The 56,771-nt window shown below is 73.6% G+C and carries 54 protein-coding genes and 1 tRNA gene (2 of these 55 running past the window's edge); 18 read left to right on the top strand and 37 right to left on the bottom strand.

The window, feature by feature from the left end; all coding sequences use genetic code 11:
• On the bottom strand, positions 1–560 hold the 5' end (the start) of the coding sequence (murJ, locus tag NBH00_RS13680) for a murein biosynthesis integral membrane protein MurJ (protein WP_254569149.1). It extends 1,102 nt beyond the left edge of the window; the window shows 560 of its 1,662 coding nt (coding positions 1–560); the start codon lies at positions 558–560; its stop codon lies off the left edge, out of view.
• A gap of 76 nt (positions 561–636) precedes the next feature.
• Here murJ and rpsT point away from each other — a divergent pair, with 76 nt between their 5' ends.
• Positions 637–906 (top strand): 30S ribosomal protein S20, encoded by a 270-nt coding sequence (gene rpsT / locus NBH00_RS13675; protein WP_254569148.1) that lies wholly within the window; start codon positions 637–639, stop codon positions 904–906.
• 226 nt (positions 907–1,132) lie between these two features.
• Here rpsT and holA read toward each other — a convergent pair whose 3' ends face one another.
• The 4 genes from holA to leuS all read right to left on the bottom strand — a co-directional run bounded on the left by holA (position 1,133) and on the right by leuS (position 7,863).
• A complete protein-coding gene (gene holA / locus NBH00_RS13670; protein ID WP_254569147.1) occupies positions 1,133–2,104 on the bottom strand; it encodes a DNA polymerase III subunit delta in 972 nt (323 codons plus the stop codon).
• 44 nt (positions 2,105–2,148) lie between these two features.
• A complete protein-coding gene (locus NBH00_RS13665) occupies positions 2,149–4,455 on the bottom strand; it encodes a ComEC/Rec2 family competence protein (protein WP_254569146.1) in 2,307 nt (768 codons plus the stop codon).
• Between the two features lie 59 nt (positions 4,456–4,514).
• Complete coding sequence (locus tag NBH00_RS13660) at positions 4,515–5,264, bottom strand: ComEA family DNA-binding protein (RefSeq protein ID WP_254569145.1); 750 nt, start codon at positions 5,262–5,264, stop codon at positions 4,515–4,517.
• A 115-nt stretch (positions 5,265–5,379) separates the two neighbouring features.
• Positions 5,380–7,863, bottom strand: coding sequence for a leucine--tRNA ligase (gene leuS / locus NBH00_RS13655; protein ID WP_254569144.1), 2,484 nt, complete (start codon positions 7,861–7,863; stop codon positions 5,380–5,382).
• A gap of 25 nt (positions 7,864–7,888) precedes the next feature.
• Between leuS and NBH00_RS13650 the strand changes: the two genes are divergently transcribed.
• The 5 genes from NBH00_RS13650 to NBH00_RS13630 all read left to right on the top strand — a co-directional run bounded on the left by NBH00_RS13650 (position 7,889) and on the right by NBH00_RS13630 (position 11,044).
• Positions 7,889–8,839 (top strand): alpha/beta fold hydrolase, encoded by a 951-nt coding sequence (locus NBH00_RS13650; protein ID WP_254569143.1) that lies wholly within the window; start codon positions 7,889–7,891, stop codon positions 8,837–8,839.
• A gap of 107 nt (positions 8,840–8,946) precedes the next feature.
• A complete protein-coding gene (locus tag NBH00_RS13645; protein ID WP_254569142.1) occupies positions 8,947–9,666 on the top strand; it encodes a hypothetical protein in 720 nt (239 codons plus the stop codon).
• Between the two features lie 103 nt (positions 9,667–9,769).
• Positions 9,770–9,842: transfer RNA gene (locus NBH00_RS13640), tRNA-Ala, on the top strand.
• A gap of 204 nt (positions 9,843–10,046) precedes the next feature.
• The gene (locus NBH00_RS13635) at positions 10,047–10,598 is read left to right on the top strand and encodes a PDZ domain-containing protein (protein WP_254569141.1); all 552 of its coding nucleotides are present in this window, start codon (positions 10,047–10,049) and stop codon (positions 10,596–10,598) included.
• 20 nt (positions 10,599–10,618) lie between these two features.
• The gene (locus tag NBH00_RS13630) at positions 10,619–11,044 is read left to right on the top strand and encodes a YchJ family protein (RefSeq protein ID WP_437126620.1); all 426 of its coding nucleotides are present in this window, start codon (positions 10,619–10,621) and stop codon (positions 11,042–11,044) included.
• 39 nt (positions 11,045–11,083) lie between these two features.
• On the opposite strand, the gene NBH00_RS13625 is transcribed toward NBH00_RS13630, so the two are convergent.
• Entirely contained in the window at positions 11,084–11,266 is a 183-nt protein-coding gene (locus tag NBH00_RS13625) for a hypothetical protein (RefSeq protein ID WP_254569139.1), read from the bottom strand.
• Positions 11,267–11,414: 148 nt separating this feature from the next.
• Complete coding sequence (gene fusA, locus NBH00_RS13620) at positions 11,415–13,511, bottom strand: elongation factor G (protein WP_254569138.1); 2,097 nt, start codon at positions 13,509–13,511, stop codon at positions 11,415–11,417.
• Between the two features lie 424 nt (positions 13,512–13,935).
• On the opposite strand from fusA, the gene NBH00_RS13615 reads away from it, so the two are divergent.
• Entirely contained in the window at positions 13,936–15,087 is a 1,152-nt protein-coding gene (locus NBH00_RS13615) for an alpha/beta hydrolase family protein (protein ID WP_254569137.1), read from the top strand.
• On the opposite strand, the gene NBH00_RS13610 is transcribed toward NBH00_RS13615, so the two are convergent.
• The 4 genes from NBH00_RS13610 to NBH00_RS13595 are packed head-to-tail and all read right to left on the bottom strand — an operon-like array spanning position 15,084 to position 18,151.
• Complete coding sequence (locus tag NBH00_RS13610) at positions 15,084–15,827, bottom strand: SDR family NAD(P)-dependent oxidoreductase (RefSeq protein ID WP_254569136.1); 744 nt, start codon at positions 15,825–15,827, stop codon at positions 15,084–15,086. The two genes, NBH00_RS13615 and NBH00_RS13610, sit on opposite strands and share 4 nt — an antisense overlap.
• Before the next feature lie 10 nt (positions 15,828–15,837).
• Complete coding sequence (gene rsfS, locus NBH00_RS13605; RefSeq protein ID WP_254569135.1) at positions 15,838–16,245, bottom strand: ribosome silencing factor; 408 nt, start codon at positions 16,243–16,245, stop codon at positions 15,838–15,840.
• 1 nt (position 16,246) lies between these two features.
• The gene (gene nadD / locus NBH00_RS13600; protein WP_254569134.1) at positions 16,247–16,849 is read right to left on the bottom strand and encodes a nicotinate-nucleotide adenylyltransferase; all 603 of its coding nucleotides are present in this window, start codon (positions 16,847–16,849) and stop codon (positions 16,247–16,249) included.
• A gap of 27 nt (positions 16,850–16,876) precedes the next feature.
• Positions 16,877–18,151 (bottom strand): glutamate-5-semialdehyde dehydrogenase, encoded by a 1,275-nt coding sequence (locus tag NBH00_RS13595; RefSeq protein ID WP_254569133.1) that lies wholly within the window; start codon positions 18,149–18,151, stop codon positions 16,877–16,879.
• Positions 18,152–18,351: 200 nt separating this feature from the next.
• Here NBH00_RS13595 and NBH00_RS13590 point away from each other — a divergent pair, with 200 nt between their 5' ends.
• The 7 genes from NBH00_RS13590 to NBH00_RS13560 all read left to right on the top strand — a co-directional run bounded on the left by NBH00_RS13590 (position 18,352) and on the right by NBH00_RS13560 (position 25,036).
• On the top strand, positions 18,352–18,897 hold the full coding sequence (locus NBH00_RS13590; RefSeq protein ID WP_254569132.1) for a cupredoxin domain-containing protein: 546 nt from the start codon (positions 18,352–18,354) through the stop codon (positions 18,895–18,897).
• A gap of 10 nt (positions 18,898–18,907) precedes the next feature.
• Positions 18,908–19,774 (top strand): cupredoxin domain-containing protein, encoded by an 867-nt coding sequence (locus NBH00_RS13585; protein ID WP_254569131.1) that lies wholly within the window; start codon positions 18,908–18,910, stop codon positions 19,772–19,774.
• A gap of 180 nt (positions 19,775–19,954) precedes the next feature.
• Complete coding sequence (locus tag NBH00_RS13580) at positions 19,955–20,662, top strand: hypothetical protein (RefSeq protein WP_254569130.1); 708 nt, start codon at positions 19,955–19,957, stop codon at positions 20,660–20,662.
• A gap of 2 nt (positions 20,663–20,664) precedes the next feature.
• Positions 20,665–21,693: a hypothetical protein gene (locus tag NBH00_RS13575; RefSeq protein WP_254569129.1), complete on the top strand. Its 1,029-nt coding sequence runs from the start codon at positions 20,665–20,667 to the stop codon at positions 21,691–21,693.
• A gap of 10 nt (positions 21,694–21,703) precedes the next feature.
• The gene (locus tag NBH00_RS13570; RefSeq protein WP_254569128.1) at positions 21,704–22,657 is read left to right on the top strand and encodes an FAD:protein FMN transferase; all 954 of its coding nucleotides are present in this window, start codon (positions 21,704–21,706) and stop codon (positions 22,655–22,657) included.
• Positions 22,658–22,751: 94 nt separating this feature from the next.
• Positions 22,752–23,480 (top strand): hypothetical protein, encoded by a 729-nt coding sequence (locus tag NBH00_RS13565; protein ID WP_254569127.1) that lies wholly within the window; start codon positions 22,752–22,754, stop codon positions 23,478–23,480.
• Positions 23,481–23,590: 110 nt separating this feature from the next.
• Entirely contained in the window at positions 23,591–25,036 is a 1,446-nt protein-coding gene (locus NBH00_RS13560) for an RNA polymerase sigma factor (RefSeq protein WP_254569126.1), read from the top strand.
• An 11-nt stretch (positions 25,037–25,047) separates the two neighbouring features.
• Here the strand turns inward: NBH00_RS13560 and proB are convergent, their stop codons facing one another.
• Both proB and obgE read right to left on the bottom strand, forming a co-directional pair.
• Positions 25,048–26,142: a glutamate 5-kinase gene (gene proB, locus NBH00_RS13555; RefSeq protein WP_254569125.1), complete on the bottom strand. Its 1,095-nt coding sequence runs from the start codon at positions 26,140–26,142 to the stop codon at positions 25,048–25,050.
• 13 nt (positions 26,143–26,155) lie between these two features.
• Entirely contained in the window at positions 26,156–27,520 is a 1,365-nt protein-coding gene (gene obgE / locus NBH00_RS13550; protein WP_254569124.1) for a GTPase ObgE, read from the bottom strand.
• A 49-nt stretch (positions 27,521–27,569) separates the two neighbouring features.
• Here obgE and NBH00_RS13545 point away from each other — a divergent pair, with 49 nt between their 5' ends.
• The 3 genes from NBH00_RS13545 to lepB all read left to right on the top strand — a co-directional run bounded on the left by NBH00_RS13545 (position 27,570) and on the right by lepB (position 32,675).
• The gene (locus NBH00_RS13545; protein ID WP_254569123.1) at positions 27,570–28,268 is read left to right on the top strand and encodes an SDR family oxidoreductase; all 699 of its coding nucleotides are present in this window, start codon (positions 27,570–27,572) and stop codon (positions 28,266–28,268) included.
• Positions 28,269–28,371: 103 nt separating this feature from the next.
• A complete protein-coding gene (locus NBH00_RS13540; RefSeq protein ID WP_254569122.1) occupies positions 28,372–32,031 on the top strand; it encodes an amino acid permease in 3,660 nt (1,219 codons plus the stop codon).
• Between the two features lie 26 nt (positions 32,032–32,057).
• Positions 32,058–32,675, top strand: a complete 618-nt coding sequence (lepB, locus tag NBH00_RS13535; protein WP_254569121.1) for a signal peptidase I — start codon at positions 32,058–32,060, stop codon at positions 32,673–32,675.
• A gap of 225 nt (positions 32,676–32,900) precedes the next feature.
• On the opposite strand, the gene NBH00_RS13530 is transcribed toward lepB, so the two are convergent.
• From NBH00_RS13530 to NBH00_RS13420, 23 genes are all read right to left on the bottom strand, one after another.
• Positions 32,901–33,344 carry a cupredoxin domain-containing protein gene (locus NBH00_RS13530; protein ID WP_254569120.1) on the bottom strand — a complete coding sequence of 148 codons (444 nt, stop codon included), beginning with the start codon at positions 33,342–33,344 and terminating at the stop codon, positions 32,901–32,903.
• A gap of 32 nt (positions 33,345–33,376) precedes the next feature.
• Complete coding sequence (locus NBH00_RS13525) at positions 33,377–33,685, bottom strand: hypothetical protein (protein ID WP_254569119.1); 309 nt, start codon at positions 33,683–33,685, stop codon at positions 33,377–33,379.
• 38 nt (positions 33,686–33,723) lie between these two features.
• On the bottom strand, positions 33,724–34,125 hold the full coding sequence (locus NBH00_RS13520; protein WP_254569118.1) for a hypothetical protein: 402 nt from the start codon (positions 34,123–34,125) through the stop codon (positions 33,724–33,726).
• Between the two features lie 5 nt (positions 34,126–34,130).
• Entirely contained in the window at positions 34,131–34,394 is a 264-nt protein-coding gene (gene rpmA / locus NBH00_RS13515) for a 50S ribosomal protein L27 (protein WP_254569117.1), read from the bottom strand.
• Positions 34,395–34,401: 7 nt separating this feature from the next.
• Entirely contained in the window at positions 34,402–34,713 is a 312-nt protein-coding gene (gene rplU, locus NBH00_RS13510; protein WP_254569116.1) for a 50S ribosomal protein L21, read from the bottom strand.
• A gap of 7 nt (positions 34,714–34,720) precedes the next feature.
• On the bottom strand, positions 34,721–36,637 hold the full coding sequence (locus NBH00_RS13505) for an Rne/Rng family ribonuclease (protein WP_254569115.1): 1,917 nt from the start codon (positions 36,635–36,637) through the stop codon (positions 34,721–34,723).
• A gap of 44 nt (positions 36,638–36,681) precedes the next feature.
• The gene (gene rodA, locus NBH00_RS13500; RefSeq protein ID WP_254569114.1) at positions 36,682–37,902 is read right to left on the bottom strand and encodes a rod shape-determining protein RodA; all 1,221 of its coding nucleotides are present in this window, start codon (positions 37,900–37,902) and stop codon (positions 36,682–36,684) included.
• On the bottom strand, positions 37,899–39,986 hold the full coding sequence (locus tag NBH00_RS13495; RefSeq protein ID WP_254569113.1) for a penicillin-binding protein 2: 2,088 nt from the start codon (positions 39,984–39,986) through the stop codon (positions 37,899–37,901). Before NBH00_RS13495 ends, rodA begins: the two co-directional genes overlap by 4 nt.
• A gap of 12 nt (positions 39,987–39,998) precedes the next feature.
• Positions 39,999–40,565, bottom strand: coding sequence for a rod shape-determining protein MreD (gene mreD / locus NBH00_RS13490; protein ID WP_254569112.1), 567 nt, complete (start codon positions 40,563–40,565; stop codon positions 39,999–40,001).
• Positions 40,562–41,422 (bottom strand): rod shape-determining protein MreC, encoded by an 861-nt coding sequence (gene mreC / locus NBH00_RS13485; protein ID WP_254569111.1) that lies wholly within the window; start codon positions 41,420–41,422, stop codon positions 40,562–40,564. The genes mreD and mreC overlap by 4 nt, the downstream gene beginning before the upstream one ends.
• A gap of 67 nt (positions 41,423–41,489) precedes the next feature.
• Complete coding sequence (locus tag NBH00_RS13480) at positions 41,490–42,542, bottom strand: rod shape-determining protein (protein WP_302182632.1); 1,053 nt, start codon at positions 42,540–42,542, stop codon at positions 41,490–41,492.
• 139 nt (positions 42,543–42,681) lie between these two features.
• Positions 42,682–43,290: a Maf family protein gene (locus NBH00_RS13475; protein ID WP_254569110.1), complete on the bottom strand. Its 609-nt coding sequence runs from the start codon at positions 43,288–43,290 to the stop codon at positions 42,682–42,684.
• A 50-nt stretch (positions 43,291–43,340) separates the two neighbouring features.
• Complete coding sequence (ndk, locus tag NBH00_RS13470) at positions 43,341–43,745, bottom strand: nucleoside-diphosphate kinase (protein ID WP_254569109.1); 405 nt, start codon at positions 43,743–43,745, stop codon at positions 43,341–43,343.
• Positions 43,746–43,842: 97 nt separating this feature from the next.
• A complete protein-coding gene (locus tag NBH00_RS13465) occupies positions 43,843–44,367 on the bottom strand; it encodes a zinc ribbon domain-containing protein (protein WP_254569108.1) in 525 nt (174 codons plus the stop codon).
• A 52-nt stretch (positions 44,368–44,419) separates the two neighbouring features.
• Entirely contained in the window at positions 44,420–45,724 is a 1,305-nt protein-coding gene (locus tag NBH00_RS13460) for a DUF459 domain-containing protein (protein ID WP_254569107.1), read from the bottom strand.
• Positions 45,725–45,845: 121 nt separating this feature from the next.
• Positions 45,846–47,120: a bifunctional folylpolyglutamate synthase/dihydrofolate synthase gene (locus tag NBH00_RS13455; protein ID WP_254569106.1), complete on the bottom strand. Its 1,275-nt coding sequence runs from the start codon at positions 47,118–47,120 to the stop codon at positions 45,846–45,848.
• A complete protein-coding gene (locus NBH00_RS13450; RefSeq protein ID WP_254569105.1) occupies positions 47,117–49,777 on the bottom strand; it encodes a valine--tRNA ligase in 2,661 nt (886 codons plus the stop codon). Before NBH00_RS13450 ends, NBH00_RS13455 begins: the two co-directional genes overlap by 4 nt.
• A gap of 92 nt (positions 49,778–49,869) precedes the next feature.
• Complete coding sequence (locus NBH00_RS13445) at positions 49,870–50,217, bottom strand: hypothetical protein (protein ID WP_254569104.1); 348 nt, start codon at positions 50,215–50,217, stop codon at positions 49,870–49,872.
• 136 nt (positions 50,218–50,353) lie between these two features.
• The gene (locus NBH00_RS13440; RefSeq protein WP_254569103.1) at positions 50,354–50,614 is read right to left on the bottom strand and encodes a hypothetical protein; all 261 of its coding nucleotides are present in this window, start codon (positions 50,612–50,614) and stop codon (positions 50,354–50,356) included.
• Positions 50,615–50,676: 62 nt separating this feature from the next.
• A complete protein-coding gene (gene nudC, locus NBH00_RS13435) occupies positions 50,677–51,651 on the bottom strand; it encodes an NAD(+) diphosphatase (RefSeq protein WP_254569102.1) in 975 nt (324 codons plus the stop codon).
• The gene (clpX, locus tag NBH00_RS13430; protein WP_254569101.1) at positions 51,648–52,925 is read right to left on the bottom strand and encodes an ATP-dependent Clp protease ATP-binding subunit ClpX; all 1,278 of its coding nucleotides are present in this window, start codon (positions 52,923–52,925) and stop codon (positions 51,648–51,650) included. Before clpX ends, nudC begins: the two co-directional genes overlap by 4 nt.
• Positions 52,926–52,963: 38 nt before the next feature.
• A complete protein-coding gene (gene clpP, locus NBH00_RS13425) occupies positions 52,964–53,701 on the bottom strand; it encodes an ATP-dependent Clp endopeptidase proteolytic subunit ClpP (RefSeq protein WP_302182752.1) in 738 nt (245 codons plus the stop codon).
• A gap of 7 nt (positions 53,702–53,708) precedes the next feature.
• Complete coding sequence (locus NBH00_RS13420) at positions 53,709–54,293, bottom strand: TetR/AcrR family transcriptional regulator (RefSeq protein WP_254569099.1); 585 nt, start codon at positions 54,291–54,293, stop codon at positions 53,709–53,711.
• 51 nt (positions 54,294–54,344) lie between these two features.
• On the opposite strand from NBH00_RS13420, the gene NBH00_RS13415 reads away from it, so the two are divergent.
• Positions 54,345–55,850, top strand: a complete 1,506-nt coding sequence (locus NBH00_RS13415) for an MFS transporter (protein ID WP_254573730.1) — start codon at positions 54,345–54,347, stop codon at positions 55,848–55,850.
• Positions 55,851–55,964: 114 nt separating this feature from the next.
• On the opposite strand, the gene tig is transcribed toward NBH00_RS13415, so the two are convergent.
• Positions 55,965–56,771, bottom strand: the 3' portion of a protein-coding gene (tig, locus tag NBH00_RS13410) for a trigger factor (protein WP_254569098.1). It continues 558 nt past the right edge of the window; only the last 807 of its 1,365 coding nucleotides appear in the window; its start codon lies beyond the right edge, outside the window; it ends in the stop codon at positions 55,965–55,967.

Genomic DNA, 56,771 nt, shown 5'->3' with positions numbered 1-56,771 from the left:
ACGATGTTCCACACGAGCGGCGCGATCGCCGGGATCGCGAAGTGCCCGTACGCGTTGAGGATCCCGACGACGAGCCCGTTGACCCCGAGCAGCAGGACGATCGGGAAGAGCACCTGGCTCAGGCCGACCGTGAGGTCCACGAGCGGCCCCGTGAACTCCGGGCCGAGGAAGATCGGCATGATCGTGCCGGCGAAGACGATGAACAGCGCGGTGATCGCGCCGAGCGCCGCGATGATGCAGAAGAGCAGCGTGCTCGCGAGCTGGAAGGCGTCCTTCTTCTGGTCCTTCTCGAGCAGCTCGGTGAAGACCGGCACGAACGCGGCGCTGATGGCCGCGTCGGCGAAGAGGCTGCGGACGAGGTTCGGGAACTGGAAGGCGAGCGTGAACGCGGAGGCACCGCCGCCGGTCCCGAAGTAGCGGGACGCGACGACCTCCCGCACGAGGCCCATGATGCGGCTCAGACCCGTGGCGATCGAGAAGATCACGGTGTTGCGGGCCACGCCGCTGCTCTTGCGGGGACGGGCGGGTTCTTCGGCGGAGGTGGGGGTCGACGTGGCCAAGCTGCCGGAGGGTAGAGGACCGGGGCTCACCGTACGGCCGCTGCAGGGGTTTAGCCGCTACACTTCGCCGTCGCTTATGGCCAACATTGCATCCCAGAAGAAGCGCATCCTCCGCGCAGAGCGCGAGCGCCTCGAGAACCGCCGCTACACGAGCGCGATCCGCACGTACTTCCGCCGTCTCGAGGCGTCCGCCGCGGGCGACGACGCCGAGGTCGCCGACGCCGACCACCGTCACCTCGTGTCGCTCATCGACAAGGCCGTCAAGCGCGGCGCGCTGCACAAGAACACCGGTGCGCGCAAGAAGTCCCGGGCCGCCCGGGTCCGCGCGGGCGAGCCCTCGGCCTAGCCACCCCCCGGCGGACGCCCTCGCGTCCGTCTCCCCAGCGGCGCCCTCGCGGCGCCGTCGTCGTTCCCGCACCGCCCGCACTCCGGGCGGTGTTTTGCGTTGGCGGGGAGTCCGCCTCGGTGAAGCGGACGTGCGTGCCGGACGTGCAGGCCCGTAGGTGACGACCCCGCTCGCCCGGCTCTCCGCCGCGATCGTCAGGATCGTCACGCTGCGATCGTCAGGATCGTCACGCTGCGATCGTCAGGATCGCCCTCAGCGTCGCGGTGTCGTCGGAGAGCTCGGACAGGCCGCGGCTCGAGGTCTCGAGGTCGGCGAGCGTGATGACCGCCGTCCGCAGCGCCTCCAAGTCGGTCGACTTCGCCTCGCGGATGCGCCGGTCGGCCATCCACGGCGGCATCCGCACCGCCGCCTTCACCTGCGCCGGCGACTCCCCGGCCTCCAGGCGGGCGGAGATCGTCTCGATCTCGCGCACCCGGCGGGCCATGAGCGGGATGAGCCGGCCGACGGACTCGCCCTGCGCCCGCAGCTCGAGGTAGGACCGCACGGCTCGCCCCTGGTTGCGCGCGACGAGCGCGTCGACGAAGCCCCAGACCTGCTGCTCGGCCGACGGCGCGGCGACCGCCTCGATCTCGTCGACGCCGAGCTTCACCCCGGGGCCGTGCTCGAGCGCGAGCTTCTCGAGCTCGCGGAGGAGCCGCTGCTGCCGCTCGCCCACGGCGTCGATGAGCGCGCGCGCCGCTTCCGGGTCCATGTCGATGCCCAGGCGCCGCGCCTCACCGATGGCCCATCGCGGCAGCTCCTTGCCCTTGAGCATCACCTCCGCCGCGACCGAGCCGCCCGCCGCCTTCACCGCGGCCGCGAGCGCGGCCGGAGCCTTCGCCCGCCCGTCCTCGCGGGCGAAGAACGCGACGGTCGTCTCGGGCGGCATGTCGGCGAGCGTCGCCTGCAGATGGGTCTTGACGTCCGCGTCCTTCCACCGCTCGACGCCGTCGACGATGAGGAAGCGCCGGCCGACGGCGAACGTCATCGCGTTGAGCGCAAGGCCGATGGCCTCGGGCGTGGAGCCGTCGCCCTCGAAGGTCTCGACCCCGCCGGAGCCGGACTCGGCCTCCGCCATCTCCTTCAGCCGGGCCCGCCGCTCCCCGACGCGCCCGTGGTCGTCTCCGTGGATGAGGAAGGCGGGTCTCCAGGCGGGCATCGGGCGCCCACGATACGCGGGACGGCAGACGGCGCGGCCGCCGCTCATCGCGCCGCTCCGGCGTGCTGCCGGGCGATCGTCCAGCGTCCGTCCATGAGGTCGGCCCGCACGGTCCCGTCGACGTCGGTGCGGACGGTCTGCGGCACGACCGCGCGCAGCGCGGCGAGCGTCGCCGGGGCGGGATGCCCGTACGTGTTCCCGGCGCCGACCTCGATCCCGGCGACGACCGGCTGCAGCCGCTCGAGCAGACCGGGCAGACCGGGATCGGCGCTCCCGTGGTGGGAGACCTTGAGGATGTCCACGGCGCCGAGGTCGAGCCGGTCGAGCACGTCCGACTCGGCGTCGGCCGTCAGCAGCACGCGCCCTCCCCCGGCATCCGCCTCGGCCACGATCGCCCGCTCGTTCGGGTCCGCGCCGGTCTGCGCCGTCGTCGGCCCGTCGCCCGGGCTCAGGACGCGCAGCGTGAGGCCGCCGGCGCGGACCACCATGCCGGCGCGACCGGCGACGACCCGGACCCCGCGGCGCCGGGCGGCGGCCGCGAACGCGTCACCGACCGGAGACCTCACGCCGTCGCGGCCGTCGACGAGCACGCCGACCGGGAGGGCGGCGAGGATGGCCGCGGCGTTCCCGTCGTGGTCGGCCTGCGCGTGGGTGACGACGAGTGCGTCGAGGGCGCGCACCCCGGCGCGGCGGAGGATCCCGAGGGTCGGTGAACCCGGCGGGCCGGTGTCGACGAGCATCGCGTGCCCCGGCACCTGCAGCAGCGTGGCGTCGCCCTGCCCGACGTCGAGGAAGCTCACGCGGAAGCCGGCGACCGGCGGGGCCACCGGCGCCCCCGCACCGCGCAGGACGCGCGCGCCGACGAGCGCGGCGACGGCCAGTCCCGCCGCCGGAAGCGCCAGCGGCACCCGGCGCCGCGCTCCCGGGAGCCGGACCCAGATCACGCGCTCGCGCCCGATCGCCCCCAGTGCCGCCAGGGCGACGAGCGCGACCGCCGGCGGGGGCACCGACGGCGCCGGGCCGCGTGCCGCCGCGTGCGCGACGGCGAGGATCCCGCCCGTCAGGGGATCGAGGACGAGCCCCGCGAGGCCGTCGAGGCCCGGGACGGACCCGCCCGCGGCCACCACCATGGCGCCCACCCACATGATCGGCGCGACCGCCGGCGCCACGAGCAGGTTCGCGGGCAGCGAGAGCGGGGCCACCTGCCCGAACCGGAGCGCGATGAGCGGCGCCGTCGCCAGTGTCGCGGCTGCCGTGACGGCGAGTGCCTCGGCGACCGGACGCGGCGCGCCGTGCGCCGCCGCCCGCTCCGCCCACGGCCGCGCGAGGACGAGCAGCGCGACGACCGCCGCGAAGCTCAGCTGCCAGCCGGAGTCCGCGGCGGCCCGCGGGTCGAGGCCGAGCGTCACGAGCGCGGCGAGGCCGAGGGCGTACCAGCGCGCGGCGGGGCGCCCCGCCAGGACCGCCGCGACCCCCGCCGCGCCCATGACCCCCGCGCGCAGGATCGACGGCCCGCCGCCTGCGAGCGGGACATACGCCGCGATGACCGCGAGCACGATGAGCCAGCGCGCGTGGAACGGCACCCCGATGAGCGCGGCCGCCGCGAGCACGATCGTCGCGAGGAGCACGACGTTCGCGCCCGACGCGGCCGTCAGGTGGCTCAGCCCGGCCGCGCGCACGTCGTCGCGGGCGTCGGCCGGGAGTCCGGCGTCCTGACCGAGGACCATCCCCTGCAGCAGTGCGGCCCGCGTCGGGTCGCGCCCGTGCGCCAGCGCCCGCTCCGCCCGCCGCCGGACCGCGTCGAGCCGCCCCGCGATGCCACCGCGCCGCCGGCCCGTCGGCGTCAGGTCGAACGCGCGGAGGATCGCGTGGGCGTGCAGGTGGCGTGCGTAGTCGTCCGGCGCACGCACGGCGGCACGCACGCGGACGATCTCACCGATCTCGGGGACGGGTGCCGCCGTCGCCCGCGGCGCGCGCGCCGCGTCCCCCGGGGGCCCACCGGGGGCCGAGATCCGCAGCAGCACCGGCTCGCCGCGGAACCGGGCCGGCGCCGCCCATCCTCCGAAGGGCGAAGGCCGCGGCGCCTGGAGGATCGTCGCCCGGCCGGTCACCACATGGCCGACGTCGGGCCCGAGCCGGGTGTGCTCGAGCGCGTCGACCCGTCGCGCCGCCCAGCCTGCCGTCAGAAACAGCGCGCTCGCGACGAGCACCGTGAGCATCCGCGACGCGCCCGCGAAGGCGACGGCCGCCCCGAGGACGACGCCGAGCGCGGCAACCGCCGCCGTCGCCGCGCGAGGGCCGACGAGCAGCCCCGCCACGACTGCCGCGAGGACGATGTGGCGCGGGTACATCGCCGGGGTCCCGGCCAAGCCGTCCGCCGCGACCCGCACGCGGCTCGGTCCCGGCGACGTCACACCCTCACCCCCGGCCGGATCGCGGCGAGCTTCTTCGGGCCGATGCCGGGAACCTGCTCGAGGTCGTCGACGCTGCGGAACGGGCCGTTCGCCTGCCGGTACTGGAGGATCTTCGCCGCCGTCGCGGGCCCGACGCCGTCGAGGGTCTCGAGCTGCTGCTCGGTCGCCGTGTTCAGGTCGACGACGGGTGTCGCAGCCGCCGGCCCCGGCGACCCGGCTGCGACGGCCCCGGCGGCCGCACCGGCGGCCGTCCCTGGGGCCGCGCCCCCGGGCAACGGGACGGCAGTGGCCGTCGACGCCGCGGCGCCTCCCGTCGGCGCCCGGCGCGGGACGAGGATCTGGACGCCGTCCCTCGCCTTGGCCGCGAGGTTGACGGCGTCGAGGTCGGCGTGGCGCGTCCCCCCGCCGGCCCGTGCGACGGCGTCCGCGACGCGGTCACCGTCCTTGAGCCGGTAGACGCCCGGACGGCGGACGGCACCCGCGACGTGCACCACGACCTCGCGCGCGGGCGCGGCGACGACGACCGCCGCGGCGCCGGGCCCGGCGGAGGGCGAGCTGCCCTCGGCGGTGGGCGCCGCCGCGTCCGCTCCCGGCCCCGACCCCGAACGAGGGCCCGCCGACAGCAGCGCCGCCGACGGCGTGTGCCCCGCGGCGTCGCGCGCGCTCAGGCGGTGCGCGCCGAGCCAGCCGAGGACGGTGACCGCGACGGCCGCCGCGGCGAACTGGATGCGGGTGATCTCGTGCACCGCACCGACGCTACGGAGGCATCTGCGACAGCAGAACCCCCTTCATGTGCGCTCTCTGTGACGGATCTGTGCGCGCGAGCGCGCAAAGCGGCCGGAGCGCCCGGCCGCCCGTGCACTATCCGCGGACCGCGATGTTCACGAGCTTGCCCGGCACCACGATCACCTTCACGACGGTCTTCCCGTCGAGATGCACGCCGACCTTCCCGGAGGCCATGGCGAGGGCCTCGAGCTCATCCTTCGACGCGTCCGCGGGGACCGTCGCGCGGTCGCGCACCTTGCCGTTGACCTGGAAGACGACCTCGACCGTGTCACGCTCGAGCAGCTCGCTGTCGGCCGCCGGCCACGGCTGCTCCCACAGGCGATCGGCGGTGAGCCGGTGGTAGATGTCGGTGCTCGCGTGCGGCGCGAACGGGAAGATGAGCGACGCGGCCGTCGCGAGGGCGAACCGCAGGGCCTGTGGCTCCGCGTCACCGCGCTCGTTCACCGCGCGCGAGACGTCGTTCACGAGCTCCATCACCGCGGCGATCGCGGTGTTGAAGCCGAAGCGGCCGGCCAGGTCGTTCGTCACCTTGTCGATTGCCCAGTGCGCCTTGCGCAGCAGCTCGACGTCCTGCTCGGCCAGAGCCTCGGGGTCCGGCTGGTCGGCGCCGCGACCCGGCCCGTCGGCGACCTGCGCCCCCAGGCGCCACAGGCGGCTCAGGAAGCGGTGCATGCCCTCGACGCTCGTGTCAGACCACTCGGCGTCCTGCTCGGGCGGGCCGATGAAGAGGACGTAGGTCCGCATCGTGTCGGCGCCGTAGGTGTCCACCATGCCCGTGGCGGAGACGACGTTGCCCTTGGACTTGGACATCTTCGCCCCGTCCTTGGTGACCATGCCCTGCGTGAACAGCCGCGAGAACGGCTCCTGGTGGTCCAGGTGGCCGAGGTCCGCGAGCGCCTTGACGAAGAACCGCGCGTAGAGCAGGTGCAGGATCGCGTGCTCGACCCCGCCGATGTACTGGTCGACCGGCGCCCAGCGCTTGAGGATCTCGGGGTCCCAGGCCGCCTCGTCGTTGCGGGCGTCGCAGTAGCGCAGGAAGTACCACGAGGAGTCGACGAAGGTGTCCATCGTGTCCGTCTCGCGCCGGGCGTCGGCGCCGCACCGCGGGCAGCTCGTGTTCACCCAGTCGGTCGCGGCGGCGAGCGGCGAGCGGCCCTTCGGCTTGTAGTCCTCGACGTCGGGGAGGATGACCGGCAGCTGGTCCTCCGGGACCGGCACGACCCCGCACGTGTCGCAGTGGACGATCGGGATCGGGCAGCCCCAGTAGCGCTGGCGCGAGAGGAGCCAGTCGCGGAGGCGGTAGTTCGTGGACGCCTGGCCCTTGCCCTCGCGGTCGAGCCAGCGGACGATCGCCTCGAGCGCCTCGGCCTTCGAGAGGCCGTCGAAGTCCGGGTGCGAGTTGACGAGCGGGCCGTCCCCGGTGAACGGCAGCCCCTCCGCGTCGCCGTCCTCGTTCACCCCGTCGACGACCCGGCGGACGGGCAGGCCGAAGACCTGCGCGAAGTCGTAGTCGCGCTGGTCGTGCCCCGGGACGGCCATGATCGCGCCGGTCCCGTACTCCATGAGCACGTAGTCGGCGACGAACATCGGCAGCTGCTCGCCGTTCACCGGGTTCGTCACGGTGCGGCCGAGCGGGACGCCGGTCTTCGTGCGCTCGGCGTCCCCGCGCGACTCCTTGTCGGTCGTGAGCGCGCGGTTGACGTACTCGCGGACCTCGTCCTCGTGCCCGGTGCCCGCGGCGAGGCGCTCGACGTCGGGGTGCTCGGGCGCCATCACGAAGAAGGTCGCGCCGAAGAGCGTGTCGGGTCGTGTCGTGAACACGGGGTAGTCGATGCCGAGCTCCTCGCAGCGGAAGCTCACCTCGGCGCCCTCGGACCGGCCGATCCAGTTGCGCTGCATCGTCTTGACGTTCTCGGGCCAGTCGATCGTCTCGAGGTCGTCGACGAGCCGGTCGGCGTAGTCGGTGATACGGAAGAACCACTGCTCGAGGTGGCGGACCTCGACGAGCGCGCCCGAGCGCTCGCCGCGACCGTCGATGACCTGCTCGTTCGCGAGGACGGTCTCCTCGACCGGGTCCCAGTTGACGGTGGCGGCCTTCCGGTACGCGAGCCCGGCGTGGAAGAGCTGCAGGAAGATCCACTGGGTCCAGCGGTAGTACTCGGGCTCGCAGGTCGAGAGCTCGCGCGACCAGTCGATCGACACGCCCCACGAGCGGAACTGCTCCTGGAAGGACTTGATCGCGAGCTCGGTCGACACGCGGGGATGGACGCCGGTCTTGATCGCGTGGTTCTCGGCCGGAAGGCCGAAGGCGTCGTAGCCCATCGGGTGCAGGACGCGGCGGCCGGTGCGGCGCTGGAAGTGCGCGACCGCGTCCCCGACCATGTAGTTCTTCGCGTGCCCGACGTGGAGGTCGCCGCTCGGGTACGGGAGCATCTCGAGGACGTACGACTTCTCTCGCCCGTCGGCGTCGTTGGAGACCTCCCAGGTGCGCTCGTCCGCCCACACCTGCTGCCAGCGCGGCTCGATCTCCTTCGGGTCATAGCGGTACTCGGTGCTCACGGCCGGGGAGTCTAGAGTCCGCCGGGTGCCTGGGCCCCTGCCCCCCGCTCCCGAGCCCACCGCGTTCGGGACCATCCGGAGCCGCCTCCCGAGCGGACGCGAACTCGCCTACGTCCGCGAGGGCGCCGGCGGGTTCCCCCTGCTGCTCGTGCACGGCTGGCCGGAGACCAAGCGCCTGTGGTGGAAGGTCATCGCGCCGCTCGCCGCGGCGGGCTTCGAGGTCATCGCGCCGGACCTGCGCGGGTTCGGCGAGTCCGACGCGGACCTCGACGGCTTCCACGACCTCGCGGCCCACGCCCGTGACCTCCACGCGCTCGTCCACGACGTCCTCGGGCACGAGCGATGCGCAGTCGCGGGCGGGGACCTCGGTGGCGGGATCATCCAGGACCTCGGGCTGCGCTTCGACGGGTTCGTCCTCCGGCAGGTCCTCTTCAACTGCGTCATGCCGATCCTCACCGAGGCGTACGCGGCGGCCGGCCTCGCGAGCGAGCCGCATCCGGTCGTCCGCCAGGCGGCCGACTACTTCGTCCGTCAGGGCCGGGATGCGGACGCACTCGCCGCGGAGCTCACAACCGGCGAGCAGCGCCGGCGGTACGTCGCCCAGTTCTACGGCTCACGGCTCTGGGGCACGCCCGGCGGCTTCACGCGGGCCGACGTCGACTTCATGACCGAGCCGTTCGCCAGCGCCGCCCACCTGCGCGCGTCGTTCGGGAACTACGAGAGCGCGACCGACGCCCGGCCGCTCAGCGAGAAGCCGCACTGGTTCGCGGTCTCCGACGTCCCGACGCTGGCGCTGTACGGACCGGACGACCACGTCATGTACCCCGACTGGCCCGAGCGCTGCGAGGTCGCGTTCACGGACCTCACCGGCCCGTTCGTGGTGCGCCGCGCCGGGCACTTCCTGCCGTGGGAGCGCCCCGAGCTGTTCACCGGCGCCGTCGTGTCCTACCTGCGCGACCTCCTCCCCCGCCGCTGAGCCGGCCGCGGGCCGGCGCACCCCGGAGAACCCTCGGCGGGCGCGACCGGCGCCGCTGACGGCGCTCTTGCGGGCCGGTCGGGATGGGCGATCTACCATCGGGGACCATGGCCGAGACCCCGCGCCCCGCCGATCCGCACCCCGAGGCTCCCGCCTCCGCGATCCAGGTCGCGTCGGCGAAGGTCGCCGCCATCGTGGAGGCGGCCGAGACCGCCGCCGCCGACCTGCGCGCCCAGACCGAGGCCCGGGCCCGCGACCGGATCGCCGAGGCCGACCGCGCCGGCGCGCTCCGCGTCGAGGCGGCCGAGGCCGAGGCGGCCGACATCGTGGCGGCCGCGAAGGCCCAGGCCGACATCCTCGTCGCCGAGGCCCAGAAGCTCCGCAGCGAGGCAGACGCGCACAAGCTCGTGTCCTACCAGGAGGCCGAGGAGGCCGCCCAGGCCGCGAGGGCCGCCGCCGAGAAGGAGGCCGACCACGCCCGCGCGCGGGCTCGCGAGGATGCGCGCCTCATCGTCCGCGAGGCCCGCGAGGCGGCGTCCCAGGTGCTCCGGGAGGGCAACGAGCTCTCGGGGAACCTCCGCGACCTCGGCGCGTCCCTCCAGCGCAACGCCGGCCGGCTGCTCGGCGACGTCAAGCTCGCGCACGCCGCCCTCACCGCCGACCTCGACCAGGCGGCGCCCGGCGGCGCCGCGGGCCCGTTCGTCCGCGACGCCCGCCCGTCCGCGGATGCGCCCGCCCCCCGCGAGCGGGGCGCCGCGCGCGCCGACCGCGCGACCATCGCCGACGCCGAGCTCGACGTGCCCGAGTTCATCCCCCGCCGGCGCTGACGACGCCATCGCGTCCCGCCGCGGCGGGGGCGAACCGGCATGACGTCCACCGCACCGCCGTCGCGGCCCGCTCGTTGTTACGATTGCCGGGCAGCACCCCTTCGGGGCCATAGCTCAGCTGGGAGAGCGTCTGGCTGGCAGCCAGAAGGTCGGGGGTTCGAGCCCCCCTGGCTCCATGAAGACGAAAGGCCCGCTACGGCGGGCCTTTCTCGTTTCCGCCCCAGAATCTCGCGGCGGGGCCAGCGGGGAACTCGGGTCGTCAGGGACTATTCCGGGACGGAATCGCCCCTCGAGGCGGTGCGGGTCCCCCTCCCTCGCGCGCGCCGTGAGCGACCCGCCTTTAGGCGCCTCTCACCGGCCTCGCGTACGTTTTCGCCGGTATGACCCCACGGAAGCATCTGTGGTCGGACGGCTGGGAGGAGGACCTCGAGCCGGCCGGCACCCCATCTGCACCGGCCTCCGCCCCGGCGACGGAGCCCGCCCCCGACCCCGCCCCCGACCCCGCTCCCGCCCGCGTCCCGCGAGGCCGCTCACCGCGCACGATCGCGGCCGTCGGCGCCGGGGTCCTGGTGGCCGCCGCGGCGGTCTGGTCGATCGCCGCGCCCCGCCACGCGCACCGCACGCCCGGACCCGTCGCCGCCGCGCACCGGCCTGCGGCCACGCCCGGCCGGCCGGACGCGCTCGGGCTCGAGCTCGCCGGCGCGCCCGGGCACCGGGTCGTCGTGCGCGGTGTCGTCCCCGGCAGCCCGGCCACCTCCGTGGGCATCGGCGCGGGGCAGGACCTCCTCGCGATCAACGGGCACGCCGTGACGGCGCCGGGGCAGGTCGACGAGATCCTCGGCCGGCTGCCGCTCGGCTCGCCCGTGACGCTGCAGCTGACCGAGGGCGGCGCGCAGATCACCGCCGAGATCCAGGAGCCCGGCATCCCGTGACCGCCACCGGACCCGCGCGTGTGCCGATCGACTGCCCCTGCGGCTCCGGCGAGGCGTTCGCGGCCTGTTGCGCCGCTCTCCACCGGGGACGCGGGTCGGGCCGCGTGACCGCGCCGACGGCCGAGCGGCTGATGCGCTCCCGCTACAGCGCGTTCGCCGTGGCCGACGCCGCGTACCTCCTCGCCACCTGGCACCCGGCGACGCGTCCCGCCGCCGCCGACCTCGTCCTCGATCCCGACGTCGAGTGGCGCCGCCTCGAGATCACCGGCACGACGGACGGCGGACCCGACGACGACGCCGGGACCGTCGAGTTCGTCGCCCGCTACTGGGACGCCACGTTCCGCCGCCGCGGCGAGCAGCGCGAGACCAGCGCGTTCGTCCGCGAGGACGGACAGTGGTTCTACGTCGGCCCCGCCGCGGAACCCGGACCGCCGATCCGGACCTGAACGGTCGTCCGCGCCCGGCTGCCCTCGTCCCCCGCGGGGTCAGTCAGCGGCGTCGGCCTCCACCTGGTCCTCGAGGCGGCCCTTGAGGTAGTCGGCCTTCTCCGCGCGGCGCAGCGCGGCGAGCTCCCCGGCGCGCGTCGTGGCGTCCTCGGCGTGCGCGCGCTCCGCGGCCTCCCGCTCGGCCTGATCGTCACGCAGCACCTCCGGTTCGTCCCCATCCATGCCGGAGGGGCTACCCGCCCCGCCGGCCGGTCGAACGCGCGCCGGCCGTGAACGGATCGGCCCCCGGACGACGAACGGCCCGGGCGAGCGGCGGCGCATCGCTGCGCCGTCGCCCGGCCCGGGCCGCGTCACACTCCTGCTGGGGTGATCAGACGCCCGCCATCTGCTCCTTGAGCGCCTCGGAGAGGCTGCCCGGGAGGATGCGGTAGGAGTGGAACTCCATCGAGTAGGAGCCACGGCCCTGGGTCGCGGAGCGGATGTCGTTGGCGTACCCGAACATCTCGCTCAGCGGCACCTCGGACATGACCGAGACGATGCCGCCGGGGCGCGACTCACGCTCGCCGACGAGGCCGCGGCGCCGGGCGATGTCGCCCATGACCCAGCCGAGGCCGTCTTCCGGCACGATGACCTCGACGGCCATGATCGGCTCGAGGATGACGGGCTTAGCGCGGCGGCACGCCTCCTTGAAGCCGATGTTGCCGGCCATCTGGAAGGCGATCTCCGAGGAGTCCGTGTCGTGCGACTTGCCGTCCGTCAGGGTGACCTTGATGTCCTCCATCGGGTACCCGGCGACGACGCCGGAGCCCATGCCGAGCTCGCAGCCCTTGGCCACGGCCGGGATGTACTCCGTCGGGACGTTGCCGCCCTTGACCTTCGACTCGAACTCGAAGCCCTTGCCGGGGTTCGGCTCGACGTCGAGGTACACGACGCCGTACTGGCCCGAGCCACCGGTCTGCTTGACGAACTTGCCCTCGATCTTCGTCGCGGTGCCGGTGATCGTCTCGCGGTAGGCGACCTGCGGGCGGCCGGTGTTCGCGTTGACCTTGTACTCGCGCTTCAGGCGCTCGACGGTGACCTCGAGGTGGAGCTCGCCCATGCCCGAGAGCACGGTCTGGCCGGTCTCCTCGTCGGTCCGCATCTGCAGCGACGGGTCCTCGCGCACGAGGTACGCGAGCGCGACGCCGAGCTTCTCCTGGTCCGGACGGGACGCGGGCTCGATCGAAACGTGCACGACCGGGGGCGCGAAGACGATGTTCTCGAGCTGGACCTCGTGGGCCGGGTCGCACATCGTGTCGCCGGTCGTGGCGTTCTTCAGGCCGATGGCCACCGCGATGTCGCCCGAGTAGACCTCGGTGACGTCCTCGCGGTCGTTCGCGTGCATCATGAGCAGGCGGCCGATGCGCTCGGTCTTGCCCGTCGTCGTGTTGAGGATCTTGTCGCCGGCCTTCAGCGAGCCGGAGTAGACCCGGAAGTACGTCAGCGGGCCGGCCTGCGGGTCGCGCTGGATCTTGAACGCGAGGGCCGAGAACGGCGCCTCGTCGGACGGCTCACGCGTCTGCTCGCCGTCGGCGGAGGTGACCTCGCCGCGGTCGAGGGGCGACGGCAGGAACGCGACGATCGCGTCGAGCAGCGGCTGGACGCCCTTGTTCTTGATCGCCGAGCCGCACATCACCGGCTGGACCGCGTTCTGCAGGACGGCGGCACGGATCGCGCCGGCCAGCTGCGCCTCGGTGACCGAATCCTCGTCCTCGAGGTAGGCCTCCATGACCGCGTCGTCGAACTCGGCGACGGCGTCGATGAGCTCGTGGTGCGCCTCGTGGGCGGCGTCCGCGTACTCGGCGGGGATCTCGCCGACCTCGTAGTCCATGCCGTCGTCGGAGGTGTAGAAGATCGCCTTCATCCCGACGAGGTCGATGACGCCGCGGAACTTGTCCTCCGCGCCGATCGGCAGCTGCACCGGGACGGCGTTCGCGCCGAGGCGCTCCTTCATCGTGACGATCGCCTTGGCGAAGTCGGCGCCCTGGCGGTCCATCTTGTTGACGAAGCAGATCCGCGGGACGGTGTACTTGTTCATCATGCGCCAGACCGTCTCGGACTGGGGCTCGACGCCGGCGACGGAGTCGAACAGCGCGATCGCGCCGTCGAGGACGCGCAGCGAGCGCTCGACCTCGGCCTGGAAGTCGACGTGGCCCGGCGTGTCGATGATGTTGATGCGGTGCGTCTCGGCGCCCTCGACGTTGGACGGCTTCCAGAAGCACGTCGTTGCGGCGGACATGATCGTGATGCCCCGCTCCTGCTCCTGGTCGAGCCAGTCCATCGAGGCCGCGCCCTCGTGCACCTCGCCCATCTTGTGGACCTTGCCGGTGTAGTAGAGGATCCGCTCGGTCGTGGTGGTCTTGCCACTGTCCACGTGGGCGGAGATCCCGATGTTGCGGGTCTTCTCGAGGCTGATCTGACGGCTCATGGTGATGACTTCGGCTTTCGGCTTTCGATGCTTGACGTATGGGGTGCGGAGCCGGGTGCTCCGCGAACTTGTCGCCGGCGACCAGAGGCCGCATCTGGTCGTCCCGTCCCCTGGCGATCGGGGCGCGGGCGGCAACCCGTTTCGCGTTGGAGGGACGCGACGGCGCTGCGTGTCGGACGGAGCGGACCACCGTTTCGGCGGCCGGCGCTACGCCCGATCAGCGAAGGGCTGAACGAGATCCCGACCGGGCCCGAGCACGGCCGAACAGCACGCGCGGGGCGTGGGAACGGGCATGCGTCAGGGCTGCGGAGACGACCATCACCCCAAATGGTAGCCCACGCTGGGCTTTTCCCGGCCCTTCGGTCACGATGCGGTCACATCCGCGCTCGGAAGGAACCGACCGGGCGCTTGGTATGTTGCCGCGATGGCCCCCGACGTCCCCGTCCCGACGCCCGGCGCGACGGGGCTCCCGTCCGCCTCGGACCTCTCGCCCGTCGCGCGGATCGTCTACGAAGGGACGGTCCTCAGCGACCTCGCGCTGCGCACCGGCGTGGCCTCCGTGCTCGCCGCGGCGATGTTCCCGTCCCTCGCCCGGACCGACCGCCGGCAGGAGCGCGCGCGCCTTGAGTACTTCGCCGAGCTCGCCGCCGCCGCGGACCGCGACGCGGTCTTCCTCCGGCCGCCGGACGGCGTCCGCGTCACCACGAAGCGCGGCGGCCGGCTCCCCGCCCTCGACGGCGGCCACGCCGCGACGCTGAGCTTCCTCAGCCCCTACCGCTCGCACCACCCCGGCCTGCGCGAGGACTACGCGGCGGCCGTCGCGAACCGCACCGCATGGGCCCAGCACTGGCGGCACGACGAGGGGCCCCGCCCCACCCTCTGCGTCATCCACGGCTTCGGCGCCTCGCCGCACTGGTTCAACACGCGCTTCTTCGAGCTCGGCTGGTTCTTCGCGCAGGGCTACGACGTCCTGCTCTACACGCTGCCGTTCCACGGACGCCGCAGCGGCGCCGTCACCCCGCTCGACGGCACCGAGCTCTTCAGCCGGGGATTCGCCCAGTTCAACGAGGCGATGCTCCACGCGGTGCACGACTTCCGCATCTTCCTCGACCACCTCGAGGCGGAGGGCTCGCCGCGCGTCGGGGTGACGGGGCTCTCGCTCGGCGGCTACACGAGCGCCCTGCTCGCCGCGGTCGAGCCGCGGCTGGACTTCGTCATCCCGAACGCGCCGGTGACCTACATCCCGCAGCTGCTGCGCGAGTGGTTCCCCGCGAGCGCGGCGCTCGGCCTCGCCCGGCGCGCGGGGCTCGTCGAGGGGGAGCTGCTGAGCGACGCGCTCGCGGTCCACTCCCCTCTGACGTACGCGCCGCTCGTCCCGAAGGACCGCCGCATGATCATCGGCGGCCTCGGCGACCGGCTCGCCCCGCCCGAGCAGGCGAGGCTGCTGTGGGAGCACTGGGACCGGCCGCGGCTGCGCTGGTTCCCCGGCAGCCACGTCCTCCACGTCGGGCGCGGCACCTACCTGCGCGAGATGCGCGACCTCATGCGCGAGCCCGCGGCGGCGGTCGCGCTCTAGGCCGGTTCGGCGCGCGGCCCGGGGATGCCGCGGAAGCCGAAGGGCTGGCTCTCGCGGCCGGCCTGCACGAACCAGCACTCGCCCGACATGTCGCCGTCGAAGAGGCCGACGACCGTCTCGGTCACCTGCTCGACGGGGATGATCGGGAGCCCCTGACCGACGAGCACGTCGCGGATCGGGCCGATGATCGCGGTCTCGGCGAACCCCGGGCAGACCGCGTTGATACGGATGCCGTCACCGGCGAGGGCCGGCGCGAGCGAGCGCACGAGGCCGACGACCGCGTGCTTGTTCGCCGAGTAGATCGGGTCCATCGGCACCGCGGTGAGCCCCGCGAGCGACGCGGTGCAGACGATCGAGCCGCCGCCGCGCTCCTGCATGACCGGCAGGACGGCGTTGATGCCGAAGACGACGCCGTCGAGGTTGACGCTCATCGCGCGCCGGTAGGCCGTGAGGTCGAAGTCCCGGCCGAGCCCGGTACCGGTGACGACCCCGGCGTTGAGGAAGGCCATGTCGAGGCCGCCGTACATGCCGACCGCCGCGTCGACGGCCGCTGCGTTCTGCTCGGGGTCGCCGACGTCGCAGCGGACGAACAGCGCCCCGGGGACCTGCGCCGCCGCCCGGCCCCCGTCCTCGTCCACGTCGCAGACGACCACGCGCACCCCGCGGGCGCTCAGCGTCGCGGTCAGGTCCCGGCCGAAGCCGCTGGCCCCACCGGTGATCAGGGCCACCTGCTCGCTCATGGAAACGAGCCTATCCGGCGTCGAGCGGCGCTGCGGAGCCGGGGTCAAGCACCGAGGAGGCGACGGGCGCCGGGAGGTCGAGCGTGATCCGCTCCACGTCGCCCCAGAGCTGCTCGAGCCGGTAGAACTCGCGCGTCTCCGGGGTGAAGACGTGGACGACGACGTCGAGGTAGTCGAGCAGGACCCAGGTGGACTCGCCGGTGCCCTCGACGCGGCGCGGCAGGATGCCGTGCTCCTTCTTCATGCCCTCGTTGATGCCGTCGTGGATCGCCTTCACCTGGCGCTCGGTGTTGCCGGTGCAGATGACGAAGACGTCCGTGTAGCCGGCGACGCCGCGCAGGTCGAGCGCGATCGGGTCGATGGCCTTCTTGTCGGCGGCGAAGGCGGCGATCGCCTGGGTGAGCTCCTCGGGATTCACGTCACAGACGGTACAGGCCGTGGGCGTCGACGTACGCGGCGACCTCGGCCGGGACGAGGTGGCGGATCGGGCGGCCGGCGGCGATCCGCTGCCGGATGTCCGAGCTCGAGACGTCGATCCGGGGCATCGCGAAGAACCGCACGGAGCCCTCCGGCGGGTCGAGCTCGCGCAGCCGCTCGGCGATGTCCTCCCGGTGCACGCCGGCGCGCTCGGCGACGGCGAGCGTCGCGAGGCGGAGCAGCTCGCCGGGCTCCCTCCAGGTCGGGAGGGAGTGCGCCATGTCCCCGCCGACGATGAAGGTCAGCTCGTCGTCGGGCCGTGCGGCGGTGAGCGCCCGGAGCGTCTGGACCGTGTAGGACGGACCGGGCCGCTCGACCTCGAAGGTGCTCACGGCCAGGCGCGGGTCGCCGGCCACCGCGAGCCGGCACAGCTCCGCCCGGACGTCGGCGCCGGGGTCGTGCGCCAGCTCCTTGTGCGGCGGCGTGTGGACCGGCATGAGCAGGACGCGGTCGAGCCCGAGCTGGTCGTGCGCCTCCTGCGCCATGACGAGGTGGCCGATGTGCGGCGGGTTGAACGTCCCGCCGAGGATCCCGATCCGGGCCATCGCGCTGGGTCCGGGCGCCGGGGGCCGCTAGGACCGCACGTGCCCGTCGCCGCGGACGACGTACTTCGTCGTGCAGAGCTCGCGCAGGCCGATCGGGCCGCGCGCATGGAGCTTCTGCGTCGAGTTGCCGATCTCGGCGCCCATGCCGAACTCGCCGCCGTCGGTGAAGCGGGTGGAGGCGTTGACGTAGACGCAGGCGGCGTCGACGGCCCGCTCGAACAGGCGCGCGGCGGCGACGTCGCCGGTCACGATGGCCTCCGAGTGGCCGGAGCCGTGCCGGTTGATGTGCGCGACCGCCTCGGCGACGGAGTCGACGACGCCGACGGCGAGCGTGAGCTCGAGGAACTCGGTGTCCCAGTCCTCGTCGGCCGCGTCGAGCAGGTCGGCGGCGACGGCGGCGCCCGCGAGCGTGCGGGTGCGGCCGTCGACGCGCAGCTCGACGCCGGCGTCGCGGAGCGCTGCGAGGGCCCGCGGCAGGAAGGCGGGCGCGGCGTCCGCGTGGACGAGCAGCGTCTCCGCGGCGTTGCAGACGCCGGGCCGCTGCGTCTTCGCGTTGAGGACGATCGCGAGCGCGGCATCGAGGTCCGCCGTCGCGTCGACGTACACGTGGCAGTTGCCGGAGGCGGCGAAGATGACGGGCACGGTGGCGACGCCCTTCAGCGCGTTCTTCAGCCCCTCGCCGCCGCGCGGGATGATGAGGTCGACGACGCCGGTCTGCGTCGCGAGCTCGGCGAGCTCCTCGCGGCCGCCGCCCGCGACGAGCGAGATCGCGCCGTCGGGGACGCCCACGGCCGTCGCGGCCTCGCCGGCGATCGTCGCGAGGACCGCGTTGGAGCGGGCCGCGGACGAGGAGCCGCGCAGGACGATCGCGTTGCCGGACTTCAGGCAGAGGGCGGCGGCGTCGATCGTGACGTTCGGCCGGGCCTCGTAGACGACCGCGACGACGCCGAGCGGGACGCGGACCTTCGTGAGGTCCAGGCCGTTCGGCAGGCGCTCGCCGCCCACGACTTCCCCGACCGGGTCGGCGAGCGCGGCGATGTCCCGCACCTGGCCGGCGATCGCGGCGATGCGGGCCTCGGTGAGCTGCAGGCGGTCGAGCAGCGCGGTCGTGAGCCCGGCCTCCCGGCCCGCCTCCATGTCCCGCGCGTTCGCGTCGAGGATCTCGGGCGTCCGGTCGACGAGCGCGGCGGCGATCGCCTCCAGCGCCGCATCCTTGACGGTCGACGGGACCGCCGCCAGCTCGCGGGCCGCAGCCTGGGCGCGGAGGCAGGTGTCGGTGACGGACGCGGCGGTCGTGGCCATGCCGCCAAGGGTACCCACCGCACCGGTGCGCGCGAGGGCTTCCGCAGGCCCCGCGCACGGCCCGGCCGGGCACGTCACTCACCTGACACAAGAAGGTTGATCTCAGACGTGTCCCCCGTTAGACCTGCAAGTGGACCGGAGCGGGGGGTTCAGTCCAGGCAACGAGAGGCGCCGCGCTGCGGCGCAGGGAGGACACGGGGATGTTCCATCGCAGGCTCATCGCGACGCTCGCAGGGGTGAGCGTCCTGGGGATGGCGGGCGGGGCAATGGCCGCCGGCAGCGCCACCGCCCCCTCCACCGTCACGATCAAGCAGTCCACGTCGGTGAAGTTCGTGAAGAACCGCTACGTCCAGGACGGCCTTCGCTGGGACAAGGACGTCTACCGGGTGAGGTCCGGCGGGACGCTGCACATCGTGAACACCGTCGCGACCGAAGGGCCGCACACGTTCACCGTCGTGAAGAAGACCGACTACCCCAAGTCGTTCAACTGCCGGATCTGCGACAAGCTCGGCAAGGCGCACGGCGCCGACCCGAACAGCAACGCGCCGCCGAAGTTCCAGTTCCTGGAGAACGGCGTCGGGCAGAACATGCCGCCGAACGTCGACCGCCCGGGCGACTCGGGCGTGACGGGCGCCGGCAAGAAGGGGGAGCACATCGACCTGAAGGTCACGGCGAAGGCCGGGACGACGCTCTACTTCATGTGCATCATCCATCCGTGGATGCAGGCCGAGGTGCAGGTCAGGTAGGCCGGGGCGCATGCGGCGACCGCGCCTGACGCGGGCCCTGGCGGTCGCCGGGATCCTCGCCGTGCCCGGCGCCGCCGGCGCGACGGAGACGGGGCCGGCGGCGCCCGCGTCGCCGACCGGGGTGAACATCCAGTTCGCGGCGTTCGGCCCGAGCCCCGTGGACGTCCTCCCGGGCGAGACCGTCACCTGGGAGAACGTGAGCGAACGGACGCACACCGTCACCGCGGACGACGGGACCTTCGCCTCCGACGAGCTCCCGCCGGGGGCGACCTTCGCGCGGCGCTTCGACGCGCTCGGGCCGGCGCCGTACCACTGCTCGATCCACGCCGGGATGACCGGCGAGGTCGACGTGCGCGCGGTGTCGCTCGATCCGCTCCCGGTGGCGGCGATCCCCGCCGGGAGCACCGTCGAGTTCAGCGGGCGGACGGCGGACCCTGCGCAGCCGGTGCGCGTGCAGCGCATCGCCGCCGCCGGTCCGCTGACGGTCGCGACGGCGACGCCTGGCCCGGACGGGCACTGGCGCGTCGCGGCGGCGGTGACGGCCGCGGGCGACTACCTCGCCGCCGGCCCGGGCGGCGCCAGCGAGCGCCGCCCCCTCGCCGTCACGAGCCGCCGGGTCGAGGTCCGCGCCACGCGACGGGGGGTCGCGGTCACCGTCGTGCCGTCCCTCCCCTACGGCCGCGTGACTCTCCAGGTCCGCAGCCGCGAGCACTTCGGCTGGTGGCCGACGCGCACGACGCAGCTCGACTACGTCTCGGAGGCGACGTTCGCGGCGCGGGCGGGCAGCCGTGTACGCGTCGTCCTCGTCGGCCGGGACGGCTGGACGCCGCTGGCGACGAGCCGCGTCGTCACCGTCGGGGGCCGGCGGGCTCGCTGACCCACGCGGCGCCGACGCGGGCGGCGTCTGGTCCGGAACACGTCACGGCGGCACGAGAGCGCACGCCGCTCCCGGGCCCACCTGGACGAACGTATGAGTGCGCGGACCGTCACGAATCGGCGCCGGCGGCGCTCTCTCCCGGCGACGGTCCGACAGGGGACCCCCACCGAGGAGCACGACGTGCCACACCCCACCCCACCCCCGCTCACGCGCGCCGAGCTGCGCGCCGCCCGCCTCAAGCGCCTGCGCCGCCGCAGCGCTGCGTCGTCCGCCGCGGTCTTCGGCCTCGCCTGGGCCGTCGTCGTCGGGCAGTACGCCACGGGCCACGACCCGGTGCTCGGGCGTATCGCCGCCGCGCAGGGCGCCGCGGTCGCCGAGGCGGCGCCCACCGCCCGCCCGTCCACGGCCGCGGCCACCGGCCACCACGCGAGGACGCGCCGCGGGCACCACCGTCACGCGACGCGGGCCCGCGCCGCCGGTGCCCGTGCCACCCGCCCGCGGACCGCCCATCACCGTCGGGCGGGAGCCGCCGCGCACACCGCCGCCGGCCCGGGCGGCACGGGGACGACCTCGACCGGCGCCACGCGCGCGTCCTCGCCCTCGTCCTCGCCGTCGGGCGCGTCGCCCGCCGCCCACCGCACCACCACGCACGCCGCCGCGCCGAGCGCGCCGGCGCACACCGCCCCCGCCCCGAAGGCCGCGCCCGCGCCCGCCCCGAAGGCGGCCCCCGCCGCCGCGCCCGCGGCCGCCCCGGCCCCCAAGGCGGCCCCGGCCCCCGCGCCCGCCCCCGTCGCGGCGCCCGCCCCCGCCCCGGCGCCGGTCGCCGCCCCGGCGCCCGCGCCGGCTCCCACCCCCACCCCCGTCCAGACCCACCAGTCAGGAGGCTGACCATGGTCGCTGCACACACCCACCTGTTCTGGCTCACGAGCCGCGCGGCCGGCATCGGCTCGCTCGTCCTCGCCAGCCTCTCCGTCGGCTTCGGCCTCCTCATGGGCGGCCGCATGGTCACCGGCGGCGGAAAGGCCGGCGAGCTGCGCGTCGTCCACGAGGCGCTCTCGCTGGCGACCCTCATCGGCATCGTCGTCCACGGCGGCTCGCTGCTCTTCGACGCGTGGCTGCACCCGAGCGTCCTCGACGTCACCGTGCCGTTCGTCGGCGTCTACCGGCCCTTCTGGAACGGCATCGGGATCGTCGGCGGCTGGATGCTCGTCGCGCTCGGGCTCGGGTACTACGTCCGGGCCCGGATCGGGACCGCGCGCTGGAAGCGCCTGCACCGCCTGACGGCCGTCGGCTGGCTGCTCGGGCTCGGGCATGCGCTCGGCGCCGGCACGGACGCCGGGCAGCCGTGGTTCCTCGCGATGCTCGCGCTCACCGCCGCGCCGGCGCTCGTCCTCCTCGTGCTGCGGACGACGGGCACCCCGCTGCCCCGCCGCCCGCGTCGCGCGGTGACGTCGCCGCCCGTCGCGGTCGCCCGGCCCGCGGCGCGCGCCGCGGTGCCGGCCCCGCGGTCGCGCCCCCTGACGCTGCCCGCGCGGACGGCGCGCACGCCCACGACGACGCCCGCCGGTGCGCTCGGCGTCGCCGGCCTCCTCCGCGAAGGGCACGGCGGCGCGCTCGTGCTGTGCGGTGCCCTCGACGATCCCGACCCGGCGGTCGCCGCGGCGCGCGCCGTGACGCGTGCCGGGGACGGCCTCGTCCCGGACGTCGCGTCGCTGCCGTGCTTCCTGTCCCGCGTCGCGCGGCGCGCGCCGGCCGGCGCGCCGCTGCACGTCTACGTGTCGCGGGACATGGCCGCGCGGGCCCAGGCCCGGGTCGCCGGCCGTGACCGGTGGGTCGTGCACGTCGCCCCGGACCAGGCCGAGTGGCTCGCCGTCACGGCCGCCCTGCCGATCTGTCCGGCGGAGGTCGTGCCCGCCTAGGCTTGCGCCCGTGGAGCACGCGCGCACCTTCCGCTGCTTCGGCGGCGCCGTCACGGTCCTCGTCGGCGGTGCCGCCCCGGACGGGACGACCGCCGAGGCGGCCGCCGCCGCGGCCGAGGCGCTGCTGCTCGAGGTGAACGACCGCCTCACCCGCTTCGACCCGGCGAGTGAGCTCTCGCGGCTCAACGCGGACCCGAGGCCGGCCGTGCCCGCGTCGGCCACCGTGCGGCGCCTCGCCGCCGCGGTCCGCACGGCCGGAGTGCTCACCGGCGGACTCGTCGACGCGACGCTGCTGACCGAGCTCGAGCAGGCCGGCTACGAGCGCTCGCGGGAGGGTGCCGCCGGCCTCGCGGCGGCGCCGGACGCGTTCACCGGCCCCGCGAGGCCGGCGCGGGCCGCACGCTGGCGCGACGTGCGGGCGGACGATGTCGCCGGGACGGTCGTCCGTCCGCCCGGCGTCCGGCTCGACGCCGGCGGCCTCGGGAAGGGCCTCGCCGCGGACCTCGCCGGCGAGCTCCTCGCCGCCCACCCGCTGTACTGCGTCGCCTGCGAGGGCGACCTGCGCATCGGCGGGACGGCGGGGGTCCCGCGGCCGGTGACCGTGACCCACCCGGTCGGCCGCGAGGTCCTCGCCGCACTCGACGTCGTCGACGGCGGCGTCGCGACGAGCGGCGTCCACGTGCGCAGCTGGACCGGGGCCGACGGGCGCCCGGCCCATCACCTCATCGACCCCCGGACCGGCCGGCCCGCCCACACCGGGCTCGTCCAGGTGACGGCCCTCGCGCCGACGGGCCTGGAGGCCGAGATCCGGGCCAAGGCCGCACTGCTCGCCGGCCCTGACGACGCCGGGCCGCACCTGCCGCACGGGGGCGTGCTGCTGCATGCCGACGGCCGGGTCGAGCGGCTCGCCCCGCCTGAGCCGCCACCGCCACGGGCGTCGATGCCGGGGCGGACGAACGTATGAGCCGCCCCGACCGTCACGAATCGCCCGCTGCGCCCCTCTCTCCCTGCGACCGACCTTCACGTAGGCCACTCACACCCCAGGGAGAACCACGACCATGCCCCAGCTCCACCGCCGTGTCGTCGCCGCCGCTGCCGTCGCCTCCGCCTTCGCGCTCGGCGGCACGGGCGCCGCCGTCGCGTCCGCCGCGGCCGACGCCCCTGCGACCTATCCGTCCGCGCCGACCGCCCCGACCGCCCCCACCGCGCCCGGCACGATGCCCGGCCACGCGATGTTCGGCGGTCTGTTCCACGCGCTGTTCGACGTCTTCGGCGCCGTGCGCGCCCAGGCGCCCGCGATCGCCGCGCCGGTCATCTCCGACGCCGTGACGGCCGGGACGATCACCCCGACCGAGGGCGACCAGCTCACCGCGATGTTCGCGAGCCTCGGCACGCCGCCCGCCGCCCCCACGGGCACGGGCACGCGCACGGACTCCCCCGCGACGCCCTCGCGCCCGTCGTTCAGCGCCGGCCAGCGGACCGTGCTGCACGCCGTCGCCGACGCGATCCGCACGCAGCTCGTCACGATCGCGACGCCCGTCCTCGACGCCGACGTCACCGCCGGGACGATCACCGCCCAGCAGGAGACGATGATCCTCGGCGTCCTCGCCCGCGTCGCCGCGCCGCACACCGCGCCGGCGATCGCCCCGGCCGCCCCGGCGTCCGCTCCCGCCGACCCCGCCGCGGCGCTCCAGCGGGCCGTGACGCCCAAGGTCGTCGCGAAGGCGCTGAAGGCCCACCGCCACGCGGGCCACAAGAGCACGCGCAAGGCGGCCGCCCACCGCTGACCGCCACGGCATCGGCGGGCTCCGGCGCGCTCAAGCGCCGGGGCCCGCCTGCCGATGGGTTCCCTACCAGGCGGGGGCCTCGGCGTGTCCCCGGCGTCCCCCCGAGCGCGATGACCCCCATCCTCACCCCGGCGATCTCGACGGTCCTGCTCCGCACCCAGAGCGACGAGAAGCTCGTCGCCCTCGTCGCCGCGGGCCACGAGCGCGCGTTCGAGGCCCTCTGCGACCGCCACCGCCCCGCCCTCGCCCGGTCGCTGCGCCGGATCATGCCGCCGTCGCGCGTCGACGACGCGCTGCAGCAGACGTTCCTCAGCGCCTGGACCGCACTCGCGGGAGGCACGGAGGTCCGCGCCGTCGTCCCGTGGCTGCACCGGATCGCCCGCAACGCCGCCTCGACGGCGCTCGCCCGCCCCGGCTACGACCACGCCGAGCTCGAGGAGGCGCTGCACCTCACGCCCGGGCCCGAGGAGGACCTCGAGCGCCGCGACGTCGTCCGCCGCACGCTCCGCGGCGTCGCCGCGCTGCCCGAGCGCCAGCGCGAGGCGCTCCTCGCCGTCGCCGTCGAGGGCCGCCCGCACGCCCAGGTCGCCGCCGAGCTCGGGATGACCGAGCCCGCCGTGCGCCAGCTCGTCCGCCGCGCCCGGACGTCCCTCCGCACCGCCGTCGGCGCGATCGTCCCGACGCCCCTCATCTCCTGGGCCCTCACCGCGGGCGGCCACGTCGCCACCGCGGACGGCGTGGCGGGCGCCGCGATCGGCGCCGGCGGGACGAGCGTCGTCGCGACCGCGCTGAAGATCGGTGCCGTCGTCGCAGCGGTCTCCACGCCGGTCGTCCACCACGCGGTCACCACCGGCGGCCATCACGCCCCGGCGCGGCCCGCGGTCGCGATGATCGCCGCGGGCTCCGCCGGCGCACGCGCCCTGCCCGCCGGCGCCTCGCCGGCTGCCACCGCCGCCGCGCGCGCGGCCGCGCACCTGCGCGCCGCCACGGGCTCGGCCTCCACGCCCGGCGCCGGCGTGACCGCCGCGGGGGCGCCGCCTTCCCGCCTCCCCTCTCGCGCCCGCGCGCACCTCCCCGCCGGCAGCACCGGACCGGTCACGCTCCCCGCCGCCGCGGCGCTCCCGGCGACGATGCCGCACCCGGCGCCCGCCGCGCTCCCCGTCCACGCCGCCCTCCCGGCCACCGCGAGCCGCCAGCACCTCACGATGGCCCAGTGGCTCACGCTGCTCGCGATGCAGCAGCGCGCGCGCCGCACGACGGGGACGACGACCGCGCCCACCTCCTCCCCGTACGGCTCCCCGAGCGGCCGCCGGCGCCCGGACGGCGACCGCTGGCCGACGGGCGGCGGCACCACGACGACGACGACGACGTCGTCGACGACGTCGGCCCCCGCCCCCGCGCCGAGCCCGGCGACGACGACGGGCACGGCGACGACGGACACGCCGGCGACGACGACCGGGACGAGCACGACGACGAGTACGACGAGCACGACCGCGTCCCCGGCGTCGACGACGACCACCCCGCGGGCCGCACCGCCCGCGCCCGCCGCGCCCTGAGCGCGCGCCGCTCAGGCGAGGACGAAGTAGTCCCGGTGCACGGCCTCGTCGGAGGCGCGCGGCAGCACCTCGCGGACCCGCGGGCTCTGCAGCCCGACGACCTGGCGCAGCTCGCCCGCGGTGTAGCTGCTGATCCCCTTGCCGATGACGACCGCGCCCTGGGCGACGTGGACGGCGTCCCCGGCGTCGAACTCGCCGCGGACGTCGGTGATGCCGACGGGCAGCAGCGAGGTCCCGCCCGTCTTCAGCGCCTTCGCGGCGCCGGCGTCGACGACGATTGTCCCCCGGGCGGGCTTCGCGTACTTCAGCCAGAGCTTGAAGGACGAATGGCGGGCCTCGGCGGGGGCGAACCGCGTGCCCTCCTCCGCTCCCGCCAGGACCGCGTCCAGTGCTCCGGGCCGGACGCCGTTCGCGACGACGGTGACGATACCGGCGGCGCTCGCCATCTCGGCCGCGACGACCTTCGAGCGCATGCCGCCGCTGCCGAGCGGTGAGGTCGAGTGCCCGATGTCGAGCCGGCTGAGCCCCTCGAAGTCGTGCACCTCGCGGACGAGCTGCGCGTCGGGGTCGAGCCGCGGGTCGGCGGTGTAGAGCCCGTCGATGTCGGTGAGGAGGATGAGGCGGTCGGCGCCGACGAGGACCGCGACCTGCGCCGCGAGGAAGTCGTTGTCCCCGAAGGAGATCTCGTCGGTCGTCGTCGTGTCGTTCTCGTTGATGACCGGCACGACGCCCCAGGCGAGCAGGCGCTCGAGCGTCGCCCGCGCGTTGAGGTAGTGCGTGCGCGCCATGAGGTCGAAGAACGTGAGGAGCACCTGCGCGCTCCTGACGCCCTCGGCGGCGAGCTGCTCGTCCCAGACCCGGAAGAGCTTGCCCTGCCCGACGGCGCTCGCGGCCTGCAGGTCCTCGATGACCGAGCTGCGGCCGGTGCGGCCCATGACCTGCATGCCGTGGGCGATGGCGCCCGAGGAGACGACGACGACGTCCTCGCCGGCGGCACGGCGCGCGGCGACCGCGGTGGCGATGCGAGCGATGACGTCGACGCGGGGATGCCCGGTCGGCTCGGCGACGGTGCTCGAGCCGAGCTTGATGACGGTGCGTGTGGCCATGCGCGTGCCTCCCTCAGGCGTCGAGCTCGAAGACGATGCCGGCGATCTCGAGGTCGTCGCCGGGCTCCCAGCCCGCCTCGTCGAGGGCGCGCAGCACGCCCATCTTCTGCAGGCGGTGCTCGACGTGCGCCATCGCGTCCTCGTTCTCGATGTCGTGCCGGGCGATGAGCCGCTCGACGTCGGGGCCGACGACGCGCCACAGGCCCTCCTCGTCGCCCTGCTCGACCTCCCAGCCCTTGCGCACCCGCGGCCGGAAGGTCTGGTGCGCGGGCAGCGCGTCGAGCTCGTCGCCCGTCGGGGCGCTGCCGCCCGCGGCGATGCCGGCGGCCTCGCCGGGCTCGAGCAGCGGGACACGGCGGAAGAGCGCGAGGGTCAGCTCGTCGAGGCCGAGGCCGGTCGCGGCCGACGTGACGAGCACCGGGGTCGCGGCGAACGGGTCCTCCGGCTCCCACTCCTCGCGCGGCGGGACGTCGGCGTCGAAGCGGGCCTGCCAGCGCGCGCGGGCCTCCTCGGCCTTCTCGGGGCTCACGAGGTCGGCCTTGGAGAGGACGAGGATCCGCGGCAGCGCGGCGAGGCGCGGGTCGTGGAGCACGAGCTCGTGCTCGATCGTGCGGTAGTTGTCCTCGGGGTCGGAGCCGTCGAGCGGCTCGAGGTCGAGGACGTGGACGAGCAGCCGGGTGCGCTCGACGTGGGCGAGGAACTCGTGGCCGAGGCCGTGGCCCTCCGACGCGCCCTCGATGAGCCCCGGGATGTCGGCGAGGATGAGCTGGCGCTCGGCGCCGTCGAGCGTCCCGAGGATCGGCTCGAGCGTCGTGAACGGATAGCCGGCGATCTTCGGCGCCGCCCGCGTGAGCCGCGAGAGGAGCGAGGACTTGCCGGCGTTCGGGACGCCCACGAGGCCGACGTCCGCGAGGAGCTTCAGCCGCAGGTCGACCCAGCCCTCCTCACCCGGGAGGCCGCGCTCCGCGAAGCGCGGCGCCTGGCGCGTGGACGAGACGAAGCAGCGGTTGCCGCGGCCGCCCGAGCCGCCCCGGGCGATGACGACGCGGCGGCCGGGGACGATGAGGTCGTGGACCGTGCCCTCGAGATCGGTGATCTCGGTGCCGGGCGGGACCGGCACGAGCAGCGTCTCGCCGCTGGCGCCGTGGCGCTGGGCGCCCTCGCCGTGGCGCCCGCGGGTGCCCTTGTAGTGCGCGCGGCGCTTGAAGGACTGCAGGTCGCGGACCGAGTCGTCGCACACGAAGACGACGTCGGCCCCGTGGCCGCCGTCACCCCCGTCGGGGCCGCCCATGGGCACGTGGGCCTCACGGCGGAAGCTCATGCATCCGTCGCCGCCCCCACCACCCTGCACGAAGATCCTGGCCTTGTCGTAGAGCATTGCTCCTCCCCATGGTCGCACGCTCGGGCGCGCGGCTAGCCTCACCCGCATGTCCTCCACCCCGCAGAAGGTCTTCCTCATCACCGGCGCGAGCACCGGCATCGGCGCCGCGACCGCCCGCCACGCCGTCGACGCCGGCCACCGCGTCGTCCTCGCCGCCCGTTCCACCGACAAGCTCGAGGCCCTCGCCGCCGAGCTCGGCGGGGCCGACCACGCGCTCGCCGTCGCCTGCGACGTCACCGAGTGGGACCAGGTCGAGGCGCTCGTGAAGACGACCGTCGACACGTTCGGCCGCCTCGACATCGCCTTCGCGAACGCCGGCTTCGGCGCGAGCCGGGGCTTCCTCAACGAGTCGCCCGAGCACTGGAAGGCGATGGTCCTCACGAACGTCTACGGCGCTGCGCTCACGATCCGCGCGACGATCCCCCAGCTCACCGAGACGAAGGGGCACCTGCTCCTCACCGGCTCGGTCGCCGGCCGCCGGGCGCTGCCGGGGTCGCTGTACTCGGCGACGAAGTGGGCGGTCACGGCGATGGGCGAGTCCGCCCGCCAGGAGCTGAACGACACCGGGGTCCGCGTGACCCTCATCGAGCCGGGCATGGTCGACACGCCGTTCTTCGACAACGGCGCCGGCGACGGCGCGCTGCACGCCGACGACATCGCCCGCGCGGTCATGTACGCGGTCGGGCAGCCGCCCCACGTCGACGTCAACGAGATCCTCATCCGCCCGACGGCGCAGGGGACGTAGACGCCGGGAACGCGGCCCGGGCGCCGTTCCGGGTTCAGTCGATTTCCGTCACACATTCGTCCAAGGCCTACATCGGCGGATCAAGCCCGCCGATATCGGGCTGGTGCAGCAGTCCGACGTGCCTCCCCCGCCCGCCGTGCCGCGGCGTCACCCGCGCACGCTCGGCTGGGCGGGGACCGTCGCGCTCGCGATGGGCGGCTCGAACCAGAGCCTCTTCCTCATCGGCGCCATCGTCGCGACGCAGGGCACCGCGGCGGTCCCGCTGCTCGTCGCCGGGCTCATCCTCAGCTGGATGGCCCTTCCGGGCTGGATCGAGCTCGTCCTCATATGGCCCGAGCGCGTCGGCGGCATCTCCGCGACCTGCGCGGAGGCCTTCCGCCCCTACTCGCCCGTCCTCGCGAACCTCACCGGGGTGTCGTACTGGTGGGGCTGGATCCCGACGTGCGGGCTCACCGCCCTGCTCAGCAGCGCCGCCCTCCACGACTGGTACCTGCCCGGCGTCCCGGTGAAGCTCCTCGCCGCCGCGATCGTCCTCACCTTCATGACGGTGAACCTCGTCGGCGTCCGCTGGGCCTCGCGCGTGGCGATCCCGATCGCCTGCGCCTCGGTGACCCTCGCGCTGCTGTCCGTCGCCGTCCCGGTCCTCGCCGGCCACGTCGACTGGACCCGGGCGACGAGCTTCCACCTCGACCTTCCCTTCCACGGCGTCTTCGGGATGGTCACGAGCGCGATGGCCGGGCTCTACCTCATCGGGTTCGCCGCCCCGGCCTTCGAGGCGGCCGCCTGCCACGTCGGGGAGACGCGGGACCCGTTCCGCACCGTCCCGAAGGCGATGTACCTCGCCGCCACCATCGCGACGCTCTACTTCGTCGCGATCCCCGTCGTCTGGCTCGGGGTCATCGGACGCGGCGGGCTGGAGGGCGAGCTCATGCACACGCTCGGCCCGACGTTCGCGCCCCTGCTCGCCGGCGGGGCGAAGGCCGCGGCGGTCTGGTTCATGGTGCTGAACATGTTCCACGGGTCGCTGCAGCCGCTCGCCGGCGCCGCCCGCACGATGTCGCAGCTCTCCGAGGACGGACTCCTCCCTCGCGCGTTCGCGCGGCGCAACCGGCACGACGCCCCCTGGGTCGCGACGGTCGTCACCGCCCTGCTCGCGATCGCGTTCCTCATGTCCGGCGACCCGCCGTGGGTCATCGCCGCCGCGAACTTCTGCTACCTCATCGGCATCGGCATGCCGTCGATCGCGGTGTGGCTCCTGCGCCGCAACGCACCACACATGCCGCGCCCCTACCGCGCGCCCCGCTGGACGGTCGGGATGGGCGCCGTCGCGGCCACCGTGTGGCTCGCGGCGACCCTGCTCGGGCTCCAGCAGTTCGGCCTGCCGACGGTCATCGCCTCGCTCGGGATGGCCTACTCGGGCTCGCTGCTCTACGCGTGGCGCCGCTACCACGACCATCGCGCCTCGCCCGCGGGCGACGAGCGCTCGTTCTTCAACTCGCTGCACTCCAAGCTCACCGGGGCGATGGTCGGCGTGATGGTCCTCGACGGTGTGGGCTACCTCCTCGCCGTGCACCACGTGGACGCCACGAGCGACCCGGCGCTCGTCGCCGTCCTCGAGGACATCTTCGTCGCCGTCGCGATCCTCACCGTCAGCGTCGGGCTCGTCCTTCCGGGCATGATCGCCCACGCCGTCTCGCAGGTCGCCGACGCCGCCGGGCACCTCGCCCGGGGGCCGGTCGCCGACCTCACGCGGGCCATGGGCGCCCTCTCCCGCGGCGACATGGAGGCGGCCAAGGCGAGCACCGAGATCATCACGATCGACGTGCGCAGCGGCGACGAGGTCGGGCACATGGCCGACTCGTTCAACGAGATGCAGCGGGAGGTGGCGGCGGCCGCCGTCGCTCTCGGCGACGCCCGCGAAGGGCTCCGCGCGAGCCGGCGCGCGGCGGAGCGCGGCACCGAGCGCCAGGCGATCATCTCCGACCTCGGGCAGCAGGCCCTGGAGGGCCTGCCGGTCGACGAGCTCATGGGCGTCGCGATCGCCGCGGCCGCCCGGGCCCTCGACGGCTGCGCCGGCCTGGTCACCCAGATCGAGCCCCACGGGGAGGCCGCCCGCGTCCGCGGCGGCCACGGGTTCTCCGAGGAGCTCCTGCACCACCGGCTCCCGCACCACCCGGACGTCGCGCAGCGCCTCTCCCAGGGGGATCCCCTGACCGTCGCCGACTGGTCCATCGCCGGGCGCGACGGCATGCCCGCCGCGCTGACCGATCCGCGGCTGCGGGCCTGGGCGAGCGTCCCGATCGCCGGTCCCGGCGGCGCCTACGGATGGATCTGCCTGTTCTGGGACGAGGTCCACACGGCCACCACCGACGAGCTCGATTTCCTGCGCACGATCTCGCACCTGCTCGCCAACGCGATCGACCGCGACCGCGCCGCCCAGGAGATCCGCCACCAGGCGCTGCACGACCCGCTCACCGGCCTGCCCAACCGGGTCCTCTTCGTCGACCGCCTCGGCCTCGCGCTCGCGCAGTGCGCCCGCCGGGGCAACGCGGTCGCGGTGCTGTTCCTCGACCTCGACCACTTCAAGTTCATCAACGACTCGCTCGGCCACTCCGCGGGCGACGACCTGCTCCAGGCGCTGGCCACCCGCCTGGCGACCACGCTGCGCCCCGGCGACACGGTCGCCCGCTTCGGCGGCGACGAGTTCGTCATCATCTGCGACGACCTGAGGGACGCGGGCCAGGCCGAGCACATCGCCCTGCGGACGATCGAGGCGCTCGACCGGCCGTTTGTCGTCAACGGCGCCGACCACGTCGTCACCGCGTCGATCGGCATCGCGCTCGCCGTCGGGGAGTACCGCCTCGCCGAGGACATGGTCCGCGAGGCCGACGCCGCGATGTACCGCGCGAAGGAGCGGGGCCGCGGCCGCTACGAGCTCTTCGACGAGCTCATGCGGGCCAAGGCGCTCTTCCGCCTGCGGACGGAGAACGAGCTGCGCTCCGCGCTCGGCGCCGACGAGCTGCGCGTCCATTACCAGCCGCTCATCGACCTCGAGGACGGCCACATCCACGGCGTCGAGGCGCTCGTGCGCTGGGAGCACCCGACCCGCGGCCTCCTCGGCCCCGCCGAGTTCATCCCCGTCGCCGAGGACGGTGGGCTCATCGGCCCGCTCGGCGCCTGGGTCCTGCACGAGGTCTGCACCCAGGCCGCGACGTGGCAGGCGGCGCGCCCGGAGGGCCGGCCGCTCGCGATCGCCGTCAACCTGTCGGCGCGGCAGCTCATGGACCCCTCGACGGTCGACACCGTCGCGCTCGCGATCGCCCGCTCCGGCATCGACCCGTCGTCCCTCTTCCTCGAGATCACCGAGAGCGTCCTCATGGACGATCCGGAGGCGAGCGCGCAGACGCTGGAGCGGCTCAAGGGCCTCGGCGTCTCGATCTCCCTGGACGACTTCGGCACCGGCTACTCGTCGCTCGCCTACCTGCGCCGGTACCCGATCGACGTCATCAAGGTCGACCGTGAGTTCGTCCCCCGCATCGCGGAGACCGGCCCCGACGCCGCGATCTTCCAGGCCGTGCTGTCGATGGGCCAGAGCCTCGGGATCGCGGTCGTGGCCGAGGGCGTGGAGACGCCGGAGCAGGAGCTCGCGCTGCGCGCGCTCGGCTGCCGTCTCGCGCAGGGGTTCCTCTACGCGCACCCGATGCCGGCCGAGGCGATCGACCGGATCCTCGCCGGCCCGGCGGACTCCATCCTGCGCCTCTGACGGGGCCGACCGCCTACGATGGCCCGATGCCCGAGGCCCCGGCCCGTAGCCGCCACGCGCAGCTGTTCGAGTTCGTCCTGATCGTCGCCCTCGCCGTCGGCCTCGCCCTCTCGGTCCAGGCCTACGCGGTGAAGCCGTACCGGATCCCGAGCGAGTCGATGCTGCCGACGCTCAAGGTCGGCGACCGGGTCCTCGTCAACCGCCTGTCGCACCGGCTCGGCTCCGCCCCGAAGGTCGGTCAGGTCGTCGTCTTCACCCCGCCGGCGGGGGCCGAGGCGGTCCCGGCGCGCTGCGGGGTGCAGGACCGCAACGGCCGCGCCTGCCCGGCGCCGACCCCGCGGCGAGCCAGCACGACGTTCGTGAAGCGGGTCGTCGCCGTGGGCGGCGACCGCATCTCCATCCGCGGCGGGCACGTCATCCGCAACGGGGTGCGCGAGCGCGACGCCTACACGCTGCCGTGTCGGCCCGACGACGGGTGCGACTTCCCGCGGGCGATCACAATCCCCCGCGGCGACGTCTTCCTCATGGGCGACAACCGCGGCAACTCGGACGACAGCCGCTTCTGGGGCCCGATCCCGCGCGCCTGGGTCATCGGCCAGGCGTCGCTGCGCTACTGGCCGCTCGGGCGCCTCGGGACGCCCTAGCCGGCCCGCCACCCTCCGGCGTGCCGCCCACCACCCGCCGGCGTGCGGCCCGCCACCCTCCGGCGTGCGGCCCGCCACCCTCCGGCGTGCCGCCCACCACCCGCCGGCGTGCGGCCCTGTGGGGAATATGCCCCCACCAGACCGCACGGCGCGGCCCCTACCCGCCGGCGTGCGGCCTTGTGGGGGATATGCCCCCACCAGACCGCACGGCGCGGCTGCGGCGGGTCAGCCGGTGACGGTGAGCGTGCCCTGCATGCTCGCGGCGTGGAAGGTGCAGAGGTACTTGTAGACGCCGGGCTTCGTCGGGGTGAAGGTCGCCGACTGGCCCTGCTTGAGGTCCTTCGAGGTGAACTTCTCGGGATCGCCGTCCTTGAAGACGACGTTGTGGACGGTGGCGTCCTTGCTCGTCCAGGTGATCTTCGTGCCGGCCTTCACCGTCACCTGCGCGGGATCGATCGAGTAGTCCTTGTAGGTGATCGCCACCGCCCCGCCGGACGCGGCCGCCGGCGTCGAGGTCGCCGCGGCGGGCGTGGACGCGGCGGGCGTGGACGCGGCGGGCGTCGAACTGCTGCCCGACCCGCCGGAGGAGCCGCAGCCCGTCAGCAGGGCGAGGCCGGAGAGGCCGGCGAGGGCGAGCGTGCGGGAACCGGAGGCGGAGATCAGGGACATGTCTCCTTCTGCGGGCGCCGCCCCCTGGCGGATCAATCGCCGCGGCGCAGGCACGTCAGCGCGACCCAGCGGCCGGGTGTTCCCGACGGGGCGAGCGGGAAGGCGAGGTCGCCCGTGACGGCCCACAGGGTCCCCGGACCGGTCGGCCGGTCGCTCACGGCCCAGCCGGGCGGCCAGCCGGACACGTCGGTGGCCTCGAGCACGTCGAGGAGGACCCGCGCGACCGGGGCGATGCCGGCGGTGCGGATCGGCATGCGGCGGCGGAAGCGCTGGACGCAGTGGGCCGACGGCACGATCTCCCGGGCCTCGGGGTGATCGGTGCGGGCGACGCCGACGTACACGGGTGCTGCAGGCCGGCGGCCGGGCCGCCGGGCGCGGGTCAGGCCTCGAGGGGCGGCGCCGTCCGCCGGAGGACGCCGGCGATCGCGACGCTGACGGCGGCGGTGCCGCCGGCGAGGGCGACCGTCCCGGCCACGCCGCTCGACGGCAGCTCGTCGCGGGCGGCGACGGTCGCGAAGAGGTCGACGGAGTCGGCGACGGCGCAGGTCGCGACCCAGCGGGGCCCGACCTGCGGGTGGTTCAGCGTGTGGAGCGTGATCGCCCCGAGCAGCAGGTCGCGGATGCCGAGGCCGCGGACGGCGGCCTGGGTGCCGGCCGTGGCGGCGCTGCCGCCGAGCCAGCGGCGCGTCGTCTGCTCCGGCTTGGCGACGAGTGCGACCCCGAAGGCCACCCGGCCCGCGGCGATGAGTCGCGCGACGAGGAGGGCCCGGGATCGCGACACAGCTGCTACTCGGCGCTCTCGGCGGGGATGACGCTCACGACGCGGCCGCGGCGGTTCTCGACGAACGAGAGGGTGCCGGGCTCCTTCACGAAGAGCGTGTCGTCCTTGCCGATGCCGACGCCGGCGCCCGGCTTGAAGCGGGTGCCGCGCTGACGCACGATGATCTCGCCGCCGGTGACGATCTCACCGGCGAACTTCTTCACCCCGAGGCGCTGCGCGTTGGAGTCGCGACCGTTGCGGGAGGAGCCGAGGCCCTTCTTGTGTGCCATGTGTCAGTCAGCTCCCTGCGGTGATGGTGGTGATCTCGATACGGGTCAGCTCCTGGCGGTGACCCGTCTTGCGCTTGTAGCCGCGCTTCGGCTTGAACTTGAAGACCGTGAGCTTGGGGCCACGGAGATGCTCGACGACGGTGGCGCCGACCTTGACCTTCGCCAGCCCGTCCTTGTCGAACACGGTGGTGTCGCCGGAGAAGAGCAGCGGCTCGAGATCGACCGAGCCACCGGCCTCCACGGGCAGGCGCTCGACGAGGAGCTTCTGGCCGGGCTCGACGCGGTACTGCTTTCCACCGGTCTTGACGATCGCGTACATGTTCTGCTTACTCCGAGGAAGTGGGGTCAGGCGCCGCACTGGCCGCGGCAGCCGAACGGCGCCGTCCGCCTCTGCGGCCACGGCGCCGAGGCTTCGATTCTACGCCATCGGCCCCGGAGACGCGGTCCGGCGCCTCGATGACCTCGCCGTCCTCCCCCACGAGCACCGCCGACGCGGCCGTGCGGCCGGCGTCCTCGATGCGCACGAGGTGCTTCTGACCGACGAACGAGCCGCCCCCGACGACGCTGATGATGTACCCGTCGACCTTCGCCACGGCGTCGTCGACGTTGTACATGTGCGGCTCGACGATGTTGACGAGGACCTCGTCCCCGACGTCGAACGGGATCGCCTCCTCGGAGACCTCGTCCTTGGAGCCCTCGAGGACGACGTCGAAGTGGCCGAGCTTCAGCCCCTCGCTGCCGGTGAAGTGGAAGAGCTTGCCGGTCTCGTTCTCCAGCGCGTGCAGGACGCGGGCGCCGTGGCCGGTGAACTGGGCGCTGACGCCCGGGTGCACGCGGACGAGGAACGCCTCGACGTCGCGCGGGGCGCGCAGCGCGACCTCGCGGAGCTTGCGCTCGATGTCGATCGCGATCGTCTCCTCCGAGCGGATGACGCCCTCGCCGTCGCACGTCGGGCAGGTGCGGGACATGATCTCCCGCACGCCCTCGGTGACGTTCTGGCGCGTCATCTCGACGAGCCCGAGGCGCGAGATCTCCGCGGTGAAGGTCTTCGTGCGGTCCTCGTCGAGCGACTTGCGCAGCGTCTTCAGGACCGCATCGCGGTTGCGGGCGCGGGCCATGTCGATGAAGTCGATGACGATGATGCCGCCGATGTCGCGCAGGCGCAGCTGGTTGACGACCTCCTCGGCGGCCTCGAGGTTCGTCTTCGTGATGACGTCCTCCAGGCGGGCCTGCTTGCCGCGGCCGACGTAGGAGCCGGAGTTCACGTCGATGACCGTGCCGGCCTCGGCGTAGTCGATGAGCAGGTAGCCGCCGGACGGCAGGTCCACGCGCTTGGACATGAGGCCGTCGATGACCTCGTCGACGCCGGTCGTCTCGAACAGCGGCGTGGACTCCTGCCACAGCTCGACGCGCTCGACGAGCTCGGGGGCGGTCCGCGAGAAGAACGAGACGAGACGCTGGTACTGGCCCTCGTCGTCGACGATCGCCCGCTCGAAGTCGGCGGCGAAGATGTCGCGCACGACGCGGACGGAGAGGTCGGCCTCCTGGAAGACGAGGCCCGGCGCCGGCGTCGTGTCGACGCGCGACTGGAGGACCTCGTGGAGCTTGAAGAGGTACTGCAGCTCGCGCTCGAAGTCGGCGCGGGTCGCCCCGTGCGCGGCGGTGCGGACGATCGCGCCGCCACCGCCGAGGTCGAGGCCCTTGGCCTCCTTGCGCAGCCGCTCGCGCTCCTTGTCGTCGAGGCGCTTGGAGACGCCCACGCCCTCGCCGGTGGGCGTGTAGACCATGTAGCGGCCGGCGACCGTGAGGTCCATGCTCAGCCGCGCGCCCTTGGACTTCAGCGGGTCCTTGACGACCTGCACGACGATCTCCTGCCCCGGCTTGAGGAGGTCGGAGATCTTCTTGCCGCCGTCGTCGCGACCCCGGCCGCGGCGCACCGTCTCGACGCCCGGGAGGACGATCTCGTCGACGTGGAGGAAGCCGTTCTTGTCGAGCCCGATGTCGACGAACGCCGCCTCGAGCCCGGGCAGGACGTTGTCGACCTTGCCCTTGTAGATGTTGCCGACGATGGAGCGGTTGCCCCGGCGCTCGAAGTACAGCTCGGCGACGCGGTAGCCCTCCACGCGGTTCGTCGGCGGCTTGGCGCGGGCTCCGCGCCCGCCTCCGCGGCGACCGCCGCCGCCGTTCGCGGCCACCTCTCCGGTGGCCTCCAGCAGCGCGATCCGGGTCTCGGCCCGGTCCACGCTGACCAGCACTTGCTTTCTCAAGGCTTTCTCACTCTCTCAAACTAAAAGCCCAGCACTCGGCCCTTGCCGGCAGTGGAGGCGCGCCCTTGCGCGTAGACCGACTGCAGCAGGCCGATGGCCAGGAAGGTGGTGATCACCGATGAGCCCCCGTAGCTCATGAGCGGGAGGGGGATCCCGGTGATCGGCATGATTCCCACGGTCATGCCGACGTTGATGAAGACCTGGAAGAGCAGCATCGCGGTGATGCCGCCGGCGATCAGCGCGCCGTAGAGGTTCTTCGCCACCGTCAGCGCCCGTAGGCCCCGCCAGATGAGCAGGGAGTACAGCGAGAGCACCAGCGCGGCGCCCATGAAGCCCCAGCGCTCGCCGACCACCGAGAAGATGAAGTCGGTGTGGTGCTCCGGGAGGAAGTTGTAGGAGGTCTGGGTGGCCCGGTCGCCGCGGCCGGTCTTCTCACCGGAGCCGATGGCCACCCGCGACTGCGTCTGCTGGTACGCGATGTCGCTGTTGTTGTCGTTGGGGTGCAGGAAGGCCGTCAGGCGGTTGGTCTGGTAGCTGTGGAGGACCGTCACGCCCGCCATCGGCGCGACGACGACCACCCCGGTGATGAGGATCGCGAAGCACGCCCCCATCGCCGCGAAGTAGCGGCCGGGGATGCCCGCGATGAACAGGAGGGCGAGGACGATCGCGCCGTAGACCATCGACGAGCCGAGGTCGGGCTGGATCATCACGAGCCCCGCCGGGACCCCGGCGAGCGCCAGCAGGCGCACGGTCGTCGACGGGGCGTGCAGCGCCCGGGCGCGGTCCACGAGGAACCCCGCCAGGGCCACGACGAGCAGGATCTTCCCGAGCTCGGAGGCCTGGAAGGAGAAGAAGGGGAGCTGGATCGCGCGGCGCGCGCCGAGCGCGTCGTTGCCGGCGAACTTCACCGCGACGACCGACAGGATGATGAAGCCGTAGAAGCCGTACTTCAGCTCCCGCAGCCGTGAGTAGTCGATCCGGGTGAGGACCGCGGCGAAGAGCAGTCCGACGGCGAAGTAGATCGCCTGGCGCTTCATGTAGTAGCCGTCCGGCAGCCCGCGCGCGCTGACCGTGTGGAGCGTCACGAGCGAGCAGGCGCAGATCCCGAGGGTCGCGAGCGCGAGCACCGGGTCGAACGGCAGCACGAGGCTCAGCGGGCGTCGCGGGGGCGCGGCGGCGCTCCCGCCGACCCGGGAGGTCCGCGAGCGGCGGGGCTCGGTGACGGACGGGACGGTGCTCACAGCGAGGCGTTGCTCCCCGGCACGCAGGTGGCGCCGACGTTCGCGCCCTTCCCGAACCACGCCTTCAGGATCCGGCAGGCGATCGGGGCGGCCTTCGCGGCGCCGAAGCCGCCGTTCTCGACGGTGACGGCGACGACGATCGGGCGCTTGTGGTCCGGGCCGTCGTAGGAGTACGCGACGTACCAGGACTGGTCGTTCGGCTGGGCGGCGACCTGAGCGGTGCCGGTCTTGCCGTAGATCGGGAAGCGGCTCTGGTTCCACCCGGCGAAGACCGCGGTCGAGGTACCGCCGGGCGCGCTCGCGGCGTCGTGGAGACCGGCCATGATCGTGTCACGGTAGCTGGGATCGAGCTTCACGCGCCGGGCGCCGCTCGGCGGGAGCTTCTGGAGGGGCAGGCCCTTGTCGTCGAGGACGGCGGCGCCGAGGCGCGGGGTCGGGACCCGGCCCCCCTCCGCGATGCCCGCGTAGGCCACCGCGACCTGCAGCGGCGTGGCCTGCAGGTCGCCCTGGCCGATGGACAGCGAGACGTTGTCGCCGATCGACCACGGGCGGCGGTCGGAGATGCCACACCCGCCCGCCGCGGCGGCCGGCCCGGATGCGTTGTCCGGGATGTGCTTCTTCCTGCGACAGGCCGTCTCCTCCTGGCCAACGCGGGTGCGCCAGGCCGGGTCGGGCACGAGGCCCTTCGCCTCGCCGGGCAGGTCGATGCCCGTCGTGTGCTCGAAGCCGAACCGGCGGGCGACGGCCTGGATCGGGCCGCCGTGGGGCGCATCGGGGCCGGCGTTCGTCCGCTCGCCGAGCGTGTAGAAGTAGATGTCGGACGAGACCCGGATCGCGTTCTGCATGTCGACGGGCCCGAAGACCTCGTGCTTCGCGTTGCACCGCTGCTGGATCCCGATCTTGATGCAGCCCGTGTCGTCGATCTTCTCGGTCGTGGTGATCTTCCCCGACTCGAGCGCGGCGATCGCCGTGATCGGCTTGAACGTCGAGCCCGTCGCGTAGTGCGCGCCGATGACCCGGTTGAACTGCGGCGTCGTCCCCTGGTTGAAGATCGCGTCGTACTTCTTCTGCGAGATGTTGCCGACGAGGACGTTCGGGTCGAAGGTCGGGAAGGACCCCATGGCCAGGACGTCGCCGTTGCGCGGGTCGAGCGCGACGAAGGCGCCGGGGTTCGGGCCGGCGACGTTCCCGTACGCGGTCTGCCCCGCCCGCTGGAGCTTGAGCGAGAGCGTGAGCTGCAGGTCGCTGCCCGGCTTCGGCGGGACGGTGACGCCCTCACCGCGGGGGTTGCCCTGCGCGTCCACGAGCAGGCGCTCCTTGCCGTCGCGGCCGCGGAGGTACTGGTCGTAGGTGCGCTCGATGCCGCTCTGGCCGACGATGCTGCCGGCGGGCACGCCCTCGAACTCCTTCGTCTTCAGCTCGTCCGGGGAGATCTGGCTCGCGGTGCCGAGCAGCTGGGCGGCGAGCGTGCGGTCCGGGTACTGGCGCAGGAACGTCGTCTCGACCGACACGCCGGGGAACTCGTCCTGGCGCTCGGCAATGTACGTGCGCACGTCCTCGGACACGTCGGTCTTGATCGTCACCGGCGCGTACCCGGCGAGGAACAGGCCGCGGATGACGAACGACTGGATGTCGCGCGTCTTGACCTGGAGCGTGCGCGAGAGCCGGGCGAAGCGGCCCTGGAGATCCGGCGGGGTCGCGGGGATGACGATCGGCGGGCCCTGCCTGCCCTTCGCGCGCTTGGAGCGGGCGATGACCGCGTCGCCGTACAGCGCGGCGGCCTTCTTCTCGCTCACGGGCAGCGACTCGGGCTTGAGCTTCACGACGATCGCCAGGCGGTTCTCGACGATCGGCTCGCCGTCCCGGTCGACGATCGCCCCGCGGGGCGCGGGCAGCGGCTCGACGCGGACCTTGTTCGTCTGCGCCTGGGCGAGGTACTGGTCGCCGGAGAGGACCTGGAGGTACCAGAGCCGGAAGAAGATGACCGCGAAGAGCACGCACGCCACGACCCCGAGCGCCGCGACGCGCAGCGCCAGCTGGGGCGAGACGGGCGGGCGGTGGTCTGGGGAGACGGGGTCGATCACGGTCTCGGGGCCTCAGGCCCGGGAGAGCGGCGAGAGGCGGGTCGTCTGGGCGCGGCGGCGGCGCCGGCGCGGGTCGTCCGGCATGACCGGGAGCAGCCAGCGCCTGACCGCGGCGTACACGGGCAGTGAGAGCAGGGTATTGACCAGGATCGTGACGAAGATCTGCCCGACGAGCAGCCCCGTGACCCTGATCGGCGTGCCGAGCATGAACTGCATGAGCGCGTAGCCGACGGTGACGACCGTCGTGGCGGCGCCGCCGACGACCGCGGGGACCGCGGCGGCCTGGGGGTCGCGGACCTCGCGCAGGCGGCCCGCGCCGTACCCCACTGCGAGGTAGAGCAGCGACGAGAGGCCCATCGTCTGGATGAGGGCGCAGTCGACGAAGAAGCCGCAGGCGAAGCCGAGCACGGCCCCGGGCAGCGAGCCGAGCAGGAGACCCGTCATCGCGACGACGAGCGGGACGAGGTCGGCGTGGGCGCCGAAGAAGTCGAGCTGCGAGACGGCGGCGAGCTGGACGATGCAGACGACGAAGCCGAGGATGGTCAGGCGGCCGGCGACGGGGGCGGCGTACGGATTCACGGGACCGTGGCGGCGTCGCGGGTGAGGACCATGACGTGGTCGAGGTTGCGCACGTCGACGAACGGCTTGACGTGGACGCGCTGGGTGTCGGTGCCCGCGTCGTCGACCGTCGTGACCTTGCCGATCGGGATGTCCGGCGGGAAGAGCGAGGGCAGCCGCACGTCGGTGCTCGTCCCCCGCGTGACGACCGTCGAGCCGACCGACACCGGCGCGTTCTGCTTCGTCGTCGCGACGATGAGGTCCTCGGGGTCGCCGCCGGACGCCGTCATCGTGCCGGTGATGCCGGACTGGGCGAGGCGGACGCCGGCGCCGAAGCGCGGGTCGGTGATGAGCGTGACCGTCGCCGAGCCGCCGACGACGACGTCGACCTTGCCGACGAGCCCGCCGGCCGTGACGACCGGCTGGCCGCTGCGGACGCCGTCCCCCGCGCCCTTGTTGATCGTGACCTTCTGGAACAGCAGGGTCGGCGAGGCGACGACGACGCGCGCCTCGACCGGGCCGAGATTCCCGATGTTCGCGGTCGCGATGACCCGGTTGATCCCGTACTGCTCCTTGAGCTTGCGCACCTCGGCCTGGAGCGAGCCGTTCTGCTCGCGCAGCTGGTCACGTGTCTTCACGAGCGTCTTGTTGTCGCCCTTCGCGTGCCACGTGTCCCCGAACCAGCCGAAGAGGTCGCGGAACGGCTTCAGCGAGCGGCTGGCGACGTCCTGGATCGGCGAGACGATCTCGAAGACCCCGCGCTGGACGGAGCCCACGCCACCGTTGCCGCCGAAGGACGCGGTCAGCAGGACGACGGAGCTGACGACCAGCAGCGCGAGGACGGCGCGCCGGCGGCGGATCGTCTTACGGTCATACACCTAGAGAAGTACTCCGGAGCGGGGCGTGGGTCGCAGCGGGGGCGACCGATGATGACGCCCCGGCCCATCAGTAGCGCCGCTTCGTCCGGCCACGAGAGGTCTTGTTGGCGCGGTGGATGACCTCGAACTCCTCGAGAGATCGTCCGGAGCCGACCGCGACGCAGGTCAGGGGTGATTCGGCGAGGTGAGCGGGCATCTGCGTCTCCTCGCGCAGGCGCTCGTCCAGGCCCATCAGGAGGGAGCCGCCGCCCGCGAGCATGATGCCGCGATCCATGATGTCCGAGGCGAGCTCGGGCGGCGTGCGGTCGAGCGTCTCCTTGACGGCGTCGATGATCTGCGACAGGGGCTCCTCGAGCGCCTGGCGGATCTCCTCGCTCGTCAGGACGACGGTCTTCGGGAGGCCCGACACCATGTCGCGCCCGCGGATCTCGGCCTGCACCTCCTCCTCCATGGGGTAGGCGGAGCCGATCTCGAGCTTCACCTCCTCCGCGGTCTGCTGACCGATCAGGAGCTTGTACTCGCGTTTTGCGTAGTTGATGATCGCGTCGTCGAGCTCGTCGCCGCCGACGCGGATCGACTGGCTGACGACGATGCCGCCGAGGGAGATGACGGCGACCTCGCTCGTGCCGCCGCCGATGTCGACGACCATCGAGCCGGTCGGCTCGCCGACAGGCAGCCCGGCGCCGATCGCGGCGGCCATCGGCTCCTCGATGAGGTAGGCCTGGCGGGCGCCGGCGGAGAGGCAGGCCTCCTCGACGGCGCGCTTCTCGACGCCGGTGACGCCCGAGGGGACGCAGACGACGACGCGCGGGTGCGCGAAGCGGTTCTGGTGCACCTTCTGGATGAAGTGCCGGAGCATCTCCTCCGTCACGTCGAAGTCGGCGATGACGCCGTCCTTCAGGGGCCGGATCGCCTGGATCGTGCCCGGGGTGCGGCCGAGCATGCGCTTGGCCTCGATGCCCACGGCGTGGACCTCCCCCGTGCGCGAGTCGATCGCGACGACGGACGGCTCGCTCAGCACGATGCCCCGCCCGCGGACGTAGACCAGCGTGTTGGCGGTGCCGAGATCGACAGCCATGTCGCGGCCGCCGAATCCGGTGAGGTAGGAGAACATGCCCATGCGCGCAGAAAAAGGGACGTCGGCGCGACGGATGCGTGCCCACGTCCGGCGCCCACTCTAGCGGGGCACCGCGTCCCTCAGGCCCGTGGCCGTGGACTTGCACCGCCGAAATGTCGCTGCAATTCGCGCTGACGGCGTGTCAGACGCCCAGCAGGCCTGGCAGAAGCGCCCGCAGCGCCGGCACCGGGAGGCCGACGACGTTCAGGTAGTCGCCATGGATCTCCTCGACGATCGCGGCGCCGCGACCCTGGATCGCGTAGGCGCCGGCCCGGCCGCGCCACTCGCCGGTCGCGACGTAGCCCGCGATCTGCGCCGTCGTGAGCGGCGCGAAGCGGACCAGCGTCTGCTGCACCCGGGCGCGCGGGACGTCCCCCGGGGTCCCCACCGCGACGGCGATGCCGCTGAGGACGGCGTGCTCGCGGCCCTGGAGGCGCAGGAGCGTCGCGGCCGCCGCCTCCGGGGTTGCGGGCTTGCCGAAGATCTCGCCGTCGAGCGTGACGATGGTGTCGACGCCGAGGACCGTCCGGTCCGGGCAGAGGCCGGCGACGACGGTCGCCTTCAGCAGGGCGTTGTCGCGCGCGACGGCCTCGGGCTCGCCGGCGGCCGCCTCCTGCACGTCGGCCGGGCGCACCTCGAAGGGCACGCCCAGCTGCTCGAGGATCGCCCGTCGCTGCGGCGAGGCGGAGGCCAGGACGAGCGGGTCGGTGCTCGCCCGGGCCTTCGCGGCGATGAGGTCGGCGAGCTCCACGCGGGTCGCGTCAGGTGGCGCGGGACGTCGCGATGGGGCTCGCCGGGCGCCTAAAGCTCGGGGAACCAGACGCCGATCTCACGGGCGGCCGACTCCGGCGAGTCGGACCCGTGCACCATGTTCGTGCCGATCTCGATCGCGAAGTCGCCGCGGATCGAGCCCGTGGCGGCCTCGAGCGGGTTCGTCGCGCCGATGAGCTGGCGCGCGGCCTTGATCGCGTCCTGGCCCTCGAGGATGAGGGCGACGAGCGGGCCGGAGACGATGAAGTCGACGAGCTCACCGAAGAACGGCCGCTCGGCGTGCTCGGCGTAGTGGGTCTCCGCCGTCTCGCGGGGCGTGTGGATGAGCTTCAGCGCCGTGATCTTCAGGCCCTTGCGCTCGAACCGGGAGAGGATCTCACCGGTGAGTCCGCGGGCGAAGGCGTCGGGCTTGACGAGGATGAGGGTCTGTTCCATGAGGTCGCGGATGCTACGGACGGGGCGTCCGCGGTGCGTCTTGGCTCAGGGTCCTCCGCCGGCGCCGCTCAGGACGGGCAGCGGCGGCCGCGAGAGGCTAGGCCTCGACGGGCGGCCCGGAGGAGGTGTCGCCCTCCTCGGAGCGGCGGCGGCGCCGCCGCCGCGGGCCCTCGGCGTGCACGACCTCGGTCTCGCAATACGGGCACAGGCGCCACTCGGGGTCGAGGGGCTTCGCGCAGGTGACGCAGGGATCCTTGAGCTTCCGCGTGCAGTTCGGGCAGCGGATGAAGTCCTTCTCGACCTGGTAGTCGCAGTGCGGGCACAGGAAGTAGTCCAGGCGCTGGATGCGTGCCTCGGCGGCCTGCATCTCGAGCTCACGCTCGCGGATGTCGTCGAGGTACTCCGCCGGGCGGACGATCATGTAGATGATCGTGCCGACGTACGGGAAGAAGCTCGCGAGCGTCGCGCAGCCGATGAGCATCGGATCGGCGATCCGCCGGCGGGCGTCGGCGTACGTGTAGTACACCAGCGCGAGCCAGATCACGACGAGGAACAGGATGAGCAGCTTCACGGCCGTGTTGAGGCCGCCGCTGCTGATGCCGAACACTGCGAGGTGCGTCACAGCGGGGGACTCTAGAGCCTGAGGCGGCGTCGAGGCGGGAGGCACCGTTCACTCACGGCGTGTCGAGCAGCCCCTCGCGCACGATGAGCGAGCGGACCGCCTCGGCGGCGAGCGCCTGGCCCGCGGCGCTCAGGTGCACCCCGTCGGGCGCACGGACGTCGACGGTGCGCCCGCCGGACTCGATCGTCTGGTGGAACCGGCCGTCCGGCGAGAAGAGCGGCCGCAGGTCGACGAGGTGGACGCCGGGCAGCCCCTTCGCGGCGGCGATGACGCCCCGGTCGGCCGCGTCGATGACCGCGGACTTCGCGGCCGACCGCGCCGCGGGCAGCAGGATCCAGACGACCCGGCCGCGACCGTGCTGGAGGAACGTGCGCATGAGCGCGCGCTGGCGCCGCGCGAGCTCGCCGACCCACTCGTCCCCGCAGCAGTCGACGGTCCGGCCGTCGGGGAGCGCGTTCCCGAATCCCTCGTTCGCCCCGAGCGAGAGGACGGTCACGCGGGGGTGCAGGCGGCGGACCTGCGAGGCGGCCCGCCGCGTCCACCCCGCGCCGCCGAAGCCGCTGAGCTCGGTGCCGGGCGCCGACTCGGTGCGCACGCGGGCGGCCGAGCCGAAGTCGTCCTCGAGGACGCTGTCGATGCCCTCGATCGTCGAGTCGCCGGTCGTGAGCAGGACCGGCCCGGTCGTGCGGGCGCGGGGCTTCGCGGTCCCGGACGCGGTTGTCAGGACGGTGCGGTGGCCGGCGAGCGCGACGGCGACGCGCACCTCGCCGTCCCGCGGCGGGCGGACCCGCAGCCGCACGCCGCGGCGCCCGGCGACGAGCGCCGTCGTCCGGCACCGGTGGGTCAGCCCGGCGCCCGAGACGCACACGCGGACCGGGTCCCCGCCGAGGCTCCAGGTGTCGACGACGCGCACGCGCACGAGCGCGCCCCGGGCGACGTGACGGGGGGCCGTCACGGCGAGGCGGCTGCGGCACGAGGGCGTGCGGATGTCGGTGTCGGCCGTGAGCACCTGGCCCGCGGGCGTCGTCACCGTCGCCGTGAAGCTCCGCACCGGGCGGTCGCAGCGCCACGTGACCGCCCGCGACAACGGCGCGAAGCCGCGGCTGTCGACGGTCACGGGCGCGCCGAGGGCGGCCTCCCCCGTCCCCTCGCGTTCGAAGAACCGCGCCGTCGACCCCGGCGTCTGCCCGAAGATCCCGAGCGCGACGTACCCCGTCTCGTTCCGCGAGGCGACGAGGAACCCGCTCGTCGCCGCCGGGGCCTGCGCGGCGGACGGCGGCGCGAGGACCGTCGCCACGGCGCCGCCCGCGACGATCGCGGCGAGCGCTCCGAGCGCGCGTGTCCGGCGCCCGCCCACGCCTACAGGTACTGCCGTCCGAAGAGGTAGCCCGCGGCGAAGAACACGAGGATCACGAGCGCCACGATGACCGCCACGCCGACGATCATGAGCAGGACCGAGGGGCCGTCGTCGTCGTTCATCACAGGCTGGAGGCCCTCCGGCCGTCGGCCGGCCGCAGGAGGTCGGCGATGAGGTACAGCGAGCCCGTGGCGAGCGCGAGCCCGTCGGGCCCGGCGAGCTCGCGGGCGAGGGCGAGCGCCCGCGGCGGGTCGCTCTCCAGTCGCGTGATCGGCCAGCCGAGCTGCGCGGCGAGGGACTGCAGCGTCGACGGCGGCAGCGCCCGCGGGTTCGCGCTGTGGGTGCAGACGACCTCGGCGCAGAGCGGGAGCAGCTCGCGCAGCATCGCCGCCGCGTCCTTGTCGTCGAGGATCGAGAGCACCGCGACGAGCCGTCGCCCCCCGAGGACCTCGCGCAGCGTCTCGGCGAGCACCGCGAACCCCGCGGGGTTGTGCGCGCCGTCGAGGATCGTGTCCGGTCCGGTGTCGATCCGCTGCCAGCGGCCCGGGACGAGCGTCGTCGCCGCCGCCGCGCGCACGGCGCCGGGATCGAGGTCGTGCCGGAGGAAGGCGCGGGCCGCCGCGCAGGCGAGCGGGAAGTTCGCGCGCTGGAAGGTGCCGCCGGCGCGCAGGTCGACCGGGACGGGGGGCGTGTCGGGCGCGAGGACGAGGGTCGCGCCGCGCTCGGCGCAGACCGCCTCGGCGACGGTGAGCGCGTCGCGGTGCAGGCTGCGGGCGACGACGAGCGTCGCCCCCGGCTGCACGACGTCGAGCTTCTCCGCCGCGATGTCGGCGATCGTCGGCCCGAGCCAGCGGGTGTGCTCGAGGCCGACGTTCGTCAGGACCTGGACCGCGGAGGGCAGGACGTTCGTCGCGTCGTACCGCCCGCCGAGGCCGGCCTCGACGACGGCGACGTCGACGTCCGCGCGGGCGAGCTCGTCGAGCGCCGCGGCGGTGAGGAGCTCGAACTGCGTGATGTGGTCGTCGGCGGCGGCGTCGGCGTCGACCTCCGCGGCGGCCGCCGCGGCGCGCCCGATCGCGGCGGCGAACTCCGCGTCCCCGAGGTCCTCCCCGTCGACGAGGATCCGCTCGCCGAAGCGGACGAGGTGCGGCGAGAGGTAGGCGCCCGTCCGTCGCCCGTGGCGGGCGAGGAGCGCGGCGATCATCCGCGTCGTCGACGACTTGCCGTTCGAGCCGACCACGTGGACGGAGGCGAAGCGCTGCTGCGGGTCGCCGAGGCCGGCGAGCAGGCGCCGCATGCGCCCCGTCCCGAAGCGCATGCCGAAGAGCTCAAGGCCGAGCAGGTGCGCCTCGGCCTCCTCGATGCTCGGGCTCGCGCCGGCGGAGCGCAGGGTCACGCGGCGCCCTCGGGGAGCTGCGCCCGGAGGGTCGCAACCTCGGCCTCGAGCCGCTCGAGCTTCGCGCGCTCGGCGTCGACGACGGCGGCCGGGGCCTTCGCGACGAACCCGTCGTTGCCGAGCTTGCCGCGGGCGCGGGCGATCTCCTTCTGCAGGTCGGCGATCTGCGCCTCGGTCTTCGCGGCGGCCTCGGACGGGTCGAACGCGCCCGACGCGAGGATCTCGACGGTCCCGCCCGGGATGACGATCGTCGCCGCGCCGGCCGCGTCCGCGGGCTGGTCGAGGTCGAGCCGCGCGAGGCGCGCGAGCAGCGCGGTGGTCTCGCCGTAGCCGTCGCCGGTGAGCCGCGCGTCGAGGATCGCGCCGGCGGCGACGCCCGCGTCCCCCCGCCACGAGCGGACGGTCGTGACGGCCTCGATGAGCGCCGACACCTGCGCCTCGGCCGCGTCGTCGCGGAGCGCGGCGTCCGCGGCAGGGAGCGACGCCTCGGCGAGCAGCCCGCCGTCGTGGCCGGGCAGCTCGGCCCACAGATCCTCGGTGACGAACGGCATGACCGGGTGCACGAGCGCGATCGTCTCGCGCAGGACGTGCAGGAGCGTCGCGGCGAGGTCCGCGTCGACCTCGCGGGCCTTGATGAGCTCGAGGTACCAGTCGCAGAGCTCCCCGTAGACGAAGTCGTACAGCGCGAGCGAGAGCTTCGAGAAGTCGAACTCGCCGATCCGCTGCGCCGCCTCGGCCTTGATCGCCTGCAGGCGGCTGAGGATCCAGCGGTCCTCCGGCGCTCGCGCGGCCTCCGCGCCGGGGCCGCCGCTCAGCACGGCGGCGTCGATCCCCTCGACCTTCAGGAGCGCGAACCGCGTGGCGTTGAAGAGCTTGTTCCCGAGCGCACGGCCCTGGGCGATCTTCTCCTCGTTGAAGCGGACGTCCTGCGTGGAGGACATGGCGAGCAGCCCGAAGCGGACGGCGTCGGCGCCGTAGGCGGGGAACTCGCCGGGATCGTCCCCGGGCCGCTTCGCGAAGACCGGCGGGCGCGGGCCGCCGTCGATGAGCGCCAGCGGGTCGATGCCGGTGCCAAGCGACTTGCTCATCCGGCGGCCGTCGGGCGCCTGGATGACGGAGTGGTTGTAGACGTCGGTGAACGGGACCTCGCCGGTGAACTCGAGGCCCATCATCACCATGCGGGCGACCCACAGGAAGAGGATGTCGCGGCCCGTCGACATGACGTCGGTCGGGTAGAACGCCTGCAGCTCCGGCGTCTCGCGCGGCCAGCCGAGCGTCGCGAACGGCCACAGCGCCGAGCTGAACCACGTGTCGAGGACGTCGGGGTCGCGCGTCCAGCCGTCCCCCTCGGGCGCCGTCATGCCGACGTACGTCTCCTGGGTGGGCGGGGTTCCTCGGTACCAGACGGGGATCTGGTGGCCCCACCACAGCTGGCGGGAGATGCACCACGGGCGGATGTTCGCGAGCCACTCGTCGTAGCGGCGGCGCTGGGACTCCGGGTGGATGCGGACGCGGCCGTCGGCGACGACCTGCCGGGCGGGCGCAGCGAGCTCGTCCATCCGCATGAACCACTGCAGCGAGACGAGCGGCTCGATGCGGGAGCCCGAGCGGTGGCTGAACGGGACGGTGTGCGTGTAGGGGTCCTCGGCGCGGAGGGCGCCGAGCGCGCGGAGGTCCTCGACGACCTTCCGCTGGGCGTCGGCGGCGGACAGGCCGGCGTAGGCCTCCCCCGCCTCGGGCAGCATGCAGCCGTCCTCGCCGATGACGCTCAGCTCGTCGAGCCCGTGGCGGCGCCCGATCTCGAAGTCGTTGGGGTCGTGACCCGGCGTGATCTTCAGGCAGCCCGTGCCGAAGTCGGTCTTCACGTACTCGTCGGCGATGATCGGCAGCTCGCGGCCGACGAGCGGCAGCGTCACGCTCTTGCCGATGAGGTGCGTGTAGCGCTCGTCGTCGGGGTTCACCGCGACGGCGGTGTCGGCGAGCATCGTCTCCGGCCGGACGGTCGCCACGACGACCTCGCCGCTGCCGTCGGTGAGCGGGTAGGCGATCGCGAAGAGCGTGTCGGTGACCTCGCGCTCCTCGACCTCGAGGTCGCTGATCGCCGAGCGGCTGCCCGGGTCCCAGTTGACCATGTAGTTGTCGCGGTAGATGAGGCCCTTCTCGTAGAGCCGGACGAAGACGGTGAGGACCGCCTCGACGTAGCCCTCGTCGAGGGTGAAGCGCTCGGCCTCGAAGTCGCACGTCGCGCCGAGGCGCTTGAACTGCTCGACGATCGTCCCGCCGTACTGGGCCCGCCACTCCCAGACGCGCTCGGTGAACGCCTCGCGGCCGATCTCCTCGCGGCCGGAGCCCTCGGACTTCAGGAGCTTCTCGACCTGGGTCTGCGTCGCGATGCCCGCATGATCGGTGCCGAGGATCCAGCGGGTGCGGCGCCCGTGCATGCGATGCCAGCGCGCGAGCGTGTCCTGGATCGACCCGTTGAGCGCGTGGCCCATGTGCAGCGCACCCGTGACGTTCGGCGGCGGGATCGCCATCGAGAAGTTCTCGGCCGCCGTCCCCTCCGCGGGTGGATGCACGAGCCCGGAGCCGAGCCAGGCGGCGGTGATGCGGGGCTCGACCTCGGCGGGCTCGAAGCGGGAACGGTCCTGCAGCGACATACGGCGCAGTCTATGGACGACGGCGCGCGGGGGCCGGTCGGGGCGGGGCCGGCCGGAGCGGGGCCGCGGCCCGAGGCGCGGCCCGGCGGGACCTAGAAGTCCTCGGGGAGCAGCAGGTCGTCGTCGAGGGCCGCGACGAAGGTGTCGATCTCCGCAGCCCTGATCTGGCGCTGGACCTCCTCGAGGGCGTCGAGCAGGCGGTGCGTACCGCGCTCGAGCTCCTCGTCGAGCTCCGCGCACCAGGCGTCGGGGACCCGGCCGCCGGCCCAGCTCTCGCACTCCGGGCAGCGCATCGTCAGGAACCAGTGGCCGTGGCCGGCGTCCTCGTGCCCGACGAGCTGCATGAGCGTCGAGCCGCAGGCCCGGCAGACGTGCAGGCCGAGCGGACCACCGAGCGGCTCGAGGTGAACCTGGGACTGATCGAATCCGTCGGGGAGCATGATCTCAGTGTCGGCAGGACACGCCCCGTCCCAAACCTCCTCCGGGATGGCGCGGAGGACGCGATGTCCCGTCCGATCGTGTGACCGGCCGATCGTCCGATAGGCCGATCTTCGAGCGACCGGCGCCCCGCGAGGTTCAGCGGCGGCCGGTGCGCAGGCGCTTGCCGACCGGCGCGAGCTTCCACACGGCGCCGCGGGCGTCGAGCTCGGCGACGATCCGCCGGACCTCGCCGCGCTCGGCGGCCGTGAGGTTCCGCGGCAGGCCCTTGGACTTCGCGACGAGGTCGCGCAGCAGGGCCCGGTCGTCGGGGTGGAGCTTGAGGTAGTGCTCGCGGGCGATGAAGCCGGCCTGGAGGGCGGCGACCCACGGGGACAGTCGGGGGGTGAAGCGGGGCATCGCACCGAGGATACGAGACCGCCGGTCACCGGAGGTCAGGAGCCCCCTGGGCGAGGGACCTCCTAGGGCATCCGCGCCCCTGGGCGAGGATGCCCCAGCCAGACGTCCACGAGGTGCCGGGCGATCGCGAGCTTCGGCGGGAGCAGCAGCGGGACGTCGGTCTCGCGGGCCTCTTCGGCCCGTACGGCCTCGTGGAGCTCGGCGCGCGTCGCCCAGCGCACGTCGTCGAGCTCGTCGTCACCGATCTCACCCTCGCCGCCGGCCCAGTCGGCCTCGAAGCCGAGCATGAGCGAGGCCGGGAAGGGCCACGGCTGCGAGGCGATGTAGCGGACCGCGCCGACCTGGACGCGGGCCTCCTCGAGGACCTCGCGGGCGACGGCGGACTCGAGGGCCTCCCCCGGCTCGACGAACCCGGCGAGCGCGCTGTAGCGGCCCTTCGGCCACGACGGCTGACGGCCGAGCAGCACGCGGTCGGCCGCGTTGTCGACGACGAGCATGATGACGACGGGGTCGGTGCGCGGATGGTGCTCGTGGCCGTTCGGGCAGCGGCGCATGTGGCCGGCGTCGCGGCTCTCGGTCGGTTCGCCGCAGGTGCCGCAGAAGCGGGTCGTGCGGTGCCAGTGCAGGAGCGTGTTGGCCTGGGCCAGGAGCCCGGCGTCACCGGCGGGGAGGAGCGCGGCGGCGGCCCGGACGTCGAGCGCGGTGACGTCGTCCGGGCGGACCGCGGTGTCCGGCAGGCGGTCGAGGGCGTAGAGGCCGTGGCCGTCCCCGGTGACCCCGAGCAGCACGGCGTCGTCCGGGATGCCGTCGGCGACCGGGAGCCGCGCGGCGCTCAGCGCCCCGGCGCCCCCCGCATGGTCGTACCAGTCGTCGGGCCCCCGCGCCCCGGCGTCGCCGGCGACGAGCGCCCCCTCCTCGGTGAGGACGAGCAGGCGGCTCGAGGCGTGCAGCCGGCTCGCGGCGACCCACTCGGCGTCGATCCGTCGTTCACCCGCGCGGTCGTGGGCCGCGCCGGCGAAGGGCAGCCGCAGGTTCAACCCGCGGCCGCGGCGTCGTCCTCGCCCGGGACGTCCGGCGTGGCCTCGGTGACGAGCGTGGGCTGGCGGCCCTGCTCGATCGTCTCCTTCGTCACGACGCACTTCTTCACGTCGCGGCGGGACGGCAGCTCGAACTGCACGTCGAGGAGCGTCTCCTCGATGATCGACCGCAGACCGCGGGCGCCGGTCTCCCGCGCGAGCGCCTTGTCGGCGATGGCGGCGAGCGCCTCCTCGGAGAAGACGAGCTCGATGCCGTCGAAGCTGAAGAAGCGGTGGAACTGCTTCACGAGCGCGTTGCGGGGCTCGGTGAGGATCGTGATGAGGTCCTCGCGGGTGAGCTGGTTCACCGCGCTCATGACCGGCAGGCGGCCGATGAACTCCGGGATGAGGCCGTAGTTCACGAGGTCCTCCGGGAGCGTCTTGCCGAAGACCTCGCCCGAGTCGCCGTCGGTCGGCGAGACGAGCGTCGAGCCGAAGCCGATGCCGCCCTTGCCGATGCGCCGCTCGATGACCTTGTCGAGGTTCGCGAAGGCGCCGCCGCAGATGAACAGGACGTTCGTCGTGTCGATCGACAGGAACTCCTGGTGCGGGTGCTTGCGGCCGCCCTGCGGCGGGACGCTCGCCGTCGTGCCCTCGAGGATCTTCAGCAGCGCCTGCTGCACGCCCTCGCCGGAGACGTCACGCGTGATCGACGGATTGTCCGCCTTGCGGGCGATCTTGTCGACTTCGTCGATGTAGATGATGCCCGTCTCGGCCTTCTTGACGTCGTAGTCCGCCGCCTGGATGAGCTTCAGGAGGATGTTCTCGACGTCCTCGCCGACGTAGCCGGCCTCGGTGAGGGCGGTCGCGTCGGCGATCGCGAACGGGACGTTGAGGATGCGGGCGAGCGTCTGGGCGAGCAGCGTCTTGCCGCAGCCCGTCGGGCCGAGCAGCAGGATGTTCGACTTCTGCAGCTCGATGTCCGAATCGGTCGCCTGCATCATCTGCACGCGCTTGTAGTGGTTGTACACCGCCACCGAGAGCGTGCGCTTGGCGTCGTCCTGCCCGATGACGTACTCATCGAGGACGCCGTAGATCTCCTTCGGCTTCGGCAGGTTGTCGAGGTCGAAGGACGGCGGGGCCGTGAGCTCCTCGTCGATGATCTCGTTGCAGAGATCGATGCACTCGTCGCAGATGTAGACACCGGGACCGGCGATCAACTTCTTGACCTGTCGCTGTGACTTTCCGCAGAAGCTGCAGAGCAGCTGCTCGTTGGAGTCCGTGGGCCGCGCCATCTCCCTCTCCTCAGTGGGGTGCGATGCGACCTCGGAGCTTAGTGCTCCGAGATCACCCGGTCGATGATGCCGTATTCGGCAGCTTCCGCGGCGGACATGAAGTAGTCGCGCTCGGTGTTGCCCTTGACGTCGGCCACGTCCTTGCCGGTGTGCTTGGCGAGGATCTCGTCGAGCTTGGCGCGAAGTTCGATGACCTCCTTGGCGTGGATCTCGATGTCCGTCGCCTGGCCCTGGAAGCCGGAGCTCACCTGGTGGATCATGACCTTGGCGTTCGGCAGCGCCATGCGCTTGCCCTTGGCGCCGCCGGAGAGCAGGAGCGCGCCCATGCTCATCGCGATGCCGACGCAGATGGTCGACACGTCCGGCTTGATGAAGTTCATCGTGTCGTAGATCGCGAGACCCGCGTACACCGACCCGCCGGGCGAGTTGATGTAGATGCTGATGTCCTTGTCCGGATCCTCGGACTCGAGGTGCAGGAGCTGCGCGACGACGAGGTTCGCGATCTGGTCGTCGATCGGCGTGCCGAGGAAGATGATCCGCTCGCTGAGCAGCCGACTGTAGATGTCGAACGCACGCTCACCGCGTGACGTCTGCTCGACCACCATGGGGACCAGGGGACTCATGTTCCTCGCTTCGTTTCGGTTCCGGGCGCCGGGTTCCTGCCACGACCGAGAGGCGGTCGTCCGGCGTCGGGCAAGCCTAGCAACGGGGGTGCAGCGGCCTGCGCCCCTTTCATCGGCATGGGCGCCCGGGTTTGCAGCGACTCCGTGCGCCAGGCGCGCGTCAGCGCGGTGACGTGCGCAATCCGTCCAACAGGATCTCCAGATGCCGGCGCCAGTCCCACCCGCCGTGGGCCATCGACGCCGACACGCCGCACATGACCATCGGCATGTCGGCGGAGGAGAAGTCGGGCCGCATCGCGCCGGCGGCCTGGGCGCGGTCGATGAGGACCTGGATGACGACGTGCAGCTCGTCGACCGTCGGCCGCGCGTACGCCCAGACCTCGTCGCCGGCGCCCATCAGCGCGTGCTGCGCCGCGGCGTCCCCGGCCGTCGTCTCGCAGTTGCGGCGCAGGACGGCGGCGAAGACCTCGAACGGCTCCCCGTCCTCCTCGAGGCCCTCCCGCGCGTGCTCGAGGATGAGCTCGAACTTCTGCCGCACGAGCTCCCCCATGAGCGCCTCCTTCGTGGGGAAGTGCCGGTAGACCGTCCCCACGCCCACACCGGCGCCCGCGGCGACGTCGTCCATCTGCGTCTCGATCCCGCGCGTGCCGAAGGCCTCGCGGGCGGCGACGAGGATGCGCTCGCGGTTGCGGGCCTTGTCGGCGCGGACGGGCTTCTCGGGGGTCTGGGTGTCGGTTGAGGCCATGCGGACCAATCCTGTCCTCGGCGGTCTTGACAAACGGAACCATAGCTCCGTATTTTCCCCGAGGCAAAACGGAACCGGAGTTCACTTTCACATGCCGAGTCTAGACACCCCCGCGCGAAGAACCTCGCCCTCGCCCTGCTCGCGGCGACGCAGTTCATCATCGTCATCGACGCGTCGATCACGAACGTCGCCCTGCCGTCGATCGGCAAGGACCTGAAGATCACCCAGGCCGACCTCTCGTGGGTCGTCAACGCGTACACGCTGACCTTCGGCGGCTTCCTGCTGCTCGGTGGGCGGCTCGCGGACCTGGTCGGCCGGCGCCGGATGTTCATGACCGGGCTCGCGGTCTTCGGGCTCGGCTCGTTCCTCGGGGGCGTGGCCGGCAACCAGGACTTCCTCGTCGGCGCCCGCGGCCTCCAGGGGCTCGGCGCGGCGCTCGTCTCCCCCGCCGCCCTGTCGCTCGTCACGACGATCTTCGCCGAGGGGTCCGAGCGCAACCGGGCCCTCGGCGTGTGGGGCGCGGTCGGCGGGGCCGGCGGCGCCGCCGGCGTCCTCATGGGCGGGGTACTCACGGAGATCGACTGGCGGCTCGTGCTCTTCGTCAACGTCCCCTTCGCGATCCTCATGGCCGGGCTCGCCCCGCGCCTGCTCTCCGAGTCCAAGGCGGACACCGACGTCTCGAGCTTCGACATCCCCGGCGCCGTGACCGTCACCGCCGGTCTCGCGCTGCTCGTCTACGCCCTCGTCGACGCCGAGAGCGCGGGCTGGTCCTCGGGTACGACGATCGGCCGCCTCGCCGGCGCCGCCGCCCTCATCGCCGCCTTCGCGGTCATCGAGCACCGCACGCGGCACCCGCTCATGCCGTTCGGGATCTTCCGGCTGCGGACGCTCCGCGGCGCGAACATCGCCGGCCTGCTCACCGGCATGTCGCTCTTCTCGATGTTCCTCTTCATCAGCTTCTACCTGCAGTACGTCCTCGGCTACTCGGCGCTGAAGACCGGCATCGCGTACCTGCCGCTCAGCATCGTGATCATCATCTCGGCGGGCATCGCCTCGCAGCTCGTCACGCGCCTGGGCTTCAAGCCGACGCTCCTGTTCGGCCTCGCGCTCACCGGCGGCGGCCTGCTCTGGTTCTCCGGGATCGACGCGCACGGCGGCTACCTCAGCGACGTCCTCGGCCCGTCGATGGTGGCGGGCGCCGGGCTCGGCTTCACGTTCGTCCCCGTGACGATCGCCGCCGTCACCGGTACGACACCGCAGGAGGCGGGCCTCGCGTCCGGCCTCATCAACACCTCCCAGCAGGTGGGCGGCGCGCTCGGCGTCGCGATCCTCGTGTCGATCTCGACCTCGCGGATCGCCGAGTTCGGGCCGGTGCAGGCGACCGCGCGCAACCCGGAGGCGCTGACCGCCGGCTACTCCCGTGCGTTCCTCATCGGCGCGTGCTTCGCCCTCGCCGCCGCGGTCATCTCCTCTTTCACGATCTCCTCGAAGGACTCCAAGGAGCAGGCGGAGGCCGCGCGCAGCGGCGACGCGACGGCGGTCCCGGCCGTGGCCTGAGGGCCGCGCCGGCGAGGGGCGCCCGGCGGCGGGCCCGGCGCTCCGCGGGCGGTGGGTGGAATCCCGTGGCTGCTGGAGCAGCAGCGGGATTCCACCTCGCCTCGCGGCGGCCTGCTACTCGGCGGCGTCGGCCTCGGGCTCGTCGGCGGCCGGCTCCTCCGCCGGGGCCTCGACGGCCTTGGCGTGCTCGACGAGGAGGTCCATCGCCATGCCCTGCGCGAGGTCGTCCATGAGCTCGGCGAGGCGGCCGTTCTTCTCGAGCCGGGCGCGGAGCTTCTCCGGCGTCGTGTTCTCGCGGACGGCGGTGGCCTGGAGGGCGTCGAGGACGTCGCCGTCGGAGGGGACGAGGTTCTCGGCCGCGATGACGGCGTGGATGACGGCCTCGCGGCGCAGGGCCTGCTCGGCGTCGGGCTTCGCCTCCTCGAGGATCTCCTCCTCGGTCTTCTGCGCGATGCCGAGGTAGGCCTCCTTCGTGATGCCCTGGTGCGACAGCGAGTGCACCATGCGGTCGAAGAGCTCCTTGGCGCGCGCGGTGATGAGCGCGTCGGGGACCTCGACGGTCGCGTTCGCGGTCACCGCGTCGAGGACGGCCTCGCGGAACTCACCGTCGACGCGGGTCTCGGCGTCCTCGCGGAGCTTCTTCGCGAGGTCCTCGCGCAGCTCCTCGAGCGTGTCGAAGCCGGCGTTGTCGGAGGCGAACTCGTCGTCGAGTTCGGGGAGCTCCTTGACCTTGATCTCCTTGACGGTGATCTCGAACTGGGCGAGCTGGCCGGCGAGATGCTCGGCCTGGTAGTCGTCCGGGAAGGTGACGTCGATCGTCTTCTCGTCGCCCGCGGAGGTGCCCGCGAGCTGCTCCTCGAAGCCGGGGATGAGGGTGCCGGTGCCGAGCTCGACCATCTGGTCACGGCCCTCGCCGCCGGC

This window comes from Paraconexibacter antarcticus (genome assembly GCF_024220175.1).
Lineage (GTDB): Bacteria > Actinomycetota > Thermoleophilia > Solirubrobacterales > Solirubrobacteraceae > Paraconexibacter > Paraconexibacter antarcticus.
Note: the sequence above shows the minus strand (reverse complement) of the source record. Positions and strands in the feature narration are given on the sequence as shown.

What these genes read in the sequence shown, in the direction of transcription:
- rpsT (WP_254569148.1), top strand. Translation starts at nt 637, where the DNA reads ATGGCCAACATTGCATCCCAGAAGAAGCGCATCCTCCGCGCAGAGCGC.
- holA (WP_254569147.1), bottom strand. Translation starts at nt 2,104, where the DNA reads ATGCCCGCCTGGAGACCCGCCTTCCTCATCCACGGAGACGACCACGGG.
- NBH00_RS13665 (WP_254569146.1), bottom strand. Translation starts at nt 4,455, where the DNA reads ATGTACCCGCGCCACATCGTCCTCGCGGCAGTCGTGGCGGGGCTGCTC.
- NBH00_RS13645 (WP_254569142.1), top strand. Translation starts at nt 8,947, where the DNA reads ATGGCCGAGACCCCGCGCCCCGCCGATCCGCACCCCGAGGCTCCCGCC.
- NBH00_RS13635 (WP_254569141.1), top strand. Translation starts at nt 10,047, where the DNA reads ATGACCCCACGGAAGCATCTGTGGTCGGACGGCTGGGAGGAGGACCTC.
- NBH00_RS13625 (WP_254569139.1), bottom strand. Translation starts at nt 11,266, where the DNA reads ATGGATGGGGACGAACCGGAGGTGCTGCGTGACGATCAGGCCGAGCGG.
- fusA (WP_254569138.1), bottom strand. Translation starts at nt 13,511, where the DNA reads ATGAGCCGTCAGATCAGCCTCGAGAAGACCCGCAACATCGGGATCTCC.
- NBH00_RS13615 (WP_254569137.1), top strand. Translation starts at nt 13,936, where the DNA reads ATGGCCCCCGACGTCCCCGTCCCGACGCCCGGCGCGACGGGGCTCCCG.
- NBH00_RS13610 (WP_254569136.1), bottom strand. Translation starts at nt 15,827, where the DNA reads ATGAGCGAGCAGGTGGCCCTGATCACCGGTGGGGCCAGCGGCTTCGGC.
- nadD (WP_254569134.1), bottom strand. Translation starts at nt 16,849, where the DNA reads ATGGCCCGGATCGGGATCCTCGGCGGGACGTTCAACCCGCCGCACATC.
- NBH00_RS13595 (WP_254569133.1), bottom strand. Translation starts at nt 18,151, where the DNA reads ATGGCCACGACCGCCGCGTCCGTCACCGACACCTGCCTCCGCGCCCAG.
- NBH00_RS13590 (WP_254569132.1), top strand. Translation starts at nt 18,352, where the DNA reads ATGTTCCATCGCAGGCTCATCGCGACGCTCGCAGGGGTGAGCGTCCTG.
- NBH00_RS13585 (WP_254569131.1), top strand. Translation starts at nt 18,908, where the DNA reads ATGCGGCGACCGCGCCTGACGCGGGCCCTGGCGGTCGCCGGGATCCTC.
- NBH00_RS13575 (WP_254569129.1), top strand. Translation starts at nt 20,665, where the DNA reads ATGGTCGCTGCACACACCCACCTGTTCTGGCTCACGAGCCGCGCGGCC.
- NBH00_RS13565 (WP_254569127.1), top strand. Translation starts at nt 22,752, where the DNA reads ATGCCCCAGCTCCACCGCCGTGTCGTCGCCGCCGCTGCCGTCGCCTCC.
- NBH00_RS13560 (WP_254569126.1), top strand. Translation starts at nt 23,591, where the DNA reads ATGACCCCCATCCTCACCCCGGCGATCTCGACGGTCCTGCTCCGCACC.
- proB (WP_254569125.1), bottom strand. Translation starts at nt 26,142, where the DNA reads ATGGCCACACGCACCGTCATCAAGCTCGGCTCGAGCACCGTCGCCGAG.
- obgE (WP_254569124.1), bottom strand. Translation starts at nt 27,520, where the DNA reads ATGCTCTACGACAAGGCCAGGATCTTCGTGCAGGGTGGTGGGGGCGGC.
- NBH00_RS13545 (WP_254569123.1), top strand. Translation starts at nt 27,570, where the DNA reads ATGTCCTCCACCCCGCAGAAGGTCTTCCTCATCACCGGCGCGAGCACC.
- lepB (WP_254569121.1), top strand. Translation starts at nt 32,058, where the DNA reads ATGCCCGAGGCCCCGGCCCGTAGCCGCCACGCGCAGCTGTTCGAGTTC.
- NBH00_RS13530 (WP_254569120.1), bottom strand. Translation starts at nt 33,344, where the DNA reads ATGTCCCTGATCTCCGCCTCCGGTTCCCGCACGCTCGCCCTCGCCGGC.
- rpmA (WP_254569117.1), bottom strand. Translation starts at nt 34,394, where the DNA reads ATGGCACACAAGAAGGGCCTCGGCTCCTCCCGCAACGGTCGCGACTCC.
- rplU (WP_254569116.1), bottom strand. Translation starts at nt 34,713, where the DNA reads ATGTACGCGATCGTCAAGACCGGTGGAAAGCAGTACCGCGTCGAGCCC.
- NBH00_RS13480 (WP_302182632.1), bottom strand. Translation starts at nt 42,542, where the DNA reads ATGGGCATGTTCTCCTACCTCACCGGATTCGGCGGCCGCGACATGGCT.
- ndk (WP_254569109.1), bottom strand. Translation starts at nt 43,745, where the DNA reads ATGGAACAGACCCTCATCCTCGTCAAGCCCGACGCCTTCGCCCGCGGA.
- NBH00_RS13450 (WP_254569105.1), bottom strand. Translation starts at nt 49,777, where the DNA reads ATGTCGCTGCAGGACCGTTCCCGCTTCGAGCCCGCCGAGGTCGAGCCC.
- NBH00_RS13445 (WP_254569104.1), bottom strand. Translation starts at nt 50,217, where the DNA reads ATGCTCCCCGACGGATTCGATCAGTCCCAGGTTCACCTCGAGCCGCTC.
- NBH00_RS13440 (WP_254569103.1), bottom strand. Translation starts at nt 50,614, where the DNA reads ATGCCCCGCTTCACCCCCCGACTGTCCCCGTGGGTCGCCGCCCTCCAG.
- clpX (WP_254569101.1), bottom strand. Translation starts at nt 52,925, where the DNA reads ATGGCGCGGCCCACGGACTCCAACGAGCAGCTGCTCTGCAGCTTCTGC.
- NBH00_RS13420 (WP_254569099.1), bottom strand. Translation starts at nt 54,293, where the DNA reads ATGGCCTCAACCGACACCCAGACCCCCGAGAAGCCCGTCCGCGCCGAC.